Source organism: Klebsiella sp. JN_Kp122, assembly GCF_040062085.1.
In the GTDB taxonomy this organism is placed as follows: domain Bacteria; phylum Pseudomonadota; class Gammaproteobacteria; order Enterobacterales; family Enterobacteriaceae; genus Klebsiella; species Klebsiella aerogenes.
The window spans coordinates 57,041-114,337 of the sequence record NZ_JBEAHW010000014.1 but is presented as its reverse complement, the minus strand read 5'-3'; the positions used below and the strand labels follow the sequence as shown (position 1 = coordinate 114,337).

General features: G+C 54.8%; 56 protein-coding genes, 2 pseudogenes and 1 other annotated feature (2 of these 59 only partly in view). Of the genes and pseudogenes, 32 read left to right on the top strand and 26 right to left on the bottom strand.

Annotated features, from left to right (window positions below; all coding sequences use genetic code 11):
* A protein-coding gene (locus ABLU78_RS03930; protein WP_048229820.1) for a glucosamine-6-phosphate deaminase crosses the window boundary here: on the top strand, positions 1-467 show its 3' portion. 253 nt of this gene lie to the left of the window's left edge; the window shows 467 of its 720 coding nt (coding positions 254-720); its start codon lies off the left edge, out of view; its stop codon occupies positions 465-467.
* A 69-nt stretch (positions 468-536) separates the two neighbouring features.
* On the opposite strand, the gene yieH is transcribed toward ABLU78_RS03930, so the two are convergent.
* Positions 537-1,202, bottom strand: a complete 666-nt coding sequence (gene yieH / locus ABLU78_RS03925; protein ID WP_032713001.1) for a 6-phosphogluconate phosphatase — start codon at positions 1,200-1,202, stop codon at positions 537-539.
* Between the two features lie 170 nt (positions 1,203-1,372).
* On the opposite strand from yieH, the gene ABLU78_RS03920 reads away from it, so the two are divergent.
* A complete protein-coding gene (locus ABLU78_RS03920; RefSeq protein WP_015369021.1) occupies positions 1,373-2,710 on the top strand; it encodes an NCS2 family permease in 1,338 nt (445 codons plus the stop codon).
* Between the two features lie 45 nt (positions 2,711-2,755).
* Here the strand turns inward: ABLU78_RS03920 and ABLU78_RS03915 are convergent, their stop codons facing one another.
* The 14 genes and pseudogenes from ABLU78_RS03915 to rpmH form a co-directional block, all read right to left on the bottom strand.
* Positions 2,756-3,322 (bottom strand): NADPH-dependent FMN reductase, encoded by a 567-nt coding sequence (locus ABLU78_RS03915; protein ID WP_015369022.1) that lies wholly within the window; start codon positions 3,320-3,322, stop codon positions 2,756-2,758.
* A gap of 37 nt (positions 3,323-3,359) precedes the next feature.
* Positions 3,360-3,944, bottom strand: a complete 585-nt coding sequence (locus tag ABLU78_RS03910; protein WP_162866936.1) for a hypothetical protein — start codon at positions 3,942-3,944, stop codon at positions 3,360-3,362.
* Between the two features lie 309 nt (positions 3,945-4,253).
* The gene (yidZ, locus tag ABLU78_RS03905; RefSeq protein WP_045389026.1) at positions 4,254-5,213 is read right to left on the bottom strand and encodes an HTH-type transcriptional regulator YidZ; all 960 of its coding nucleotides are present in this window, start codon (positions 5,211-5,213) and stop codon (positions 4,254-4,256) included.
* The gene (locus ABLU78_RS03900) at positions 5,182-6,366 is read right to left on the bottom strand and encodes an MFS transporter (protein ID WP_032709490.1); all 1,185 of its coding nucleotides are present in this window, start codon (positions 6,364-6,366) and stop codon (positions 5,182-5,184) included. Before ABLU78_RS03900 ends, yidZ begins: the two co-directional genes overlap by 32 nt.
* A gap of 422 nt (positions 6,367-6,788) precedes the next feature.
* On the bottom strand, positions 6,789-7,193 hold the full coding sequence (locus ABLU78_RS03895; RefSeq protein ID WP_226925588.1) for a phage integrase N-terminal domain-containing protein: 405 nt from the start codon (positions 7,191-7,193) through the stop codon (positions 6,789-6,791).
* Positions 7,194-7,948: 755 nt separating this feature from the next.
* Complete coding sequence (locus tag ABLU78_RS03890) at positions 7,949-8,977, bottom strand: RES family NAD+ phosphorylase (protein ID WP_072048026.1); 1,029 nt, start codon at positions 8,975-8,977, stop codon at positions 7,949-7,951.
* A 2-nt stretch (positions 8,978-8,979) separates the two neighbouring features.
* The gene (locus ABLU78_RS03885) at positions 8,980-9,912 is read right to left on the bottom strand and encodes a sce7725 family protein (protein ID WP_047050320.1); all 933 of its coding nucleotides are present in this window, start codon (positions 9,910-9,912) and stop codon (positions 8,980-8,982) included.
* Between the two features lie 6 nt (positions 9,913-9,918).
* A complete protein-coding gene (locus tag ABLU78_RS03880; protein ID WP_142966353.1) occupies positions 9,919-10,806 on the bottom strand; it encodes a sce7726 family protein in 888 nt (295 codons plus the stop codon).
* 262 nt (positions 10,807-11,068) lie between these two features.
* A pseudogene (locus ABLU78_RS03875) lies at positions 11,069-12,126 on the bottom strand (site-specific integrase).
* A gap of 210 nt (positions 12,127-12,336) precedes the next feature.
* Positions 12,337-13,701 carry a tRNA uridine-5-carboxymethylaminomethyl(34) synthesis GTPase MnmE gene (mnmE, locus tag ABLU78_RS03870; RefSeq protein ID WP_015703904.1) on the bottom strand — a complete coding sequence of 455 codons (1,365 nt, stop codon included), beginning with the start codon at positions 13,699-13,701 and terminating at the stop codon, positions 12,337-12,339.
* A 140-nt stretch (positions 13,702-13,841) separates the two neighbouring features.
* Entirely contained in the window at positions 13,842-15,488 is a 1,647-nt protein-coding gene (gene yidC / locus ABLU78_RS03865; protein ID WP_015369027.1) for a membrane protein insertase YidC, read from the bottom strand.
* Between the two features lie 2 nt (positions 15,489-15,490).
* Positions 15,491-15,748, bottom strand: coding sequence for a membrane protein insertion efficiency factor YidD (gene yidD, locus ABLU78_RS03860; RefSeq protein WP_015703903.1), 258 nt, complete (start codon positions 15,746-15,748; stop codon positions 15,491-15,493).
* On the bottom strand, positions 15,712-16,071 hold the full coding sequence (gene rnpA / locus ABLU78_RS03855) for a ribonuclease P protein component (RefSeq protein ID WP_015703902.1): 360 nt from the start codon (positions 16,069-16,071) through the stop codon (positions 15,712-15,714). The genes yidD and rnpA overlap by 37 nt, the downstream gene beginning before the upstream one ends.
* 15 nt (positions 16,072-16,086) lie before the next feature.
* A complete protein-coding gene (gene rpmH / locus ABLU78_RS03850; RefSeq protein WP_015369029.1) occupies positions 16,087-16,227 on the bottom strand; it encodes a 50S ribosomal protein L34 in 141 nt (46 codons plus the stop codon).
* Positions 16,228-16,846: 619 nt separating this feature from the next.
* Here rpmH and dnaA point away from each other — a divergent pair.
* From dnaA to ABLU78_RS03785, 13 genes are all read left to right on the top strand, one after another.
* Positions 16,847-18,247, top strand: coding sequence for a chromosomal replication initiator protein DnaA (gene dnaA / locus ABLU78_RS03845; protein ID WP_045362100.1), 1,401 nt, complete (start codon positions 16,847-16,849; stop codon positions 18,245-18,247).
* 4 nt (positions 18,248-18,251) lie between these two features.
* On the top strand, positions 18,252-19,352 hold the full coding sequence (gene dnaN, locus ABLU78_RS03840) for a DNA polymerase III subunit beta (RefSeq protein WP_015369032.1): 1,101 nt from the start codon (positions 18,252-18,254) through the stop codon (positions 19,350-19,352).
* Positions 19,353-19,500: 148 nt separating this feature from the next.
* On the top strand, positions 19,501-20,574 hold the full coding sequence (gene recF / locus ABLU78_RS03835) for a DNA replication/repair protein RecF (protein WP_048229828.1): 1,074 nt from the start codon (positions 19,501-19,503) through the stop codon (positions 20,572-20,574).
* Positions 20,575-20,602: 28 nt separating this feature from the next.
* A complete protein-coding gene (gyrB, locus tag ABLU78_RS03830) occupies positions 20,603-23,017 on the top strand; it encodes a DNA topoisomerase (ATP-hydrolyzing) subunit B (RefSeq protein ID WP_048229830.1) in 2,415 nt (804 codons plus the stop codon).
* Between the two features lie 202 nt (positions 23,018-23,219).
* On the top strand, positions 23,220-24,032 hold the full coding sequence (gene yidA, locus ABLU78_RS03825) for a sugar-phosphatase (protein ID WP_015369035.1): 813 nt from the start codon (positions 23,220-23,222) through the stop codon (positions 24,030-24,032).
* A 313-nt stretch (positions 24,033-24,345) separates the two neighbouring features.
* Entirely contained in the window at positions 24,346-25,359 is a 1,014-nt protein-coding gene (locus tag ABLU78_RS03820) for a hypothetical protein (RefSeq protein ID WP_080940499.1), read from the top strand.
* A complete protein-coding gene (locus ABLU78_RS03815; RefSeq protein WP_015703897.1) occupies positions 25,356-26,495 on the top strand; it encodes a BamA/TamA family outer membrane protein in 1,140 nt (379 codons plus the stop codon). The genes ABLU78_RS03820 and ABLU78_RS03815 overlap by 4 nt, the downstream gene beginning before the upstream one ends.
* Before the next feature lie 233 nt (positions 26,496-26,728).
* Complete coding sequence (dgoR, locus tag ABLU78_RS03810; RefSeq protein WP_015369039.1) at positions 26,729-27,418, top strand: D-galactonate utilization transcriptional regulator DgoR; 690 nt, start codon at positions 26,729-26,731, stop codon at positions 27,416-27,418.
* The gene (locus ABLU78_RS03805) at positions 27,415-28,293 is read left to right on the top strand and encodes a 2-dehydro-3-deoxygalactonokinase (protein ID WP_048229834.1); all 879 of its coding nucleotides are present in this window, start codon (positions 27,415-27,417) and stop codon (positions 28,291-28,293) included. The genes dgoR and ABLU78_RS03805 overlap by 4 nt, the downstream gene beginning before the upstream one ends.
* A complete protein-coding gene (locus tag ABLU78_RS03800; RefSeq protein WP_004181595.1) occupies positions 28,277-28,894 on the top strand; it encodes a 2-dehydro-3-deoxy-6-phosphogalactonate aldolase in 618 nt (205 codons plus the stop codon). Before ABLU78_RS03805 ends, ABLU78_RS03800 begins: the two co-directional genes overlap by 17 nt.
* Positions 28,891-30,039: a galactonate dehydratase gene (dgoD, locus tag ABLU78_RS03795; protein ID WP_016946147.1), complete on the top strand. Its 1,149-nt coding sequence runs from the start codon at positions 28,891-28,893 to the stop codon at positions 30,037-30,039. The genes ABLU78_RS03800 and dgoD overlap by 4 nt, the downstream gene beginning before the upstream one ends.
* A 174-nt stretch (positions 30,040-30,213) precedes the next feature.
* The gene (locus ABLU78_RS03790) at positions 30,214-31,551 is read left to right on the top strand and encodes an MFS transporter (protein WP_047037691.1); all 1,338 of its coding nucleotides are present in this window, start codon (positions 30,214-30,216) and stop codon (positions 31,549-31,551) included.
* Positions 31,552-31,602: 51 nt separating this feature from the next.
* Positions 31,603-32,829, top strand: a complete 1,227-nt coding sequence (locus ABLU78_RS03785) for a DUF3748 domain-containing protein (RefSeq protein WP_048229835.1) — start codon at positions 31,603-31,605, stop codon at positions 32,827-32,829.
* Between the two features lies 1 nt (position 32,830).
* Here ABLU78_RS03785 and ABLU78_RS03780 read toward each other — a convergent pair whose 3' ends face one another.
* The gene (locus tag ABLU78_RS03780) at positions 32,831-33,160 is read right to left on the bottom strand and encodes a YceK/YidQ family lipoprotein (RefSeq protein WP_020077625.1); all 330 of its coding nucleotides are present in this window, start codon (positions 33,158-33,160) and stop codon (positions 32,831-32,833) included.
* Between the two features lie 233 nt (positions 33,161-33,393).
* Positions 33,394-33,468 (top strand) — a sequence feature (ROSE (Repression Of Heat Shock gene Expression) occurs in the 5'-region of heat shock genes and acts as an RNA thermometer to modulate expression.).
* Between ABLU78_RS03780 and ibpA the strand changes: the two genes are divergently transcribed.
* From ibpA to ABLU78_RS03765, 3 genes are all read left to right on the top strand, one after another.
* Positions 33,462-33,875: a small heat shock chaperone IbpA gene (ibpA, locus tag ABLU78_RS03775; protein ID WP_015703892.1), complete on the top strand. Its 414-nt coding sequence runs from the start codon at positions 33,462-33,464 to the stop codon at positions 33,873-33,875. (Overlaps the previous feature by 7 nt.)
* A gap of 116 nt (positions 33,876-33,991) precedes the next feature.
* On the top strand, positions 33,992-34,420 hold the full coding sequence (gene ibpB / locus ABLU78_RS03770; protein WP_015369047.1) for a small heat shock chaperone IbpB: 429 nt from the start codon (positions 33,992-33,994) through the stop codon (positions 34,418-34,420).
* A 123-nt stretch (positions 34,421-34,543) separates the two neighbouring features.
* Positions 34,544-36,205: a putative transporter gene (locus tag ABLU78_RS03765; protein ID WP_048229837.1), complete on the top strand. Its 1,662-nt coding sequence runs from the start codon at positions 34,544-34,546 to the stop codon at positions 36,203-36,205.
* Here the strand turns inward: ABLU78_RS03765 and ABLU78_RS03760 are convergent.
* Positions 36,173-36,919 (bottom strand): GntR family transcriptional regulator, encoded by a 747-nt coding sequence (locus tag ABLU78_RS03760; RefSeq protein ID WP_048230037.1) that lies wholly within the window; start codon positions 36,917-36,919, stop codon positions 36,173-36,175. The genes ABLU78_RS03765 and ABLU78_RS03760 overlap by 33 nt on opposite strands.
* A gap of 297 nt (positions 36,920-37,216) precedes the next feature.
* Here ABLU78_RS03760 and ABLU78_RS03755 point away from each other — a divergent pair, with 297 nt between their 5' ends.
* From ABLU78_RS03755 to ABLU78_RS03735, 5 genes are all read left to right on the top strand, one after another.
* A complete protein-coding gene (locus tag ABLU78_RS03755; RefSeq protein ID WP_020077627.1) occupies positions 37,217-38,839 on the top strand; it encodes an alpha-glucoside-specific PTS transporter subunit IIBC in 1,623 nt (540 codons plus the stop codon).
* On the top strand, positions 38,836-40,158 hold the full coding sequence (locus ABLU78_RS03750) for a 6-phospho-alpha-glucosidase (protein ID WP_020077628.1): 1,323 nt from the start codon (positions 38,836-38,838) through the stop codon (positions 40,156-40,158). The genes ABLU78_RS03755 and ABLU78_RS03750 overlap by 4 nt, the downstream gene beginning before the upstream one ends.
* Positions 40,159-40,256: 98 nt before the next feature.
* A complete protein-coding gene (locus ABLU78_RS03745) occupies positions 40,257-40,604 on the top strand; it encodes a DUF202 domain-containing protein (RefSeq protein WP_015369053.1) in 348 nt (115 codons plus the stop codon).
* The gene (locus ABLU78_RS03740; protein WP_020077629.1) at positions 40,594-40,956 is read left to right on the top strand and encodes a DUF202 domain-containing protein; all 363 of its coding nucleotides are present in this window, start codon (positions 40,594-40,596) and stop codon (positions 40,954-40,956) included. The genes ABLU78_RS03745 and ABLU78_RS03740 overlap by 11 nt, the downstream gene beginning before the upstream one ends.
* A gap of 56 nt (positions 40,957-41,012) precedes the next feature.
* Complete coding sequence (locus tag ABLU78_RS03735) at positions 41,013-41,441, top strand: hypothetical protein (RefSeq protein WP_032715350.1); 429 nt, start codon at positions 41,013-41,015, stop codon at positions 41,439-41,441.
* Here ABLU78_RS03735 and dsdA read toward each other — a convergent pair.
* On the bottom strand, positions 41,438-42,766 hold the full coding sequence (gene dsdA, locus ABLU78_RS03730) for a D-serine ammonia-lyase (RefSeq protein WP_048229839.1): 1,329 nt from the start codon (positions 42,764-42,766) through the stop codon (positions 41,438-41,440). The genes ABLU78_RS03735 and dsdA overlap by 4 nt on opposite strands.
* A gap of 16 nt (positions 42,767-42,782) precedes the next feature.
* Positions 42,783-44,120 carry a D-serine transporter DsdX gene (dsdX, locus tag ABLU78_RS03725; RefSeq protein ID WP_047044639.1) on the bottom strand — a complete coding sequence of 446 codons (1,338 nt, stop codon included), beginning with the start codon at positions 44,118-44,120 and terminating at the stop codon, positions 42,783-42,785.
* A 223-nt stretch (positions 44,121-44,343) separates the two neighbouring features.
* On the opposite strand from dsdX, the gene dsdC reads away from it, so the two are divergent.
* The gene (dsdC, locus tag ABLU78_RS03720; RefSeq protein WP_048229840.1) at positions 44,344-45,267 is read left to right on the top strand and encodes a DNA-binding transcriptional regulator DsdC; all 924 of its coding nucleotides are present in this window, start codon (positions 44,344-44,346) and stop codon (positions 45,265-45,267) included.
* Positions 45,268-45,337: 70 nt separating this feature from the next.
* On the opposite strand, the gene emrD is transcribed toward dsdC, so the two are convergent.
* From emrD to ABLU78_RS03695, 5 genes and pseudogenes are all read right to left on the bottom strand, one after another.
* Positions 45,338-46,522 (bottom strand): multidrug efflux MFS transporter EmrD, encoded by a 1,185-nt coding sequence (gene emrD / locus ABLU78_RS03715; protein ID WP_015369059.1) that lies wholly within the window; start codon positions 46,520-46,522, stop codon positions 45,338-45,340.
* A 175-nt stretch (positions 46,523-46,697) separates the two neighbouring features.
* A complete protein-coding gene (locus ABLU78_RS03710; protein ID WP_048229841.1) occupies positions 46,698-47,531 on the bottom strand; it encodes a DMT family transporter in 834 nt (277 codons plus the stop codon).
* Between the two features lie 67 nt (positions 47,532-47,598).
* Positions 47,599-48,045 (bottom strand): GNAT family N-acetyltransferase, encoded by a 447-nt coding sequence (locus ABLU78_RS03705; protein WP_048229842.1) that lies wholly within the window; start codon positions 48,043-48,045, stop codon positions 47,599-47,601.
* An 89-nt stretch (positions 48,046-48,134) separates the two neighbouring features.
* Complete coding sequence (gene tisB / locus ABLU78_RS03700) at positions 48,135-48,254, bottom strand: type I toxin-antitoxin system toxin TisB (RefSeq protein ID WP_004145059.1); 120 nt, start codon at positions 48,252-48,254, stop codon at positions 48,135-48,137.
* Between the two features lie 370 nt (positions 48,255-48,624).
* Positions 48,625-48,793 (bottom strand): annotated as a pseudogene (locus ABLU78_RS03695) (hypothetical protein).
* Positions 48,794-48,805: 12 nt separating this feature from the next.
* Between ABLU78_RS03695 and ivbL the strand changes: the two are divergent.
* The 8 genes from ivbL (at position 48,806) to ABLU78_RS03655 (ending at position 56,697) form a co-directional block, all read left to right on the top strand.
* Entirely contained in the window at positions 48,806-48,901 is a 96-nt protein-coding gene (gene ivbL / locus ABLU78_RS03690; protein WP_016162016.1) for an ilvB operon leader peptide IvbL, read from the top strand.
* Positions 48,902-49,005: 104 nt separating this feature from the next.
* Entirely contained in the window at positions 49,006-50,694 is a 1,689-nt protein-coding gene (gene ilvB / locus ABLU78_RS03685) for an acetolactate synthase large subunit (RefSeq protein ID WP_048229843.1), read from the top strand.
* A gap of 3 nt (positions 50,695-50,697) precedes the next feature.
* Positions 50,698-50,985, top strand: coding sequence for an acetolactate synthase small subunit (gene ilvN, locus ABLU78_RS03680; RefSeq protein ID WP_016162014.1), 288 nt, complete (start codon positions 50,698-50,700; stop codon positions 50,983-50,985).
* 150 nt (positions 50,986-51,135) lie between these two features.
* Positions 51,136-51,729, top strand: coding sequence for a transcriptional regulator UhpA (gene uhpA, locus ABLU78_RS03675; RefSeq protein WP_047046116.1), 594 nt, complete (start codon positions 51,136-51,138; stop codon positions 51,727-51,729).
* Between the two features lie 17 nt (positions 51,730-51,746).
* Positions 51,747-53,231 carry a signal transduction histidine-protein kinase/phosphatase UhpB gene (gene uhpB / locus ABLU78_RS03670; protein WP_162866937.1) on the top strand — a complete coding sequence of 495 codons (1,485 nt, stop codon included), beginning with the start codon at positions 51,747-51,749 and terminating at the stop codon, positions 53,229-53,231.
* Positions 53,232-53,242: 11 nt separating this feature from the next.
* A complete protein-coding gene (locus ABLU78_RS03665) occupies positions 53,243-54,571 on the top strand; it encodes an MFS transporter (RefSeq protein ID WP_015369066.1) in 1,329 nt (442 codons plus the stop codon).
* Positions 54,572-54,716: 145 nt separating this feature from the next.
* Entirely contained in the window at positions 54,717-56,108 is a 1,392-nt protein-coding gene (gene uhpT, locus ABLU78_RS03660; RefSeq protein ID WP_045362132.1) for a hexose-6-phosphate:phosphate antiporter, read from the top strand.
* A 136-nt stretch (positions 56,109-56,244) separates the two neighbouring features.
* Complete coding sequence (locus tag ABLU78_RS03655) at positions 56,245-56,697, top strand: DUF1198 family protein (protein ID WP_015369068.1); 453 nt, start codon at positions 56,245-56,247, stop codon at positions 56,695-56,697.
* Positions 56,698-56,787: 90 nt separating this feature from the next.
* On the opposite strand, the gene ABLU78_RS03650 is transcribed toward ABLU78_RS03655, so the two are convergent.
* Complete coding sequence (locus ABLU78_RS03650; protein WP_004173862.1) at positions 56,788-57,111, bottom strand: DNA-binding transcriptional regulator; 324 nt, start codon at positions 57,109-57,111, stop codon at positions 56,788-56,790.
* On the bottom strand, positions 57,095-57,297 hold the 3' portion of the coding sequence (locus ABLU78_RS03645) for a type II toxin-antitoxin system RelE/ParE family toxin (protein ID WP_032454415.1). It continues 157 nt past the right edge of the window; the window shows 203 of its 360 coding nt (coding positions 158-360); its start codon lies off the right edge, out of view; the stop codon is at positions 57,095-57,097. The genes ABLU78_RS03650 and ABLU78_RS03645 overlap by 17 nt, the downstream gene beginning before the upstream one ends.

Here is a 57,297-nt window from a genome sequence, read left to right as displayed (position 1 = left end):
AGCTGTTTTTTACTCCAGCGCAAATCAAAGAAGAGAACATCCATAAATTGACGCTGGAGAACGCGGCTCAACACGATCGCCGCCTCGAAGAGGCCGGCGGTCTTGACCTGGTCGTGCTGGGGCTGGGCGCCGACGGCCATTTTTGCGGCAACCTGCCGAACACTACACGTTTTCATGATGAGACGATCGAAGTACCGATTCAGGGGGAGCTGATTGGCATTGTCGCGAACGGCGAAATGGGGGGCGATTTCAATGTGGTGCCGGATAGCTATGTCACCATGGGGCCGAAAAGCGTGATGGCGGCAAAAAACCTGCTGCTGATTGTCAGCGGTGCGGCAAAGGCGCAAGCGCTAAAGCAGGTGGTGGAAGGCCCGGTCAGCGAACTGGTGCCGGCCTCTGTACTCAAGTTGCACCCTTCGTTGGTGATTATTGCGGATAAAGCGGCTGCGGCGGAATTGCAGCACTAAAAAGCCGCTGGCCAGCGGGGCTACCGTTGTGACCAACCGTAGCCCGACCGAGCGTAGTGACGTCGGGTCTTAACGAGTAATATCCCAGCCACGCGCTCTCCACAATGCCGGCAGCTCAGCTAAATCGGTAAAGGTCGTTACTTTCGGATGATCGATCGGTTGGTTGTGCGGGTCGGCGCAGAAGTAAAAGACTTCCATACCCGCGGCAATTCCTGATTGGGCTCCCGCGCTGGAATCATCGACCAGAATACAGTTTTCGACTTGTACCTGCATGGCCTCTGCCGCATGGAACATCAGCGCCGGGTCGGGTTTCCAGCGCTGAATGTCGTAACCGCTGTACAGCCGGTCTGGGAAGTGGTGCAGCATCTGCGTTCTACCGAGCGAATGCTGCATTTTACTGACCGGGCCATTCGACACCACGCACATGGGGATCTTCACCGCGTCCAGCAGCGCAGCGGCGCCGGGGATGACCTCCAGCTCGCTATCGAACAGACGGGCGACTTCGGCGCGATACACCGGCTCCAGAGTCTCTTTCTGCAGGTTAACGCCATATTCAGCGTTGATGGTGTCGATAATCTCGTACAGCTTAACGCCCTTGAAGCGCTTAAAAATTTCGGCTAAATCCAGCGTAATACCGAATTCCTGAAACATGTGAACATAGGCGCGTGAGCAAATCACCTCGCTATCGACCAGCGTGCCGTCACAATCGAAAAATACTGCTTGTGGTTGGGTCATACTCTTTCCAGTTTAACAAGTTTAACGTTTTCGTAATGCTCAATGCCGCGACGCAATCGTTGCCGTATAAGCAAAATAAATGAAAAAAATTACCATACAACCGCGCCTGGTGCCGTAATTTGGTATAGGATAGCCTCGAATTTTCCCTCCTTTACGTTCGGAAACCGATAATGAGTCAACAACCAACCAGCCAGTCTTCTGGCCAGGGTCTGCTGGAGCGCGTATTTAAACTGCGCGAGCACGGCACCACGGTGCGCACTGAAGCGATCGCCGGTTTCACCACGTTCCTGACGATGGTCTACATCGTCTTCGTGAACCCACAAATTCTTGGCGTGGCGGGTATGGATACCAGCGCTGTCTTTGTGACCACCTGTCTGATCGCGGCCTTCGGCAGCATTCTGATGGGTCTGTTCGCGAATCTGCCGGTGGCGCTGGCGCCAGCGATGGGTCTGAATGCCTTCTTTGCCTTCGTGGTAGTTCAGGCGATGGGCCTGCCGTGGCAGGTGGGTATGGGCGCGATTTTCTGGGGCGCCGTTGGCCTGCTGCTGCTGACCCTCTTCCGCGTACGCTACTGGATGATTGCCAATATCCCGGTGAGCCTGCGCGTGGGTATCACCAGCGGTATCGGGCTGTTTATCGGCATGATGGGCCTGAAGAACGCCGGCGTTATCGTGGCGAACCAGGACACGTTGGTCAGCATCGGCAACCTGACTTCCCACAGCGTGCTGCTGGGCGTGCTCGGATTCTTTATTATCGCTATCCTGGCATCGCGTAATATTCATGCCGCCGTGCTGGTCTCCATCGTCGTCACCACCCTGTTGGGCTGGATGCTCGGCGATGTGCACTATACCGGCATCGTCTCCGCGCCGCCGAGCGTAACCTCGGTTGTGGGTCAGGTCGATCTGGCTGGTTCGCTGAACCTTGGCCTGGCGGGCGTGATCTTCTCGTTCATGCTGGTTAACCTGTTCGACTCCTCCGGCACCCTGATTGGCGTCACCGATAAAGCCGGGCTGGCAGATGCGCAGGGTAAATTCCCACGCATGAAGCAGGCGTTGTTCGTCGATAGCGTGTCGTCTGTTGCCGGCTCCTTTATTGGCACCTCTTCGGTTACGGCCTATATCGAATCCTCCTCCGGCGTTTCGGTTGGCGGGCGTACTGGCCTGACCGCCGTTGTCGTAGGTATCCTGTTCCTGCTGGTCATCTTCCTGTCGCCGCTGGCGGGGATGGTTCCGGCCTATGCCGCCGCTGGGGCGCTGATTTACGTTGGCGTGCTGATGACCTCAAGCCTGGCGCGCGTGAAGTGGGATGACCTGACGGAAGCGGTACCGGCGTTTATCACCGCGGTGATGATGCCGTTCAGCTTCTCGATCACCGAAGGTATCGCCCTGGGCTTTATTTCCTACTGCGTGATGAAGATTGGTACCGGCCGTCTGCGTGAACTCAGCCCGTGCGTGATCATCGTTTCGCTGCTGTTCGTGCTGAAAATTGTCTTTATCGATGCGCATTGATCTGCACGCATGATGAAATGGCCCGGCATCGCTGCCGGGCTTTTTTTATGCTTTAACCCGCTGAATATAATCGCCAAAGGCGGTCAGCTGGCCGCGCAGATGGTCCAGCGTGCTCTGATCGACCACTTCACCCGCCTGCGGATCGACTTTGTTCTGAATCACGCCGCCCATAAATTCCGGCTTGTTCATGACCATCGCATCAAGGAAGACCAGAATCTGGCGTAGATGATACTGGCAGCGAGCCCCGCCGATAGCGCCCATTGAGCTGGTCTGGATCAGCACCGGCTTACCGGCCAGCGGCTGTTCCGGCAGACGCGAGAGCCAGTCGATGGCGTTCTTCAGGCCGCCGGGTACCGAGTAGTTATATTCCGGGGTAACGATCACCACGCCGTCCGCTTCGCGGATTTGTTTCGCGATCGCCTGCACGCTCTGCGGGAACCCCTCTTCCTGTTGGATATCGGCATCGTACAGCGGGATATCGCCGATCGACGGCAGCGCGGAGATTTCCATGCCCGCAGGCGCAATGCCTGGCAGCGTACGCGCAACCATGGCATTAAAAGAACCTTTGCGCAGACTTCCGAGTAACGTAACAACTTTCAACGTATCAGACATGAGTGCTCCTTTGCATCATGATGGCCGGCTAAACCGGTCAGTTGAGGGAGAATACTTTTTCTACCGGTAAGCTGGTAAAGCGCATCAGGCGCGCGTCAGTCTCTTTGGCGCGCGTTTGCGCATCAGGCAGGCAGCGCCAGCCCTCTTTACTATCAAATTCCCAGACCTTCAGCGGCCCGATATTCGGGGTGACGGCGATTGACCACACCAGCAACGTTTCAGCATCACAGATGGCTTCAATCGATTGGGTGCCAGCGGTACGCAGGCGACCAGACCCCGGCAGCAGTTGTACTCGCACGGGGGCTTCACCGGTGAGCTTCAGCACGCTGCGGCGCAGCGCCATCAGTTGGGCGCGGGCTTCATCCGGATCGTGCTGGATGTTAATCCATAAATTCTCATTGCTATTGAAGACATAGCGATCGGCGGCATGTAGCGGATGGACGCCACGCGAGGCATGCTGCAGTTCCATATCGAGACCGCAGTCACCTTCGGTCGTCAGCGCTACGCCGACGATATTCCCGGCATAAGAGATGGAAAAGCGGGGAAGGTGGGGATCGCGAAATACGGGCCGTCCATTGGGTTCGCTGATGATTTCCGGCAGCTCGCCGATACCATAAAGCATGAAAAGCAGTTCTGCGAGCAGCGAACGCGAGGCGCGATAGCGGCTCTGTCGGTATTCGGGTAGGTTACGTGCGGATTGATGACATGCCGCCGACAAACGCGTCGATAGCGGCTCCCTGGTGTTGAGTATCCCTCTTGCAAAATGCGTTGCCATTCGTCGCTCCGTGATTAATGGTCAGAGATAAAAATTGTGAATGATATTATCGCTCACAATGAGCAGGTTTTAATGCGGAAATTCTTCCTTGAGAAGGGATAATGTCTGACTTTTACAATTTCTTGCGCAACAACGTGAGGATGATGGGCAATTTCCCTACAGCGTATTGGAATAGAGCTGTTTAAGGGTTTCTCTGAGCCATACGATCTTTGGATTATAGCTATTACGCTTATGCCACAGCAGGGTGAACGGCACGCGCATTTTTTCCAGTAGCTGCGGCTCCAGCGGCAGCGGGCGCGATACCAGCGGCAGATGATGCTGCTGATTATAGTGCTGACAATAGCGCGGCGCGGTGGCTATCATGGTGTGATTTGGCTGCGCCGCCATAAACAGCGACTGCTCAAAGCCGGGTAGGGTCAGGGCAACGGTCCGTTTGTGGCCCAGGTCATGCAGCACATCATCCAGCGCCCAGGTATCGCTTTGTTCCCAGCAGATATTGATGTGCGGATAGCGCAGGAAAGCCGCCAGGTTCCACTCTTCATTGAGCGCCGGATGATCGGCGCGCAGCCACACCTGCGGCAGGTCGCTAAACAGGACATCAAAATCGATATACCACGGCAGCAGGCTCAGCTGTTCGCGCGAACGCGGATGGGTTTCCTTGCCGCAAAAACCGATATCAACCTCACCGCGAATGATGGCATCCAGCGAGTCGTAATCCCAGTTGCGTAAACGGATCAGCGCTTGTGGATAACGTTGATAAATTTGCTGGGAGAGGGTGTTGAACAGGATCATCAGCAGCGGTGATTCTGCCGCCAGCTCGAACTTCAGGCCGCTTGGCATAGTGTGGTGCGGTTTATCGAGGATCTGATTGCCCATCTGCATCCAGTCGGCGAGATCCTGCTCCATGCTGCTCATTAACGGCGTTGGCGCCAGCCCTAGTGGGGTTTTAACAAATAGCGGATCGTCAAACCAGGCACGTAGCTTGGCCAATGATTTACTCACCGCCGACGGCGAAACGTTCATCCGTTTCGCCGTGCGGGTGACGCTGCGCTCCTGGGTCAGAAGCTGCAGGCACAGCAGGAGATTAAGATCGAGACTCGACAGGGATTTCTTCATTATCTTGCGTCGCGCGCGCCGGCGAGACGACCAGTATCAGAACAATACTGACTATGCTACAGGCAATGAGTATCCCGATCAGCATATTCATGGCGCTCAGCCCGATGATAGCCGCCAGCCAAATCCACAGCGAAGAACCACAGACCTGAGCGATACCGAGAGCGGAACTGGCGACGCCCGCGCGCAGCGTGAAAGGACCTAGCGCCTGGCTCATCGCGACGCCAAAGCCGACCGAGAAACCCGCGCAGATCATACCTAATCCCAGCATGGTGAGGGGCTGGCTGGCGGCGAGGCTCAATACCACGCCAGCGATAAGGAACAACGTCTGCGAGGTCAGCATCAGGGTACGTGGTTTAAACAGCGTCAGAGCGAACGGCGTGGAGAACGACACGGCCATGCTGACCATTGCCATCAGCGCCATCGCCATTGAATAAGTTCCGCGGTCGAAACCCATCTCTTCCATCATCAGCACCGGAGAGACGTTTACGTAAGTCAAAATTGCGGTGACGCTGAGAGTCGTAATGACTATGCGGCTGAGGAAAAAACGGTTTAGCAGCGACTCAGCGGCGCCATTGTGCTGTGCGTCTGCTTGCGGATGCGTTGTCGGGCGCGTCTCACGCAGGATAAACACCGACAATAACCCCACCATCACCCCCATGCCTGTCATGGTGTAGAACAGGCTCTGCCACGGATATTTCAACATGATCAGATGGCCAAGTACCGGCGCGAGGACGGGAATGATGCAGGTAATGCCATTAAGCAGCGACAGTACCTTGGCGCGGCGGCGCTCGTCCAGCGTATCGCGCAGAACGGCAAAAGCGACGACGTAGCAGCTTCCCGCGCCGATCCCCTGGATAAAGCGGCCAATCAGAAAATGCGTGCTGTTATGCGCCTGCGAGCACAACAACGAGGCCAGTATGAAGGTGATGGCGCCGAAAATCGCGACCGGTTTACGCCCGGATTTATCCGCCGCTCGCCCGGCAAAAAGCATCGCGGTAGCCATGCCGGCTAAATAGACCGAAAAGGCGATATGCAGTTGCGCCTCGCTGGCGCCAAGATCCTGGGCGATGCGCGGTAGACCGACCAGATACATATCAATGCCGGATGGATAGAGCAGTACCAATGCGAAACTGCAGATAAGAAAGCGTGCCATAGGACCCTCGCAATAAGAATGGCGTACAGCATAGTGGCTAACGCCAGGGAGTACGAGTTGCCATTTGGACAACACTCTTTTCCTGCAGGGAAAAACAGTTGATTGCTTCACAGAGTTGATGTGATTAAGGCAATCAAATAAAAAACCCACCATAACAGATGGTTATGGCGGGTTAGTAGATGCAATACAGAAGCTGGAAAATCGAGCTAACTCGTTAATCTATCAGCGATACGTTGCCTTGAAAGCATGGCTATGGGCACATTCAAGGACACAAAAGTATATAATGAACAACCTGTACCACTGCCAGGTGTTACTTGCTGAAAGTTCGCTTATTACACAACGTAATACTCTTTTTTAATCCCATTCTGATGTTCTACTGATAGACAGTGTTTTTTCAGCAATCATTTGTTTAGTTTGGATTTTCATGATTCTTGATTCCATAATCCATCTTCATCATGCATCTGCGCTTCATACTCGTAAGATTTTGCAAGAGCTTCGATCATGATGGCAACGTTACCCAGCCCGAGCGCTTTATTGCTGATGCGCTCCGATTGGGCAAATTTTTGACGTCCAGACTGAGCAAGGATGGTGCGCAGGGCAGCCATCTCGTTTTGTAGCGTGCGTGGCGTAATTCCTGCTTCCCGGCGCGCCATCACGTAGCTTTCGATATGTGACGATTTCAGATGCTGGAGATCCTGAATCTGGATATTCAGCTTGTGCAGATGCTGGCTTAAACGCCCGGCGATGCGGAGGCGATCATGGACTGTTTTAAAACTGCCGCCAGCCAGCAGGGCGAGTTTTTCCATGTGTTTTGTAAGTTTCGACATAGCTACTCTCCACTCAATTCTCCGACGCGCGGTTGGGCACAGCGTGCTGTGCTGAACGATACCGGTGCGCCGGAGAATGCGCGGATGAGGTATGACGGGGTACGGTGATGCACGAATGCAGCCGTCTGCTCAGGCAGGTATATCCCCACAGGTAAAATGACCTGTCCTCCGGTATCGGTTCGGTAGTGTTGGTTTCTCCTCTTGGTAAGTGAATTTCTGACATCTGTTTGAGTGTCAGCCTGTTTGTTACAGTGGATTTGCAGGCAGTAGCTGGGTTGAAGCTGATCTGCGCGCTGGCGTCACTTTCACTCGCTTATGCTCTTAAAAGTGACGCCGCGTTTTGCACATTCAGCAGGAAGTACGGACGCAAAGCCTTCGGCAATGCCGTCCGACTTCTCTACAGCGTTCTGTCTGTCGCTACGCTTGCAACAGGGTAGCGATATAGGGTGTGGTCACCTGTATCGAGACAGGAGGTCAGTTTCAGACTACGCTTCTTTCCCTGGTTGACCGGGGGGCTGACCGCCAAAGGCGCTTCTTACAGGTCGCAGTTCGTCTTAGAACAGGAAGCTTTTAGGGGTACTGCTATGAGTTGGGGATAGGGTAGAGCGGGGGGAGGGGGAAAGCTGCGGGAAACTGTTTTTTGGAAATGAAAATTATAAATTACAACAAAGTTAATCGTTACAATGGCAGCAAAATTGTAATGCCAATAATAAAGTTAAATTAATATTACTGGCATCATTTTTTTTGAAAATCCATTATAACTGCTTTGCTTGTACTTCAACACTTACGCGAGAAACGTCATATTGTGATGTTGAAATAGGGGTTGCTAATGTTGGGTCGAATAAGGCTAAGTTTATTCCCTCGCTTACAGAACTTCTGTAAATTACACCATGAAAACCAATTTTTTTTATGAACTCACATAAATATTGACTGGGGATATAATCAATGGCAGCACTTCGAGGTAACACAGGACGAGTTAGTTCTTCTCCTAATTTTTCTAAAAAAGGTATGTCTGCCCGCATTTTTCCTATTTCTTGTGCATCAGATAGAACAAAAGGAGAAACATGTTTTCTCGGCTCTCTTAAATCAACAATAATTAGTTCTTCTGGTATTTCAAACTCAGCTACTGTTGCTATTTCACCTGTATGTGGTCTAATCTCAGAGATCGCTGTATCTGGCATTGATCCTAAATATAAATATGGAATTCCTGTTGGGTTCGCTCGTCCATGACTAGCATACCGACTTGGAGGTGCCCCCATATCTTCAATTTTATATGGAGTATCAGTTTGATTTATCCTTGCTCTAAACCATATTCGCGGGATATTAAATGCTTTTAAATGGTTGAGTAATTCCTGTAATCTTTGAGTGTCAATTTTTTCATCAAGGAAGTATCTGTTTTTGTGAAGAATTTCATCTCGTAATGTATCCCATTGCGCAAGGCCTGTGCTTTTATAATTTTCGGAGGGAGAGAAGTTCTTTCGTACTACATCTCCGTCATCGAGAATTTCTCCCAATAACTCTTTTGCATGAGCATTGTCCATTGTTGGATGGGAAAATAAGCACCAATCTTCTTTTAGCCATTCAACAAGATTTTTCCCTTCAGGATTTATTTCATAAATATTTATCAGCAGTTCAAAATAATCCAACAAGAGTTTAGGATCAATAATATCAACATCTTGACTATTACAAAAAGAACAGTTTCCTTTTTGTGGCATCAATGTAGGGATTATATTATTTCGCAATCCGATATCATTGAAACATTCAGCACAACACATTCTAATCATTTCTAGCCCCTAAAATAATTAGCTAATGTTTCAACATGGTGCCTCATTGAGAGTTTTTTGACGGTTCCCAATCCAGGGAAATGGCCTTTTGCATGCAACGCTCGAAATTCTAAAATAGCTGAGGTCTCCAATACAGGAGAATTATTCTCATTTATTGTTGTAATGAGTTTTTCAAGTGCCTGACCGAATTTCCCCGCAGGGTCTGTTGGTGTATCTCTTGTCGTTGAAACAAAGTGATAAATATACATAACATTTTCTTTTTTAGATTCTAAGAACGTGAGATGTATTGCTACCGCATATGCCGGACCACCACCTTCAGTATAGTCATCCCCAACGATTAAAAAATCGCCAAATCCATCCATTCCTTCTTCCCCGAAGGTTATATGAAGGTCTGAAAACTCTTCAATAGGAGGATAATCAGCATTTTTTCTCTTTTTAAAACCATCGCGAATTAATATTCTTTCGCAGCCGTTAAAATGTTTCCTATAGAGTTTACCGCAGTAAAGTTCTAAGAAGATATGTTTGGATACTCGACCATTTGTTTTTTCTGATAAAGAGCGGGGCTCAGAAAATCCAGAGTGGATGAAACAAGGTTGATGTTCGGCATGTTCATCCAGCAACTCTATTATATCTTCTTCATCCATCCCTTCATTTAATAGTATCCCTGCAAAAATGTTTTCATGTCCATGAAAACTATCTTTCAATAATTGCGAGATATTATGCCCATTTGTTGAATGGTCACCATATGAAGGATTTACTATTACAATAGCTTTACCTTTAGCTTCACAGATAGCTTTTAGTGTTTTTTCTAATCCATTCAGGGTTTCTTTAACTGGTTCAATAATTGGAATGAAACCAGCCTGAGCCATCGTCTCTGCTGTTTCACGAATCGCTATTAACTCAAACTGCTTACCTCTAAAATATGGATAGTACATAAGTTTTTAAACCCATTTAAATGCTTCATTAAGAGGTTTATTCAACGTCTCAACTAAGCGATCTCGATCCTTACTACGTAACTGAACCATTAGGGCTATACTTTGCAATGCACTTGGTAAGTTTGCAATTAAAGTACTTAATGGAGCAAGATTACGCGTCCTTTTTAAAGTTTTTATCATGCAGCTCTGTACATCAATTGGATTTAGTTTGGTAAAAATACCTCTTATTGCATTACGCATCAATGTGTTGGGTAGATCGGGAATGTCAATATTTAACTCATTTAGGATATCAATAGCTTCGCTAAGTCTTAGTGAATCAAAAATAGTTGCAGTGCAAATATAATCAGTATTCTCTTTTGCTTCTCGTACAATACTAATTCTATTCCATCGAACCAAACTCATCACCCCTACGTCTTCTGATGTTTTTTCCAAGATATCTTGGATATGTGCAGTTCCTGCAATGACGTAGATCTTACTGAATGCTTTTCTATAATTCTCAACTTGGCTCTCAAGTCTGGCAAGCGAATCTCTATCTGATTTTATTTCGTATACAGTTCCACAACCGTTAAGAATAACCATGTCTGCTTTGCTAGAGCCAATTCTAAATTCAGTAAGCATGCTGGCGGTACGCAAAGAATGACGGCCTAATAATACATTTCGAATTAACGCAGAACGATAGACATACTCGTTTCTCAAACCTGAGCGTCTGAGCAAAGAAAATGCTGTATCAAAGGCATCACCAATAGTTACATTATCTGCGTCATCAAATTCGAAAACAGATGCCTCAGACAGTAACCTTGAAAAAAGAGGTGACTGACCTTTTTTTGCTATCTCGGAAATTACTGACGAAGAAAACATCCGTGATAGCGCTGAGAGTTGCGTAGGATTTAGCACATCTATCCTCACAATGATTATACTTAATGGTAACTATCTCTCATATTATTAGTTACTTTCAGTGAGTTATATAACAATTATGATGATAACTTATTAGCTAACTTTTGTCACATTATTGTTCCTTTTTATTTGTAACTAACTTATTGTAATTGATTGAATTAGATAGTTTATTCCAATTTTTGTGGCTTTATGCAGCTTGTTGAAGTAGCAAATGTAGGGGACTTAACTATTTAAATCAATTTGTAATAATGCCCCATTTTTCTTATTTGACCTCATAAGCCTTCCCAAACTTCCCGATGATCACCTTCCTTCCTACCTCAATCTGCGCATCAACAAAGTCTGCCCAGGACTGAAGCATCTCCCGGCGCTGATTCAGGTACTGCGCACGGTTGTAGACGCCGCGCCCGCCGCCGATCTTAGCGCGAGGCATTTCTCTACCCAGTCGGAGTTGTAGCCTTGCTCATGTAGCAATGTGCTGGCAGTACGCCGGAAGTCATGAATAACAAAATCCCTGACGTTCAGTTCCAGTGTACGCACCGCACAGTTAAGCGTTGTTTTGGAGATCGGGCGTCGGTGGTCGTTTCGGCTGGGGAAGACGTAAGGGGAATCTCCGGCCAGAAATTTTAGCTCTTCGAACATCGTCAGCGCCTGCTTTGACAGCGGAACAATATGCGGGTTATCCATCTTCATTCTTTCGCCGGGTATACGCCATTCCAGCACGTTGAAGTTAACTTTGCTCCATGTCGCTTCAATCATCTCCGATTTACGAACCATGCAGATGATCAGCAGGTGCAAAGCTAGCTTGTGGCGTCGGTTCATGTTAGAGGTGTAGATCCCCCGTCGCAGGATGCCGATCTCTTCTGCTGTTAGCGCCACGTCGGGCTTGTTGCTTGTGCGATATAACGGCCCTCGATAGCGGCTGCCGGGTTGTTGAATATGATTCCCCTGGAAATAGCATAGGCCAGCATGCGTTTAAGCACGTTTCGCGTCAGTAGCGCGACGTGATTCGAACCTCGTTGCTTGATGCGGTCGAGCACGACCTGAATGTGGGAGGTTGTGAGTTCTTCGAGTTCCAGCTTTCCGATGGTGGGAATGACGTCCTTCTCGATAACGCGAGGAACGTTGCGCGGATCGCGGTTACTTTTTTCAACGATATCTATCAGCCAGTGTTTGGCGAACGCTTTTACCGTTGTCGGGTCATTTTGTTTAAATTTTTCTTCCTATCGAAAGTATTTCAATCATCAGACCATCTCTATCAGCTATTTGCCAGGGATGATCTTTTGGAGCTAATGAGCGGAGTTTAGTATTTGAAAGCGCCATTTATCACCTCTTTGCTGTGCCCATGAGGTGTGATTTTTAGATCAAAAAATAAACAATGACACACGAGGAATTTAAAGATGGGCACAATTCAGGACACAAAAATCGCGGATGAACCCGCACCACTATGGACGAGTATGGAAAGTAAAAACCCGCATTAACAGGCAATTAATGCGGGTTAGTGAACGTTCACGGACGAGGATGGACTAAAACTTACTTACCGATACAGAAACTGGAGAAGATGCGGCCCAGCAGATCGTCAGAGGTAAATTCGCCGGTGATTTCACTTAATGCCTGTTGCGACAGACGCAGCTCCTCCGCCAGTAATTCACCGGCCCAGGCGCCCAGCAACTGCGCTTTGCCCTGCTGCAGATGGTCCGCAGCCGTTTCCAGCGCTTGCAGGTGGCGACGACGGGCGAGGAAGCCGCCTTCCATGTTGGTATCGAAGCCCATGCTCTGCTTAAGGTGGTTGCGCAGCACCTCGACCCCTTCACCGGTACGTGCCGACAGGCGGATTAGTGAGTGGCCATTTACTTCGCTGAGCCCCAGCGCTTCGCCGGTGACGTCGGCTTTATTACGCACCACGGTAATCGGCAGTTTAGCGGGCAGGCGCTCGATAAAGTCCGGCCAGATCTCGGCCGGGTCAACGGCGCTGGTGGTGGTGCCGTCGACCATAAACAGCACCCGATCCGCCTGCTCGATCTCCTGCCAGGCGCGTTCAATGCCGATACGCTCCACTTCATCACTGGCGTCACGCAGGCCTGCGGTATCGATGATATGCAGCGGCATACCGTCGATGTGAATATGTTCGCGCAGTACGTCGCGGGTGGTGCCGGCGATATCGGTGACGATCGCCGCTTCTCGTCCGGCCAGCGCGTTGAGCAGGCTGGATTTACCGGCGTTTGGCCGTCCGGCGATCACCACTTTCATCCCTTCACGCAGCAGGCTGCCCTGACGGGCTTCGGCGCGGACGGCATCGAGATCGGCGATCACGTCGTTCAGTTGGGCTTCAATTTTACCATCGGAGAGGAAATCAATTTCTTCATCCGGGAAATCAATCGCCGCTTCCACGTAGATGCGCAGGTGAGTGAGCGCTTCCACAAGATGGTTCACACGCGCGGAGAAGGCCCCTTGCAAGGAGTTCAACGCCGAACGGGCCGCCTGCTCTGAGCTGGCGTCGATAAGGTCGGCGATGGCCTCTGCCTGCGCCAGGTCGAGCTTGTCGTTGAGGAACGCGCGCTCGGAAAACTCGCCCGGATTGGCGATGCGAACGCCGGGCAACGTCAGAATACGTTTGAGCAGCAGATCCAGAATGACCGGGCCGCCGTGGCCCTGTAGTTCGAGGACATCTTCGCCGGTAAAGGAGTTGGGTCCCGGGAACCACAGCGCAATCCCCTGATCCAGCGGCGTACCGTCGGCGTCTTTGAACGGCAGATAGTCGGCATAGCGCGGCTTCGGCAGCTTGCCGAGTACCGCCTGCGCGACGTCGCGCGCCTTAAGGCCGGAGATACGCAGGATGCCCACACCCCCGCGTCCCGGTGGGGTTGCCTGGGCGACGATAGTGTCGTTATGGCTCATGATATGTCTCTTCAAATCGCAATAAAAAAAGGCGGTCATTAGACCGCCTTTTGATTGTAGGCCTGATAAGCGTTAGCGCCATCAGGCAACCCGGCGCGCATTGCCGGATGGCGGCTTCGCCTTATCCGGCCTACACCGAATCAGGATTTTTTCTTCTCGCGGCTATGTAGGCCACGCTTCTCCAGACCACGGTAAATCAGCTGCTGCTGAATAATGGTTACCAGGTTGCTGACGATGTAGTACACCACCAGACCAGACGGGAACCACAGGAAGAACACCGTGAAGATGACCGGCATAAAGGTCATGATCTTCTGCTGCATCGGGTCGGTCACGGTGGTCGGCGACATCTTCTGGATGAAGAACATGGTCGCGCCCATGATGATCGGCAGGATGTAGTACGGGTCTTGCGCGGACAGGTCATGGATCCACAGGATAAACGGCGCATGACGCAGTTCAACCGAGGCGCTCAGCATGTAGTACAGCGCAAGGAAGATTGGCATCTGAATAATCAGCGGGAAGCAGCCACCCAGCGGGTTAACTTTTTCTGCTTTATACAGCGCCATCATTTCCTGGCTTTGACGTTGTTTATCGTCGCCCAGACGCTCGCGCATTGCCTGAATCTTCGGCTGCAGCATACGCATCTTCGCCATGGAGGTGTACTGCGCTTTAGTCAGCGGGTACATGATGCCACGAACGATAAAGGTGATGACGATAATCGAGAAGCCCCAGTTGCCGAGGAAGCCGTGGATGAATTTCAGCAGCTTAAACAGCGGTTGGGAGATGAACCACAGCCAGCCGTAGTCGACGGTCAGATCCAGGTGCGGCGCGACGGCAGCCATTTTATCCTGCAGAGCCGGGCCGACCCACAGCACGCTTTCCAGCTTGTCGGTTTGACCTGGCTGCACCAGTACCGGCTGTGATTTATAGCCGATAGCGACAACGCCATTACCGAGGTTAGCGGTATAGAAGTTGTTGGTGCCGTTGTTATGCGGAACCCACGCGGTGGTGAAGTACTGCTGCAACATCGCTACCCAACCGTCTTTGGTGCTGACGTTCAGGTTTTCGTTGTCGACGATAGTATCGAATTTATATTTTTCGTATTTCGAATCAGCAGTGGAGTACGCCGCGCCACGGAAGGTGTGCATGGTAGACAGACCGCCGGTTTGCGTATCGCGGCTTGATGGCAGCGCTGCTGTTTGCTTCAGCTGACCGAAGGAGGAGATCTCCAGCGGTTTTTCGCCGACGTTTTTCACGTTGTAGCCAACGTTCACCGCATAATCACCGCGTTTCAGGGTGAAGGTTTTGGTGAAGACGTTGCCCGCTTTGTCGGTGTAGGTCAGCGGAATAACGATTTCGTTCTGGCCGTCAGCCAGTACATACGCATCTTTATCAGCGTTATACAGCGGACGCGGGCCGTTAGCCGGGTTATCCGGGCCGTCACGACCAGTTAAGCCGCTCTGTGCCTGATAGATAAACTGTGGCGTGGTTTCCAGTAACTGGAACGGTTCAGTAGATTTCAGCGCTTTCGGGTAAGCCGGAAGCAGCGCTTGCTCAACATCACCACCGCTGGTGTTGATGGTCAGATCAAGCACATCAGTTTTAACCGTAATCAGTTTCCCCTGGCCACTGGCCGGTACGCCCTGGTCTGCGGCGCTACCCGCTGCTGTGGTCGTAGTCTGCGTGGTCTGCTGCTGGGTTTGCGGATTTTTGTCCTGCTCCCAGGCTTGCCAGATCATGAAAGACACGAACAACAAAGCGATGATAAGAAGATTGCGTTGCGAATCCATCGTTAGTGTTCTCTGGTATCAAATGGTCCAGGCGGGACGGGGTCGTCACCACCAGGGTGTAAAGGGTGGCATTTTAATACGCGTTTCACCGTCAACCAACTGCCTTTTATCACTCCAAACCTGCGCAATGCCTCAATTCCGTATTGAGAACAGGTTGGCGTGAAACGACAGTGCGGCCCGAGTAGCGGACTAATCAGGCGCTGATAGACCCTGATAAGGCCTATCAGGACCCGCGAGCCAGGCGACAATGGCGGCGCCATAATTTTTCCAACGCTTCCGAGAGAGCACGGTTATCGAGGTCGGCAACCCCTTTCTTTGCCACCACCACGAAATCCATTGGCGGGAGTTCATGTTGACGTAAACGGAAGCTTTCACGCGTCAGACGTTTAATCCGATTGCGTTCATGCGCGCGCTTAACGTTTTTCTTGGCGACGGTAAGACCGATGCGGGGATGCCCCAGCGAATTCAGGCGGCCGAGGATGGTGATTTGCGGCGTGCCAGCCCGTTGTGGCTGCTGGAAGACGAAAGTGAAATGACTGGGAGTTAACAAACGTAACTCCCTGGGAAATGCTAGCTTAACCACGCAGGGTTAGCTTTATTACTTGGAAACGGTCAGACGAGCGCGGCCTTTAGCACGACGACGTGCCAGAACCTGACGACCATTTTTATTAGCCATACGAGCACGGAAGCCGTGAGAACGGTTGCGCTTCAGTACAGACGGTTGAAAAGTGCGTTTCATGGCGATTTCTACCTAAACTTGAATAAATTCACTGACTTTTGCGTAGACCCGAACGAACTTCGAACGACTTACGCCTCAGCGTGGGTGATTAAAGAGGCCGGATTGTAATAATTGTACACTCCGGAGTCAATTCTCTTTCCTTATTTCTCGCACCTTGCCGCACAAAAAATAAGCTGAGACGAGTTGCGAAAACGGGCGTTACGCGCCGGGTGGGGGATTATACGGCCTGGCGGGTAAAGCGCAAGGATCGTAAAGGATCTTTGTTAGATCAATTCTGTTCAAAACCGGCATAGCTCATTAATTTTTCCAATATGCGGGCGAAATCGTGCCGCACTCTCGCCAGGATCGATTACACTTACCCGGTTTCGATCCTCCTGTGGATAAATCGGGAAGAATCTGTTGAGAAACACAAGATCTCTTTCTCAGTTTAGGCTATGATCCCCGGTCCCGATCGCGATCCACGGATCCGTCCCGGGTAAAACCGCAAATAGCGGTTCGCACGTCACCCCTTTTGCGCAGGGGCTTTTTCGGCTAATGCAGGGTCTTGCGACGTGTGCCAACAATCACGATTGTTTCAGTTTTTCTTTTATATCGATTTTATGTTCGAGTGGAGTCCGCCGTGTCACTTTCGCTTTGGCAGCAGTGTCTTGCCCGATTGCAGGATGAGTTACCAGCCACAGAATTCAGCATGTGGATCCGCCCATTGCAGGCGGAACTGAGCGATAACACGCTGGCACTGTATGCGCCAAACCGTTTTGTGCTCGATTGGGTAAGGGACAAATACCTCAATAATATCAATGGGCTCCTCAATGACTTTTGTGGTGCGGACGCCCCACAGCTGCGCTTTGAAGTGGGCGCGAAGCCTGCGGCGCCGTCCCACCAGGGGACGGCCAACGTCGCCACGGCGATCCCGGCCGCTCAGGTGCAAACCGCGCGCGTCGCGCCGACTGTCGCCCGTCAGGGCTGGGATAACGTTCCGGCGCCGGCAGAGCCCACCTACCGTTCCAACGTCAACGTCAAGCATACGTTTGATAACTTCGTCGAAGGTAAATCTAACCAGCTGGCACGCGCGGCGGCGCGTCAGGTGGCCGATAACCCGGGCGGCGCGTATAACCCGCTGTTCCTTTATGGCGGCACCGGTCTGGGTAAAACCCACCTGTTGCACGCCGTCGGCAACGGCATCGTGGCGCGTAAGCCAAATGCTAAAGTGGTTTATATGCACTCCGAGCGTTTCGTGCAGGACATGGTTAAAGCCCTGCAAAACAACGCCATCGAAGAATTTAAACGCTATTACCGCTCCGTTGACGCCCTGCTGATCGATGATATTCAGTTCTTCGCCAATAAAGAGCGTTCGCAGGAAGAGTTCTTCCATACCTTCAACGCCTTGCTGGAAGGTAATCAGCAGATCATCCTCACTTCGGATCGTTATCCAAAAGAGATCAACGGCGTTGAGGATCGTCTGAAATCGCGCTTTGGCTGGGGCCTGACGGTGGCGATCGAGCCGCCTGAACTGGAAACCCGCGTCGCGATCCTGATGAAGAAAGCCGATGAGAACGATATCCGCCTGCCGGGCGAAGTCGCGTTCTTTATCGCTAAGCGTCTGCGTTCGAACGTGCGTGAGCTGGAAGGGGCGCTGAACCGCGTCATTGCTAACGCCAACTTTACCGGCCGGGCGATCACCATCGATTTCGTGCGCGAAGCGCTGCGCGATTTACTGGCGCTGCAGGAAAAATTAGTCACCATCGACAATATTCAAAAGACGGTGGCGGAGTATTACAAGATTAAGGTAGCGGACCTGCTGTCCAAACGCCGCTCTCGTTCGGTGGCGCGCCCACGCCAGATGGCGATGGCGCTGGCCAAAGAGCTGACCAACCACAGCCTGCCGGAAATCGGCGATGCGTTTGGCGGCCGCGACCATACCACCGTGCTGCACGCCTGCCGTAAGATTGAGCAGTTGCGTGAAGAAAGCCACGATATTAAAGAAGATTTTTCCAATTTAATCAGAACATTATCCTCGTGACGCTATGAAATTTACCGTAGAACGTGAACATTTATTAAAACCGCTGCAACAGGTGAGCGGTCCGTTAGGTGGTCGTCCGACACTGCCAATTCTCGGTAACCTGCTGCTTCAGGTCGCGGACGGCACGCTGTCGCTAACCGGTACCGATCTGGAAATGGAAATGGTCGCGCGCGTGTCGCTGATTCAGCCGCATGAAGCGGGCGCCACCACCGTTCCGGCGCGTAAATTCTTTGATATCTGCCGCGGCCTGCCTGAAGGCGCGGAGATCGCCGTGCAGCTTGAAGGCGACCGTATGCTGGTGCGCTCCGGCCGCAGCCGCTTCTCGCTGTCGACCCTGCCTGCCGCCGATTTCCCGAATCTCGACGACTGGCAGAGCGAAGTGGAATTTACTCTGCCGCAGGCGACGATGAAGCGCCTGATTGAAGCCACCCAGTTTTCGATGGCGCACCAGGACGTTCGTTACTACTTAAACGGCATGCTGTTTGAAACCGAAGGTAGCGAACTGCGCACTGTCGCCACCGACGGCCACCGTCTGGCGGTTTGTTCAATGCCGCTGGAAGAGTCGCTGCCGAACCATTCGGTGATCGTGCCGCGTAAAGGGGTGATTGAGCTGATGCGTATGCTTGACGGCGGCGATACGCCGCTGCGCGTGCAGATCGGCAGCAACAATATCCGCGCTCACGTCGGCGATTTTATCTTCACCTCGAAGCTGGTTGACGGCCGTTTCCCGGACTATCGCCGCGTATTGCCGAAAAACCCGGATAAACACCTTGATGCCGGCTGCGACATTCTCAAGCAGGCCTTTGCCCGCGCGGCAATTCTGTCGAATGAGAAATTCCGCGGCGTGAGGTTATACGTCAGCGAGAACCAGCTGAAAATCACCGCGAATAACCCGGAACAGGAAGAGGCGGAAGAGATTCTCGATGTCACTTATTCGGGCAGCGAGATGGAAATCGGCTTTAACGTTAGCTACGTGCTGGATGTGCTCAATGCGCTGAAGTGCGAGAATGTGCGCATTCTGCTGACGGATTCCGTATCGAGCGTGCAGATTGAGGATGCGGCTTCACAGTCCGCCGCCTATGTTGTCATGCCTATGAGATTGTAGAATCTGCAAAGGGGCTGGTTTACTTGCCATTTCGCCTTCCGGCAGTGCTCGAAATGCTCACGTACTTCGTGTACGCTCCGCTTTCTGCGCGCTGGCGGTAGACGAACTGGCTGCGACACCCACGCCCCTTGAATGATGACGAGCTGATATGTCGCTATCCCGACTCCTAATCAAAGATTTCCGCAATATCGAAAATGCGGATCTCGCTTTATCCCCCAGCTTTAACTTCCTGGTTGGCGCAAACGGCAGCGGCAAAACCAGCGTGCTGGAAGCTATCTATACGCTCGGCCATGGCAGGGCGTTTCGCAGTTTGCAAATTGGCCGGGTAATTCGTCACGAGCAGGATTCGTTTGTCCTGCACGGGCGTTTACAGGGCGAAGAGCGGGAAACCGCCATTGGCCTGACCAAAGACAAACAGGGCGACAGCAAAGTGCGTATCGACGGCACCGATGGCCACAAGGTGGCGGAACTGGCGCACCTGATGCCGATGCAGCTGATCACGCCGGAGGGGTTTACTTTACTCAACGGCGGCCCCAAATACAGAAGAGCGTTCCTTGATTGGGGATGCTTTCATAACGAAGCCGGATTCTTCACCGCCTGGAGCAACCTGAAGCGCCTGCTGAAACAGCGCAACGCCGCGCTGCGCCAGGTGAGCCGCTATGCGCAACTGCGGCCGTGGGACCTGGAATTAATCCCGCTGGCGGATCAAATCAGCCGCTGGCGTGCCGAATACAGCGCCGCTATTGTCGAAGACATGGCGGATACCTGTCAGCAATTTTTACCGGAATTCACCCTCACCTTCTCTTTCCAGCGCGGCTGGGAAAAAGAAACGGACTACGCCGAGGTGCTGGAGCGGAATTTCGAACGCGACAGAATGTTAACCTACACCGCCCACGGTCCGCATAAAGCGGATTTTCGCATTCGCGCCGATGGGGCGCCGGTGGAAGACACCTTGTCGCGCGGGCAGCTTAAGCTGCTGATGTGCGCCCTACGACTGGCGCAGGGCGAGTTCCTGACCCGCGAAAGCGGGCGGCGCTGCCTGTACCTGATAGATGATTTTGCCTCGGAGCTTGACGATGCCCGGCGCGGGTTGCTTGCCAGCCGCTTAAAAGCCACGCAATCGCAGGTTTTCGTCAGCGCAATCAGCGCTGAACACGTAATGGACATGTCGGACAAAAATTCGAAGATGTTCACCGTGGAAAAGGGTAAAATAACGGATTAACCCAAGATTAAATGAGCGAGAAACGTTGATGTCGAATTCTTATGACTCCTCCAGTATCAAAGTCCTGAAAGGGCTGGATGCGGTGCGTAAGCGCCCGGGTATGTATATCGGCGACACGGATGACGGCACCGGTCTGCACCACATGGTATTCGAGGTTGTGGATAACGCTATCGACGAAGCGCTCGCAGGTTACTGTAAAGACATCGTTGTTACTATCCACAGCGATAACTCCGTCTCCGTACAGGATGACGGCCGCGGCATCCCAACCGGCATTCACCCGGAAGAGGGCGTCTCCGCGGCGGAAGTTATCATGACCGTCCTGCACGCCGGCGGTAAATTCGATGATAACTCCTATAAAGTGTCCGGCGGTCTGCACGGCGTAGGCGTCTCGGTGGTTAACGCCCTGTCGCAGAAGCTGGAGCTGGTTATCCAACGCGATAACAAAGTTCACAAACAAATTTATGAGCACGGCGTGCCGCAGGCGCCGCTGGCGGTAACCGGTGAAACCGAAAGCACCGGTACCATGGTGCGTTTCTGGCCAAGCCTGGAAACCTTTACCAACGTCACTGAATTCGAATACGAAATCCTGGCGAAACGTCTGCGCGAGCTGTCGTTCCTCAACTCCGGGGTCTCTATCCGCCTGCGCGATAAGCGCGACGGCAAAGAAGACCATTTCCACTACGAAGGCGGCATCAAGGCGTTTGTTGAGTATCTCAACAAGAACAAAACGCCGATCCACCCGAATATCTTCTATTTCTCCACCGAAAAAGACGGTATTGGCGTTGAAGTGGCGCTGCAGTGGAATGATGGTTTCCAGGAAAACATCTACTGCTTTACCAACAACATTCCGCAGCGCGACGGCGGTACTCACCTGGCGGGCTTCCGCGCGGCGATGACCCGTACCCTGAACGCCTACATGGATAAAGAAGGCTACAGCAAAAAGGCGAAAGTCAGCGCTACCGGCGACGATGCGCGTGAAGGCCTGATTGCCGTGGTTTCCGTGAAGGTGCCGGATCCGAAGTTCTCCTCTCAGACTAAAGACAAGCTGGTCTCCTCCGAGGTGAAATCGGCGGTTGAACAGCAGATGAACGAACTGCTGAGCGAATACCTGCTGGAAAACCCGTCTGATGCGAAAATCGTGGTCGGCAAAATTATCGACGCCGCGCGTGCGCGTGAAGCCGCGCGTCGCGCCCGTGAAATGACCCGTCGTAAAGGCGCGCTTGACCTGGCAGGCCTGCCGGGCAAACTGGCGGATTGCCAGGAACGCGACCCGGCGCTGTCTGAACTGTACCTCGTGGAAGGGGACTCCGCGGGCGGCTCTGCGAAACAGGGCCGTAACCGTAAGAACCAGGCTATCCTGCCGCTGAAGGGTAAAATCCTTAACGTTGAGAAAGCCCGCTTCGATAAAATGCTCTCTTCTCAGGAAGTGGCCACGCTGATTACCGCGCTGGGCTGCGGCATCGGCCGCGATGAGTACAACCCGGATAAACTGCGTTATCACAGCATCATCATCATGACCGATGCGGACGTCGACGGTTCGCACATTCGTACCCTGCTGTTGACCTTCTTCTATCGTCAGATGCCGGAAATCGTTGAACGCGGCCACGTTTACATTGCTCAGCCGCCGCTGTACAAAGTGAAGAAAGGCAAGCAGGAACAGTACATTAAAGACGACGAAGCGATGGATCAGTACCAGATCTCCATCGCGCTCGACGGCGCGACCCTGCACACCAACGCCAGCGCACCGGCCTTAGCCGGCGAGTCACTGGAAAAACTGGTGTCCGAGTACAACGCGACGCAGAAAATGATTGGCCGCATGGAGCGCCGTTTCCCGAAAGCGATGCTCAAAGAGCTTATCTATCAGCCGACGCTGGCCGAAGCCGATCTGAGCAACGAGCAGACCGTCACCCGCTGGGTTAATCAGCTGATTAGCGAGCTGAACGAAAAAGAGCAGCACGGCAGCCAGTGGAAGTTTGATATTCGTGAAAACAGCGAGTTGCAGCAGTTCGAGCCTATCGTGCGCGTGCGTACCCACGGCGTCGATACCGACTACCCGCTGGATAACGAGTTCATCACCGGCGCGGAATACCGCCGCATCTGCACCCTCGGCGAGAAGCTGCGCGGGCTTATCGAAGACGACGCGTTTATCGAACGCGGCGAGCGCCGCCAGCCGGTAGCTAGCTTCGAACAGGCGCTCGACTGGCTGGTGAAAGAGTCGCGTCGCGGCCTCTCTATCCAGCGTTATAAAGGTCTGGGCGAGATGAACCCGGATCAGCTGTGGGAAACCACCATGGATCCGGACAGCCGCCGCATGCTGCGCGTCACCGTGAAGGATGCGATTGCCGCCGACCAGCTGTTCACCACCCTGATGGGCGATGCCGTTGAACCGCGTCGCGCCTTTATCGAAGAGAACGCCCTGAAAGCGGCGAACATCGATATCTAAGCCTGTATTTCCCCGGCGACATAATGTCTACCGGGGCCACGGCTTTGCTAAACCCGGTATGCGTTGCGCTGCCGGGTTTTTCTTTTGCGGCAAAAGAGGAATCCTCCCACGCAATCCATCCTCGTTTTCTCCCGTTGCGAGAGCTGTTTTTTGAGCGGAATCGCGTTAGCATGAGTGAAGACTCATCTTACCCGGGGATCCCATGGCTATTAAACTGATTGCAATTGATATGGACGGCACGCTGTTGCTGCCGGACCATACCATTTCTCCGGCGGTGAAAACCGCCATCGCGGCAGCGCGCGCCCGCGGCGTTAACGTGGTGCTGACGACTGGCCGCCCTTACGCTGGTGTTCATAGCTACCTGAAAGAGTTGCACATGGAACAGCCGGGCGACTACTGCATCACCTATAACGGTGCGCTGGTTCAGAAAGCCAGCGACGGCAGCACCGTGGCACAAACGGCGTTAAGCTACGATGATTATCGCTTCCTTGAGCAACTCTCTCGCGACGTCGGCTCGCATTTCCACGCGCTCGATCGTAATACGCTTTATACCGCGAACCGCGATATCAGCTACTACACGGTGCATGAATCCTACGTGGCGACCATTCCGCTGGTATTCTGCGAAGCAGAAAAGATGGACCGTAATATTCAGCTGCTGAAGGTGATGATGATCGATGAGCCTGCCGTTCTGGATCGGGCCATCGCTCGTATTCCGGCGGAAGTGAAAGAGAAGTATACCGTGCTGAAAAGCGCGCCGTACTTCCTCGAAATCCTCGATAAACGCGTCAATAAAGGCACCGGCGTGAAGTCGCTGGCCGATACGCTGGGTATTAAGCCGGAAGAAATTATGGCGATTGGCGATCAGGAAAATGATATTGCGATGATTGAATTTGCCGGCGTCGGCGTGGCGATGGATAACGCCATCCCGACCGTTAAAGAAGCGGCGAATTTCGTCACCAAATCGAACCTTGAAGATGGCGTCGCCTTCGCCATTGAAAAATACGTCTTAGCCTAAGCGCATTTCGGGCCCGGAATTCTCCGGGCCTCAGACTGCTGACAAAGAAGGAAAAAGCGTGGTTTTTCCTTCTTTGTGGTTATCAGCCGAAAATCAATAAATTGATTTTCCATGTTTTTTGTCTGGTGCAATCTGTAAGTGCAACGGTTGCATGAGGTTTGTCATCAATCTCAGGCCCGGAATTCTCCGGCCTGTCTTCTCTTTTTTCATGAATAGATGTTAATCCGCATTTAAATCCCTTAATCAGCGCAGGGGATTCTATAAGCTACCAGCCCCCTTTTAACAATACGTTAATAACTAACATCATATTCCTATGAATAAAAATCACTTTTTGATGTTGGTTGCGCTGCCTTTTTCCTCTCTTCAGGTCTGCGCGGCCGCAGAACCAACAACTCCACTTGAACCCGTATACGCCTGGCACGGTAGCGAACCGGCGGATCTGCCCGCGCCTGACAATAGCCAGGCCGCGGCGCCGGAATCGACATCGGTATTGCCTTTTTTAGGCGATGAAGCCCGAAAGCGCGGCTACGTTCTGCCACTACCTTTTGGTGTCGGCGTTAACTATATGAATATGCGGCAGAATATTAATGTCGATAGCATTAATTTTACCGGTTTATCGTTAGGTAATTTTTCACTGGATAACGCCTTCCAGATTGGCGTCGGTAATACGCGAGAAAGTAGCAAAACCGAGACCCTTAAGCTGGATGCCTGGCTGCTGCCGTTTATGAACGTCTATGGCCTGGTTGGACACACTAAAGGCCATTCTATCTCGCAAATCGCCGTTGGCCTGAAAGGGCCGAATGGCAAAGTGATGCCTATGCCAGGTATGCAGAATCTTGATTTTCGCCTTGATTTTAAAGGCACTACCTACGGCGTCGGTACCACGCTGGTGGGCGGCGTCGGCAACTGGTTCACGGTATTAGATGCCAACTATACGCAGACGCGTTTTGATATCCTCGACGGCAGCATTGATGCTTTCACCTTTTCGCCGCGTTTGGGCTATCGTTTCAATACGCCGTCGGTAGATGCGCTGCATCTGCCGAACGGGAAGCTGAATGTCTGGGTCGGCAGCATGTATCAGGATGTGCAGCAAGAATTTAAGGGCAGCCTGAACGATCTGTCGATGCCGTCGACGATGCTGCAAAACATGGTCAATCTGGCCAACAAGAACGGCAACGGTCGCTTTGATGTGAAACAGCATCTGCAGTCGCCGTGGAACGTGCTGGTGGGCGCGCAGTATGAGATGACCCGGAACTTTAATATCACTACGGAGTTTGGTTTTGCCGAACGTAATAGTTTCTTTATCGCCGGCGAGTATCGCTTTTGAGCCGACCGTTTAACCCTATCCTGCTGTTGCTAACCTGCCTTGTTATTGGGCAGGCGCAGGCACAGGCGCTTAGCCGCGAAAAAATCGACGGCTGGTTGCAAAACCTTGGCGCCAGCGACAAGTTTGACGCCAGCAAAGGCATCGACTGGGGCGTCATGCCCGGGCCATTTTATACGCCGGAGCTGGGGCTTGGATTGGGTACGGCTGTTGTGGGCATGTATCGCCCGGACCCACATGACACCATCAGCCAGAACTCCACGCTGACGCTTAGCGGCTACGTCAGCTCCACCGGCGCGTTTGGCCTTAGCGTTAAAAACTATGCCTTTTTCGACAATGATTTGTGGCGGGTATTTGTTGAAGGCTCGATGGCCAACACACCGACTTACTACTGGGGACAAGGTTTTCACGCCGGCGACAAAGACAATGAGAAAGAAAAATATACCGCCCAGGTGCTGACATTGCGCCCGATGCTCTACCGGCAGCTCATCGATAATGTTTATCTGGGGGCGGGGTGGTCGCTGGCGGCGCAAAATGCCGATGAGATGGACCATGACGATCTGCCGAAAATAGAAAACACCCCGCAGGGGCCATCGGTATTCAGCTCCGGCGCCAGTATTGATATCAACTGGGACGATCGCGATTTTGTCCCCAACCCACGCAAGGGCCAATACGCCGATTTTCGCTATACCCACTATGCGCCGGGGCTCGGCAGCGACACGCGTTTTGATGAGTTTCGCCTGCACTACAGCCGCTATCAGGCCCTGAGCGATAAAAGCGTGCTGGCCTGGGAAGCGGATGGCACATTTACTCAGGGCGATGTGCCGTGGAGCATGATGCCGCTGCTCGGTAGCGATGAGCGTATGCGCGGCTACTACCAGGGGCGCTACCGCGATAAAAACGTGGTCAGCTCCCAGCTGGAATACCGTCGTCAGTTGACGTGGCGACACGGCGTTGTTGCCTGGGTCGGTGCAGGCACCATGGGGCCATCCATTGATTCACTGAATGATGGACGCTGGCTACCTTCGGCGGGCGTCGGCTACCGCTTTGAATTCAAACCTCGCGTTAATATTCGCCTCGACTACGGTGTCGGCAAGGGCAGCAGCGGCTTTTACTTCCAGGTCGGCGAAGCGTTCTAACTCTTATTTACCCTCCTTCCCTGCTTTGACGGCGCCATCTGGCGTGGCCACAGACATTTTTATTTTTATGTATTGTTCTTTTTGTGATCTAAATTGTAGTACAATACAATGATGTTGTACTACATTGAGCTCGTGGCGACGATGCCTGACATCACGCTAGTAGTACAAAAGTGAGGCGAAATTCGACAGCGACGGTAAAGTAGAGCAGTACACATAGAGCATAAGGACTCTCCATGACTCTCAATAAGACCGATCGCATCGTGATCACGCTGGGCAAACAGATTGTCAGCGGTAAGTACGTACCGGGTTCAGCGCTACCGGCCGAAGCGGAACTGTGTGAAGAGTTTGAAACTTCGCGCAACATCATCCGCGAAGTATTTCGCTCGCTAATGGCGAAGCGGCTGATCGAAATGAAGCGTTACCGAGGCGCATTTGTCGCTCCGAGAAACCAGTGGAACTACCTCGATACCGAGGTACTGCAGTGGGTACTGGAAAATGATTATGACCCGCGTCTTATCAGCGCGATGAGTGAAGTGCGCAACCTGGTCGAGCCCGCCATTGCCCGCTGGGCGGCAGAGCGCGCCACCTCGAGCGATCTGGCGGAAATCGAGTCGGCGCTCAATGACATGATCGCCAACAATCAAAACCGGGATGCCTTTAACGAGGCCGATATTCGTTACCACGAAGCGGTGCTGCAGTCAGTACATAACCCGGTTTTACAGCAGCTTAGCGTGGCGATCAGTTCGCTGCAGCGGGCGGTATTTGAACGGACCTGGATGGGCGATGAAGGCAACATGCCGAAAACCCTGCAGGAACATAAAGCGCTATTTGACGCCATTCGGCATCAGGATAGCGACGCGGCGGAGCAGGCGGCGTTGACGATGATCGCCAGCTCGACACGAAGGCTCAAGGAAATCACATGACGGCTCGCTACATCGCAATAGATTGGGGATCGACGAATTTACGCGCCTGGCTTTATCAGGGCGAAGAATGCCTGGAAAGCAGGCAATCTGAAGCAGGCGTAACGCGCCTGAACGGTCGCTCTCCCGCTGCGGTGTTAGCGGAAATTACCCAACACTGGCGCGATGGCGCCACACCGGTGGTGATGGCAGGGATGGTCGGCAGCAACGTGGGTTGGAAAATCGCCCCCTATTTGCCGCTTCCTGCCGCTTTCTCGGACATTGGCCAGCAGTTAACTGCCGTTGGCGACAATATCTGGATAATTCCCGGTCTTTGCGTTTCCCGTGACGATAACCATAACGTCATGCGCGGAGAAGAAACGCAACTGCTGGGCGCACGCGCCTTAGCCCCTTCATCTGTCTACGTGATGCCGGGAACCCACAGCAAATGGGTACTGGCCGATCGCCTGCAAATTCACGATTTTCGTACCGTTTTGACCGGTGAGTTGCATCATCTGTTGCTTCAGCACTCGCTGGTGGGCGCCGGCTTACCGCCGCAGGAGATGTCCGCCGAGGCATTCGCGGCCGGTCTGCAGCGCGGTATCAACAACCCCGCCGTCCTGCCGCAGCTGTTTGAAGTTCGCGCTTCGCACGTGCTGGGCGCGCTGCCTCGCGAGCAGGTTAGCGAATTTCTTTCCGGCCTGCTGATTGGCGCTGAAGTTGCCACCCTCAGCGACACGTTCGCCGGACAGCAGGCGATCGGCCTCGTCGCCGGATCATCGTTAACGTCCCGCTATCAGCAGGCATTCGCCGCCATTGGCCGCGAAGTCACCGCGGTTGCGGGCGATACGGCATTTCAGACAGGAATAAGGAGCATCGCTTATGCAGTGGCAAACTAACCTTCCGCTTATCGCTATCCTGCGCGGCATTACGCCAGACGAGGCGCTGGCTCACGTTGGCGCCGTTATCGATGCCGGTTTCGACGCGGTCGAAATCCCGCTGAACTCGCCGCAGTGGGAGAAAAGTATTCCGCAGGTCGTCGATGCTTACGGCGAGCAGGCGCTTATCGGCGCGGGCACCGTGCTGCAACCGGAGCAGGTCGACAGGCTGGCGGCCATGGGCTGTCGGCTGATTGTGACGCCAAACATTCAACCGGAAGTGATCCGGCGAGCGGTGGGTTACGGCATGACCGTGTGCCCAGGCTGCGCCACCGCCAGCGAAGCCTTTAGCGCGCTCGATGCCGGCGCGCAGGCGCTGAAAATCTTCCCGTCATCGGCTTTTGGACCGGATTACATCAAAGCGTTGAAAGCCGTGTTGCCGCCGGAGGTTCCGGTCTTTGCCGTTGGCGGCGTGACGCCGGAAAACCTGGCGCAGTGGATTAATGCCGGTTGTGTGGGGGCTGGGCTGGGTAGCGATCTCTATCGCGCCGGCCAGCCGGTTGAACGTACCGCGCAACAGGCAGCCGCATTCGTAAAAGCGTATCGAGAGGCAGTGAAATGAAAATAACCAATATCACCACGTACCGTTTACCTCCGCGTTGGATGTTCCTGAAGATTGAAACCGATGAAGGCATTGTCGGCTGGGGCGAACCGGTGATTGAAGGGCGCGCCCGCACGGTGGAGGCGGCCGTTCATGAATTTGGCGACTACCTGATTGGCCAGGATCCGGCGCGGATTAACGACCTGTGGCAGGTGATGTACCGCGGCGGCTTTTATCGCGGCGGCCCGATTATGATGAGCGCCATCGCCGGTATTGACCAGGCGCTATGGGATATTAAAGGTAAGGTTCTGAATGCCCCGGTCTGGCAACTGATGGGCGGGCTGGTGCGTGACAAAATTAAAGCCTACAGCTGGGTGGGCGGCGACCGCCCCGCCGAAGTAATTGACGGGATTAAGAAGCTGCGCGGCATTGGTTTCGACACCTTTAAATTAAACGGCTGCGAAGAGATGGGGCTCATCGATAATTCCCGCGCGGTTGACGCGGCGGTGAATACCGTGGCGCAAATCCGCGAAGCGTTTGGCAATGAAATTGAGTTTGGTCTCGATTTTCATGGCCGCGTTAGCGCGCCGATGGCTAAGGTATTAATTAAAGAGCTGGAGCCATATCGCCCATTATTTATTGAGGAACCGGTATTAGCCGAGCAGGCGGAATATTATCCGCGGCTGGCGGCGCAAACGCATATTCCAATTGCCGCCGGCGAACGTATGTTCTCGCGCTTTGAATTTAAACGGGTACTGGAAGCGGGCGGGGTGGCTATTTTACAGCCCGATTTGTCGCACGCAGGCGGTATTACCGAATGCTATAAAATTGCCGGAATGGCGGAAGCCTATGACGTTGGGCTGGCGCCGCACTGCCCGCTGGGGCCGATCGCGCTGGCGGCTTGTCTGCACGTCGATTTCGTTTCACATAATGCGGTCTTCCAGGAACAGAGCATGGGGATCCACTACAATAAAGGCGCCGAACTGCTTGATTTTGTGAAAAATAAAGAAGATTTCAATATGGAAGGCGGCTTCTTTAAACCTCTGATGAAGCCGGGACTGGGCGTAGAAATCGATGAGGCCCGCGTGATTGAGTTAAGTAAAAATGCGCCGGACTGGCGAAATCCGTTGTGGCGGTATGAGGATGGCTCTGTCGCCGAATGGTAAATGCTCTTCATATTTCACGCCACAGGTGCGTTGGCTGCGATTGCGCACCCCAGTCACTTACTAATGTAAGCTCCTGGGGATTTGCAATCTTGCCGCCTTCCTGCGACGTGAACTATTTAGAGCATTCGTAAGTAAAAAATAAAAAACAAAAACACCCTCTGTAAATTACCGGGCATGGTGAGCGGCTTCGCTATGCCCAAAATCTGGAGACAGATTGCGATGGATATTTCAGTTACCGCTGTAAAACCCGGGCGTCGCCGTTATCTGACGCTCATCATGATCTTTATTACCGTGGTTATTTGTTATGTTGACCGCGCCAACCTCGCCGTCGCCTCGGCGCATATTCAGGAGGAGTTTGGTATTAGCAAAGCGGAAATGGGCTACGTATTTTCCGCCTTTGCCTGGCTGTATACCCTCTGTCAGATCCCTGGCGGTTGGTTCCTTGACCGCGTGGGATCCCGGCTTACCTACTTTATCGCTATATTTGGCTGGTCCGTGGCGACGTTGTTACAAGGCTTCGCCACCGGCTTAATGTCGCTGATTGGTTTACGCGCCATTACCGGCATCTTCGAAGCGCCAGCCTTCCCGACCAATAACCGCATGGTGACCAGCTGGTTCCCGGAGCACGAACGCGCCTCTGCCGTCGGGTTTTATACCTCGGGGCAATTTGTGGGCCTGGCCTTCCTCACGCCGCTACTGATCTGGATCCAGGAGCTATTAAGCTGGCATTGGGTATTTATCGTTACCGGCGGGATCGGCATTATCTGGTCGTTAATCTGGTTTAAGGTTTATCAACCGCCGCGCCTGACTAAAAGCATCAGCAAAGCCGAACTCGACTATATCCGCGACGGCGGCGGCCTGGTGGATGGCGATGCGCCGCTGAAGAAAGAGGCGCGTCAACCATTATCCAGAGCGGACTGGAAGCTCGTCTTTCACCGTAAGCTGGTTGGCGTTTACCTTGGGCAGTTCGCGGTTACCTCTACGCTGTGGTTCTTCCTGACCTGGTTCCCGAACTACTTAACCCAGGAAAAAGGCATCACCGCGCTGAAGGCCGGCTTTATGACCACGGTGCCCTTCCTCGCCGCGTTTTTTGGCGTCCTGCTCTCCGGCTGGCTGGCGGATAAGCTGGTGAAAAAAGGTTACTCGCTGGGCGTAGCGCGCAAAACGCCGATTATCTGCGGGCTGCTGATCTCCACCTGCATCATGGGGGCAAACTATACCAACGACCCCGTGTGGATCATGGCGCTGATGGCGCTGGCATTCTTCGGCAACGGTTTTGCGTCTATCACCTGGTCGCTGGTCTCCTCCCTGGCGCCGATGCGCCTGATCGGCCTGACCGGCGGGGTGTTTAACTTTGTTGGCGGACTGGGCGGTATCACCGTACCGCTGGTGATTGGCTATCTGGCGCAGGATTACGGCTTTGGCCCGGCGCTGGTTTATATCTCCGTGGTGGCGCTGATAGGCGCGCTGTCTTATATCCTGCTGGTCGGCGATGTGAAACGTGTAGGCTAAATTTTGGCGATACGCTACCCTGATGCGTAAGTCTCGCATCAGGGTATCGTCATGAAACAAGTCACTTTTGCTCCCCGTCACCATCAGCTTACCAATATCAATACCTGGACCCCGGACAGCCAGTGGCTGGTTTTCGACGTCCGACCGTCGGGGGCCTCTTTCACCGGCGAGACCATTGAGCGGGTGAATATCCATAGCGGCGCCGTTGAGACGCTCTATCGCGCCGCTGACGGCGCCTGCGTTGGCGTGGTCACCGTACACCCGACGCAAGATAAATACGTTTTTATTCACGGCCCTGAACACCCGGATGCCAACTGGCATTACGATTTTCATCACCGCCGCGGGGTGGTGAGCTGGCAGGGTGAAACCCGCAATCTTGATGCGCTGGATATTACCGCGCCTTATACCCCCGGCGCGCTGCGCGGCGGCAGCCATGTTCATGTCTTCAGCCCTGACGGCCAGTTTGTTAGCTTCACCTATAACGACCACGTACTGCACGAGTACGATCCGGCGCTGGATCTGCGCAACGTTGGCGTGGCCGCGCCCTATGGCCCGGTGAGCCCGCAGGGCACGCATCCCCGTGAATATGCCGGCAGCCACTGGTGCGTGCTGGTGAGCCGTACCACGGCGAACCCATTACCGGGCAGCGATGAGATCAATCGCGCCTATGAAGAGGGATGGGTGGGTAATCATGCCCTGGCGTTCATTGGCGATACGTTGGCGGAAAACGGCGACAAAGTGCCTGAACTGTTTATGGTGACGCTGCCGCGGGATGAGGCGGGCTGGAAGCGGCAGGGCGATGCGCCGCTGGCCGGAAGTGCAACGACGATGCCCGCGCCGCCGGCAGGCGTCAGCCAGCGTCGTTTGACCTTTACCCACCAGCGCCGCTATCCGGGGCTGGTGAATGTGCCGCGCCATTGGGTACGCGCCAATCCGCAGGCCACCGAGATCGCCTTTCTGATGCGTGATGATGCAGGCGTTGTACAGCTGTGGCTTATCCCGCCTGCGGGCGGCGAGCCGCGTCAGTTAACACATACTGCTACGGGGATTCAGTCGGCGTTTAACTGGCATCCATCGGGCGCGTGGCTGGGATGCGTGGTGGAAAACAAAATCGCGCTCTGCGATGCCCGCAGCGGCGCGGTAAGTTATTTGACGACCGATCGCGAAAATCCGCCGTCCGCGGATGCCGTCGTATTTTCGCCGGATGGCAAATACCTGGCGTGGATGGAAGACGTCGACGGTTATCGCCAGTTATGGATAACCGAAACGCAGCGCTAGCTTAGCGCGAAGGCATTGGCGCTGGCGGGATAACGGAGTTGGTCGCCAGCGTCTCCTGCTCGCTTTTCTCGACGCGCGATTTTACCGAGCTGTCGGTGCGGAACATATCCCACGGCAGCAGCAGCGTGTCCATGACCGCGGTGAACGGCATATCGAGGGCCACCAGCGATTTCACGCCCCAGTTAGTGTCGTCATCGCCCAGCGTATGGGCGCTGGAGCGCGTGCCTGGGTAGGTTCCTTCCTTGCCGCCGGTATGCGACATCACGCTGGAGCAACCGCCCACACTAATCATCCCGCTGAACAGGACCAGCTTTAACAATCCGCTTTTCATCACTCTTCCGTCATTTTATCGGGGTTACTTCGGTTATAACGAGCCGTCCCGTGAATGCCTAGCGTTATTGCACTGCACTGTGGCGAGTATCGCACTTTGCCTTTTGTGCTTTGCAACCAGTCTAAGCATTCGCCAGCAAACTGCAAAAAAATTTGGCCGAAAAGGCCTTGAAAAGCGTCGGGGCACACCCATTTTAGTAGTGTCACCCAATGAGGATACGCCTGAGGGGTATTCCGGGTCATAACGGCTTGTCCATGATGGAAAGCCATTGAATTCTCGCTGATTTCAGGAGCTATTTACTATGCGTAATTTCGATCTCTCCCCGCTTTATCGTTCTGCTATTGGTTTCGACCGTCTGTTCAACCTGTTAGAAAATAATCAAAGCCAGGGCAACGGCGGCTACCCTCCGTATAACGTTGAATTAGTAGATGAAAACAATTACCGCATCGCGATTGCCGTCGCCGGTTTTGCGGAAAGCGAATTAGAGATAACCGCGCAAGACAATCTTCTGGTGGTGAAAGGCTCCCATGCCGCCGAGCAGAAAGAGCGCACCTACCTGTACCAGGGTATCGCGGAGCGCAACTTCGAGCGTAAATTCCAGCTCGCCGATAACATTCATATTCGCGGCGCGAACCTGGTCAACGGCCTGCTGTATATCGATCTGGAACGTGTGATTCCGGAAGCGAACAAACCGCGCCGTATCGAAATTAACTAATCGTCCTCTTCAGGCCGCACGGCGGCCTGAATATACAACTTGCTCGCCGTCAGGGAGCAAATGCGAATTCGCTGAATTCGCAGGTACCTACTCGCTTCTCAGAAGGAGAAAACACTATGCGTAACTACGATTTATCCCCACTGCTGCGTCAATGGATCGGTTTTGACAAACTGGCTAACGCCCTGCAAACCGCCGGTGAAAGCCAAACCTTCCCGCCCTATAACATCGAAAAAAGCGACGATAACCATTACCGCATTACCCTCGCGGTAGCCGGGTTCCGTCAGGAAGATTTGGATATTCAGCTGGAAGGTACGCGTCTGACCGTTAAAGGCACGCCGCAGGCCGCTGAAAAAGAGACCAAATGGTTGCACCAGGGGCTGGTGAATCAGGCCTTCAGCCTGAGTTTCACCCTCGCGGACAATATGGAAGTCTCCGGCGCCACCTTTACCAATGGCTTATTGCATATCGACTTAACCCGCCACGAGCCGGAAGTCGCCGCCCCGCAGCGTATCGCCATTAGCGAGCGCCCGGCACTGAATAGTTAATTAAGCCACATCGCTTTCAAGCCCCGATAACTCGGGGCTTTTTTGTGCGCGGGACTACATACAGTATTCCCGCCTTCAGTCATAATCCCTGTTAATAATAATGTTATTCACAGGGAAAATAGTATGAGTGATATAGCATTGACCGTCAGCGTGTTGGCGCTGGTTGCGGTGGTGGGATTGTGGATCGGTAATGTCAAAATCCGCGGCGTCGGTTTTGGCATCGGCGGCGTGCTGTTTGGCGGCATTATCGTGGGCCACTTTGTGGATCAGGCAGGGATTACGCTGAGCAGCCCGATGCTGCATTTTATCCAGGAATTCGGCCTTATTCTCTTCGTTTATACCATCGGTATTCAGGTCGGGCCGGGCTTTTTTGCCTCGTTACGCGTCGCCGGACTTAAGCTCAATCTGTTCGCGATCCTTATCGTCGTACTTGGCGGGCTGGTGACTGCGATCCTGCATAAACTGTTCAATATTCCGCTGCCGGTGGTGCTTGGTATCTTCTCCGGTGCGGTCACCAATACCCCGGCGCTTGGCGCCGGACAGCAAATCCTGCGCGATCTTGGCCTGCCGTTTGATGTCGTCGATCAGATGGGGATGAGTTACGCGATGGCCTACCCGTTTGGTATCTGCGGCATTTTGCTGACCATGTGGCTGGTGCGGCTGTTCTTCCGCATCAATGTGGAAAAAGAGGCGCAGCAGTTTGATGAGAGCAGCGGTAACGGGCACGCTCATCTGCACACCATTAACGTGCGGGTGGAGAACCCGAACCTGAATAATATGGCGATTCAGGATGTGCCAATGCTCAACAGCGACAAAATTATCTGCTCGCGGTTGAAGCGCGATGAGCTATTGATGGTGCCGGCGCCGGGTACGCTTATCCAGCATGGCGATCTGCTGCACCTGGTCGGGCGGCCGGAGGATTTACACAATGCGCAGCTGGTGATTGGTAAAGAGGTGGCGACTTCGCTCTCAACGCGCGGAACCGATCTCAAAGTGGAACGCGTGGTGGTCACTAACGAGAAGGTCTTAGGGAAGAAAATCCGCGATCTGCACTTTAAACAACGCTATGACGTCGTGATCTCGCGGCTTAATCGCGCCGGGGTGGAGCTGGTGGCCAGCAGCCATGCCAGCCTGCAGTTTGGCGACATTCTTAACTTAGTTGGGCGTCCACAGGCCATTGACGCGGTGGCCAATGAACTCGGCAACGCACAGCAAAAACTGCAACAGGTACAAATGCTACCGGTGTTTATCGGCATTGGCCTGGGGGTGCTGCTGGGGTCTATTCCGCTGTTTATTCCTGGCTTCCCGGCAGCGTTAAAACTGGGGCTGGCCGGCGGGCCGCTGATTATGGCGCTGATCCTCGGGCGTATCGGCAGCATCGGCAAGTTGTACTGGTTTATGCCGCCGAGCGCCAACCTGGCGCTGCGCGAACTCGGTATTGTGCTGTTTCTGGCGGTGGTGGGGCTGAAGTCCGGCGGCGATTTTGTCGACACCCTGCTCCACGGCGAGGGGCTCAGCTGGATCGCCTACGGTATTTTCATCACCGCTATCCCGCTGCTGACGGTGGGCATACTGGCGCGGATGCTGGCGAAGATGAACTATCTGACCCTCTGCGGGATGCTGGCGGGCTCAATGACCGACCCGCCGGCGCTGGCCTTCGCCAACAACCTGCACGCCACCAGCGGCGCGGCGGCGCTCTCCTACGCCACGGTTTATCCGTTGGTGATGTTCCTGCGGATAATCACCCCTCAGCTACTGGCCGTGCTGTTCTGGGGGCTGAGTTAGCGGGCTCTGTGCCTGGACCCGGCGCAGGTGATAATCCACCTGATACTCGCTGGCGTTGCGGAACATCACGGAATAGTTAAGAAACTCGCCGCTATCGCTGTAGGAAAGTGAGGTAATGCGCAGCAGCGGCGTCTGCTCCGGCACGTTCATTGAGCGGGCCAGCTGTTTATCCGCCAGTACCGGGGTGAGGGTTTCATAGTTGCCGCTGATGGTAATACCGCACTCTTTCTCGATATAGTCGAACTTCGACCCCTCCAGATGACCCAACGACAGATGGCGGAACAGTTTAACCGGCATATAACTGTCCTCCAGCATTAGCGGTTTACCATCGACGTAGCGCACCCGGCGTGAGAAATAGATCCGTTCATCCATTTTAATTCGCAGCTGACTGGCGATAGCCGGCGGCGCGGGCATCACTTCGAATATCAACACCTGACTCACCACTTCTTTACCCTGCTGGCGCAGAACTTCCGCCAGCCCGGTCAGGTTGCTGGTCTCATGGTGTACATCTTTGCGCGCGACATAGGTGCCGGAGCCGCGGCGGCGCACCACTAATCCACTTTCCACCAGCAGGTCAATGGCTTTGCGAATCGTCATGCGCGCCACGCCGAACTCCTGCGCCAGTTTTTTCTCGCCCGGTAACGGGCTGCCAATGTTGAAATCGGAAGAGTTGAGCCGTAAACGCAGTTTGTCAGCAATAGATTTGTAGATCACCAGTAGACCTCTATTCGTCATTGATGAATCAGCGATGGCCAGCTGACGTGAATTATAAAATTATAAAAAACAATAAATTAAAAACTATTGCTGACGTTGATTTCGTCACCTCCATTCATCGTGTCTATGTTTTACGCAAAAAGTAGACAACATTGACCGAATTAAAACCATGAATGCGATCACGAATCGCAGCGGCGCAGCATGTTGCCGACGGGGCGAATTCCTATGCTCGAAGCAGGCCGGTAAAGAACAAAAAAAGGCCACTTACCCTACGAGTTGTTACATGAGGATTTTCAAATGCTCAGTCAAATACAACGCTTTGGCGGCGCCATGTTTACCCCGGTTTTGCTGTTCCCATTCGCCGGGATTGTGGTGGGTATCGCCATTATGCTGCGTAATCCGATGTTTGTCGGCGAAGCGCTCACCGCACCCGATAGCCTGTTCGCGCAAATTGTTCACATCATTGAAGAGGGCGGCTGGACCGTCTTTCGTAATATGCCGCTGATTTTCGCCGTCGGCCTGCCGATTGGCCTGGCGAAGCAGGCCCAGGGCCGGGCCTGCCTGGCGGTACTGGTCAGTTTTCTTACCTGGAACTACTTCATCAACGCCATGGGGATGACCTGGGGCCACTTCTTCGGCGTTGATTTCACCCTGGATCCCACGGCGGGAAGCGGCCTGACGATGATTGCCGGGATTAAAACCCTGGATACCAGCATTATCGGAGCCATCGTTATCTCCGGCATCGTCACCGCGCTGCACAATCGTTACTTCGATAAACCGCTGCCGGTGTTCCTCGGTATTTTTCAGGGATCGTCGTTCGTGGTGATAGTTGCCTTTCTCGCGATGATCCCTTGTGCCTGGCTAACGCTGCTCGGCTGGCCGAAGGTACAGATGGGGATTGAGTCGCTGCAGGCTTTCCTGCGCTCAGCCGGCGCGCTCGGGGTGTGGGTTTACATCTTTCTTGAGCGCATTTTGATCCCGACCGGCCTGCATCACTTTGTCTATGGGCCATTTATCTTTGGTCCGGCGGTAGTGGAAGGCGGCATCCAGGTCTACTGGGCGCAGCATCTGCAGGAATTTAGCCAGAGCGTTGAACCGTTGAAAGCGCTGTTCCCTGAGGGCGGTTTTGCGCTGCATGGCAATTCGAAAGTCTTTGGTTCGGTGGGTATTGCGCTGGCGCTTTACTTCACCGCCGCGCCGCAAAACCGGGTGAAGGTCGCGGGTTTGCTGATCCCCGCCACCCTGACCGCGGTGCTGGTGGGCATTACCGAGCCACTCGAGTTTACCTTCTTGTTTATCTCACCGCTGCTATTTGCCGTGCATGCGCTGCTGGCGGCCACCATGGCGACGGTGATGTATATCTGCGGCGTCGTGGGGAACTTCGGCGGTGGCCTGCTCGATCAGTTCCTGCCGCAAAACTGGATCCCGATGTTCCATCACCACGCGTCGATGATGTTTATCCAGATAGGCATCGGCGTCTGCTTTACCGGCATCTACTTCGTCATCTTCCGCACCCTGATTCTGCGCCTGAACCTGAAAACGCCGGGTCGCGAAGACAGCGAAATCAAGCTTTACAGCAAAGCGGATTATCAGGAGGCGCGCGGTAAAACCAGCGTGGCGGCAGCTGCGGAAAACAAGCTGGGTCAGGCCGCCGGCTTCCTGCAGGCGCTGGGCGGGGCCGGCAATATTGAAAGCATCAATAACTGCGCCACCCGACTGCGTATTGCGCTGGTGGATATGGCGAAAACGCAAAGCGACGAGGTGTTTAAAGCACTCGGCGCTCACGGCGTGGTCCGCCGCGGCAACGGCATTCAGGTCATTGTTGGTCTGCATGTCCCGCAGGTTCGCGACCAGCTGGAAACCTTAATGAAAGATTCTTTATCGACCGAACACACCACCATGACGGAGGCAGTATCATGAAAAAATTCTCAGTTGTTATCGCAGGCGGCGGCAGTACCTTTACCCCTGGCATCGTTTTAATGCTGTTGGCAAACCGCGATCGTTTCCCGCTGCGGGCGCTAAAATTTTATGACAACGACGGCGCGCGTCAGGAGACTATCGCCGAAGCCTGTAAAATTATCCTCAAAGAACAGGCGCCAGAGATTGAGTTCAGCTACACCACCGACCCGCAGGCCGCCTTTAGCGATGTCGACTTCGTGATGGCGCACATCCGCGTCGGCAAATACCCGATGCGCGAGCAAGATGAAAAAATACCGCTGCGCCACGGCGTGTTGGGTCAGGAAACCTGCGGACCGGGCGGGATTGCCTATGGTATGCGCTCTATCGGCGGCGTGCTGGAGTTGGTGGATTATATGGAGAAATATTCGCCAAACGCCTGGATGCTCAACTACTCCAACCCGGCGGCGATAGTGGCTGAAGCCACACGTCGCCTGCGGCCTAATGCTAAAATTCTCAATATTTGCGATATGCCGATCGGCATTGAAGGGCGGATGGCGCAAATCGTCGGGCTGAAAGACCGCAAACAGATGCGCGTGCGTTACTACGGCCTTAATCACTTCGGCTGGTGGACCTCGATTGAAGATCTCGACGGCAACGATTTGATGCCGAAACTGCGCGAGTATGTGGCGAAATACGGCTATGTACCGCCATCGAACGACCCGCACACAGAGGCCAGCTGGAACGATACGTTTGCCAAAGCGAAAGATGTACAGGCGCTGGATCCGCAAACGATGCCAAACACTTACCTGAAATATTATCTGTTCCCGGATTACGTGGTCGCGCACTCCAACCCGGAGCGTACCCGCGCGAATGAGGTAATGGATCATCGGGAGAAAAACGTCTTTAGCGCCTGCCGGGCGATTATTGCCGCCGGTAAATCTTCCGCGGGCGATCTGGAGATCGATGAACACGCGTCGTATATCGTCGATTTAGCGACGGCTATCGCCTTTAACACTCAGGAACGAATGTTGTTGATTGTGCCGAACAATGGCGCAATCCATAACTTTGATGCCGACGCGATGGTAGAGATCCCTTGTCTGGTCGGGCATAACGGACCGGAGCCGTTGACGGTGGGCGATATTCCGCATTTCCAGAAAGGGATGATGAGCCAGCAGGTGGCGGTGGAAAAACTGGTGGTGGATGCGTGGGAGCAGCGTTCATATCACAAGCTGTGGCAGGCGATTACGCTATCGAAAACCGTACCGAGCGCCTCGGTGGCGAAAGCGATCCTCGATGACCTGATTGCCGCCAATAAAGCGTACTGGCCTGAGCTGCATTAACCCTCGTTTTACCGGCATCCATCGGGTGCCGGTTCTTCTCTCCTGTTCGTGATTTAGGCTATGCTGTGGCCTGTTTGCCTGACGAACAAGGACTGCTGATGAAAATTTCCCGCATTGGCGAAGCGCCGGATTACCGCTTTTCGCTGGCCAATGAACGCACCTTTCTGGCGTGGATCCGTACGGCGCTCGGCTTTCTCGCCGCGGGCGTCGGGCTCGATCAGCTGGCGCCGGATTTTGCCACTCCGCTTATTCGCGAAGTGCTGGCGCTGCTGCTGTGCCTGTTTGCCGGCGGGCTGGCGGTGTATGGCTATCTGCGCTGGTTGAGTAACGAAAAGGCGATGCGCCTGAAGCAGGATCTTCCCTATACCCGTACGCTGCTGGTGATTAGCGTCCTGCTGCTGGCGGTCGTGGCGGCGGTGATGCTGCTGGTGCTGTATGGCGGATAAACGCCGGGCGCGGCGGGAGAACGATCCCGGTTTACAGCCGGAGCGCACCTCGCTGGCGTGGTTTCGCACCCTATTGGGCTACGGGGCGCTGATGGCGCTGGCGATTAAGCATAACTGGCATAGCGCCGGGCTGGCGTTCTGGATATCGATTGGCGTACTGGCAGTGGTGGCGATCATTCTCTGGCGCTACACCCGCAGTCGCCATTTAATGGATGTCGGCGAGAGCGATTTTTTGCAGCCGGGAGCAGTTCGTGACAAATTTTTGATCTCCCTCGCAGTGCTTTCGCTGTCATTATTGTTTGCTGTAACGCATCTACGGCAGATCATTTTATTTCTTAAGGATGTGACATGACAGGATGTCGGACAGAATGCCACTCCCTCGCTCATAACGAACCGGCAGTGCAGGAGGTGAAAGTTTATCGCCACCATTGCCAGCAACCGCTGCAGTTCTATCGGGAGCTACGCGCACAGGGCGTGCGCGCCGTTCGTTTTATTCCACAGCTCAGAGCGGAAGATGCCAATGCATGGGGAAATTTCCTTTGCGCCATTTTCCACATCTGGGCGCGGGAAGATATTGGCCGCATAACGATTACGTTATTTGAGGAAACCCTGCGTATCTGGTGCGGCGAACCGCTGCGCGAACAACGGCAGTTGGCCGCCAATAGCGCCTGTTTTGTCTGTGCGTGGCGGCGATTATGCGCAGGCGACGACGATCCGCTCTGTGAAGGCTACCGCCAGTTCTATGTCGCTAGCGCGCCCTGTATGCGGGTCATGCGCGATCTGCGTAAACAGCAGCGGTCACCGGGCGAACTGATGCCGCTGCTGCGAGCGATTTAACGCCCCTTCGCCAGATACTGCGCCATCTCTTCTTCCGGCACCATGCCGCCGCCGGTCGCCCATATCAGGTGAGTGGAGTGGCGTAGCTGTTCGTCGCTCAGTCCTTGTAGCTGATGGTACGCTTTACTGGCGCAGACGCGCTGCGGCCCGGCCATCCCGGCCAGCGCGGACGGCTCAAGGCGAATGTTTTCCGCCGTTGCCAGCCAGCCCAGCATGTCGTACATCGTTTGATCGTCGAGGGTATACAGGCCGTCGAGCAGGCGCTCCATCGCCCGGCCAACGAAGCCGGAAGCGCGGCCGACCGCCAGACCATCGGCGGCGGTCAGGTTATCTATCCCCAAATCCTGCACCGCAATCTGGTCATGGAGCCCGGTGTAAATGCCGAGCAGCATGCATGGGGAATGGGTCGGTTCGGCGAACAGACAGTGAACGTGGTCGCCAAACGCCAGTTTCAGGCCGAATGCGACGCCGCCGGGGCCGCCGCCAACGCCGCATGGCAGATAGACAAATAGTGGGTGATCGGCATCGACCACGCGTCCTGCCTGGGCAAACTGCGCTTTCAGGCGCTCGCCGGCCACGGCATAGCCGAGGAACAGCGTGCGCGAGTTTTCATCGTCGATGAAAAAGCAGTTTGGGTCGGATTCCGCCGCCTTGCGCCCCTGTTCGACCGCCACGCCGTAATCTTCTTCATACTCAACGACCGTTACGCCGTGGCTGCGCAGTTTGGCCTTTTTCCATGCGCGGGCATCCGCCGACATATGCACCGTGACCTTAAAACCGATGCGCGCGCTCATGATGCCGATCGACATACCGAGGTTGCCGGTAGAACCGACGGCGATGCTGTACTGGCTGAAGAACTGTTTGAATTCCGGCGTCAGCAATTTGCGATAATCATCTGCGATGGTGAGCAGCCCGGCTTCCAGCGCCAGCTTTTCCGCATGGGTCAGCACTTCATAAATGCCGCCGCGCGCCTTAATGGAACCCGAAATCGGCAGGTGGCTATCTTTTTTCAGTAACAGATCGCCATTAATCGGCTGATTGAATTGTTGCTCGAGGCGGCGTTTCATTGCCGGAATGGCAACCACTTCTGATTCGATAATCCCGCCGGTGGCGGCCGTTTCCGGAAAGGCTTCCGCCAGATACGGCGCGAAGCGCTGAAGGCGTTCGTGAGCGTCTTTTACATCTTCGGCGGTCAGGCCGACATAGGGCAAACCTTGCGCCAGCGTCGTCGTCGCCGGGTTAAACCAGGTGGTTTCTTTCAGCGCGATCAGCTCCTGTACAAGCGGGAAGGTCGCGGTTAATTGGGTCAGGTCAGCGTTTTTCATATTACGTCTCGTTCGCTTAGATGATGAAAGAAAGCAGGAAGGTGGCGGCGAGTGCAAGTAAAGAAGCGATAAATGTCGCCGTCGTATAATACTTGAATGTTTCGCTGAGGCTTGCGCCACAGTATTGTTTCACCAGCCAGAACAGGGAATCCGTTACGATCGTGCAGCCAATCGCGCCGGAACCGATGGCAATAGCGATGATCTCCGGACTTACGCCGGGATACAGCGGCAGCATCGGCGCGACGATAGCGGTGGCGCCCATCATGGCCACGGTAGCGGAACCGACGGCGGCGTGAAGGATCAGGGCCACCAGCCAGGCCAGCAGAATCGGATGCATATGCAGATTCGAGAGGATCACCGCCAGGCTATCGGCCAGGCCGCTGGATTTCAAAATCGCGTTGAACGCGCCACCCGCGCCAATAATCAGCAGAATATTAGCAATCGATCCGAAGCCGTTTTCAGTATGGGTCAGCAGGACGCCCATCCCCATTTGCCGACGAATACCAAGAATGTAATAAGCGACAAAAACGGCAATAAACATCGCGGTGATCGGGTTGCCGATAAATTCCAGCAACATATACAGCGTGCCGCCTTTAGTCATATTCAATTCAGCGACGGTTTTCACCAGCATCAGCCCAATCGGCAGCAGCACGGTAAATAGCGTAGCGCCGAGCGAGGGCAGCGTCGATTCTTCGCGTACTTCAAGGTTAGAAAACTCGGTCGGCACCGGTTTAAACGGCAGGCGGTTGCCGAGCAGCTTGAGGAACAATGGGCCGCCAACCAGCGAGGCAATCAGGCCCACCAGCAGGCCATAGACGATGACCGTACCGATATCTGCGCCGAGTTTATTCGCCACGAACAGCGCGGCCGGATGCGGCGGCACCACGCAATGCACCGCCATCAGCGCGGTACACAGGGGGATGGCCAGCTTCAGCAGCGAGGTATTGGTTTTTTTGGCAATGGAGAACGCCAGCGGGATTAGCAGCACCACGCCGACTTCAACAAACAGCGTAATACCGCAGATCAGGCCAACCAGCACCATAATTACGTCTGCCGACAACCAGCGACAGCGCTGCAGCGCCAGGCCGATGCGTTCCGCCGCGCCGGAGACTTCCATCATCTTCCCGAGGATGGTACCGAGACCGATCACCGCCGCCAGGAAACCAAGCGTACCGCCAATACCGCTCTCAATGGCGTTGACCATATCCAGCGGCCCCATGCCCATCATCGCGCCGACGAAAAAGCTCGCCAGCAGGAGCGCCAGAAACGGATGAAACTTCAGTTTGACGATCGTTAAAACGATTAACACGATACTGATAAATAGCGTGCCTACCACCCAGATTTGAGATTCCATACCCCACCTCGCCGTAAATAACGTGTGGTTATTGAACAGAAAAGCGACATAGGCTGACAAACGATATAAATCGCCTTTCAGGTGAGCCAGATTGATGCAAAAGCGTGATTTGGTTCTTAAATAGACCGTTAAATGTGTATTGGGTCACTTTTATTCATCTTTCAGGCGCGCTCCGGCTGCGTTTTTTTTACACTTACCGGCAAAGAAAAGGCGAGGAATTGTGATGGATGTGATGAAAGAGATAGGCAATCGGCTGCTGAACGGCTGGCAGTTGTCAAAGCTGTACACCTTTGAAGTCGCGGCTCGCCATGAGTCCTTTGCACTGGCGGCGGAAGAGCTGTCGCTGACGCCGAGCGCCGTTAGCCATCGCATCAACCAGCTGGAAGAAGAGCTGGGTATTCAGCTATTTATACGTTCTCACCGCAAGGTGGAGCTGACCCGCGAGGGGCGGCGGGTATTCTGGGCGTTGAAATCCTCGCTGGATAGCCTTAACCAGGAGATTCTGGATATTAAAAATCAGGAGCTCTCCGGCACGCTGACGGTGTACTCGCGCCCGTCGATCGCGCAGTGCTGGCTGGTACCGGCGCTGGGCGATTTCACTCGCCGCTATCCGTCCATCTCGCTGACTGTGCTCACCGGCAACGATAACGTCAATCTACAGCGGGCGGGTATCGATCTGGCAATCTATTTTGATGACGCGCCGTCAACACAGCTCAGCCATCATTTTCTGATGGATGAAGCGATCGTGCCGGTATGTACGCCGAAATACGCGCAACAGCAGCAGTTAATCCACAATCCAGGCAATCTGCGCTACTGCACGTTACTCCATGACCGCCAGGCATGGAGCAATGATTCCGGTACCGATGAGTGGTTCAGCTGGGCGCAGCAATTTGCGATTGAATTGCCGCAATCGTCGGGTATCGGCTTCGATCGTTCTGATTTAGCGGTGATTGCGGCGATGAATCACGTCGGGGTAGCGATGGGGCGTAAGCGGCTGGTGCAGAAGCGGTTAGATAGCGGGGAGCTTATCGCGCCGTTCGGCGACATGACGCTGAAGTGTCACCAGCACTACTATGTGACGACCCTGCCGGGCCGTCAGTGGCCGAAAATCGACGCCTTTATCGAATGGTTGCACAGCCTGACATAAGGCAAAAGCAGCCGCCGGGGGGGTAGCCCGGATAAGGCGTAAGCCGCTATCCGGGGAGCGCCAGCGGCGCTTAGACCGGCTGCTGGTGGCTGGTAAAGCGCGAGGCCAGCGGCAGCCAGCACAGCAGAATCAACAGCCCCATTAACATCATCAGCAGGCCGAGGCTGCTTTGCCCGGTTTGCGGCATCATTGCCGACAGCCAGGCCAGCACGCCGGAGCCGATATTCTGCAGGCCGCCAACCAGCGCGCCAGCGGTACCGGCGAGGAACGGGAATGGTTCCATCGCGCCGCTGGTAGCCAGCGGGAACAACATACCCGCGCCGAAGAAGAACAGCGCCGCAGGCACCAGCAGTGTCCAGACGGTCATAATGCCGAACAGCCCCGGCAACCACATCATAATTCCCGCCAGCAGGCAGCAGATAACCGACTGCCACATCAGCGTTGAAAAGCGTTTATTCGGACGGCCAGCGAACCACGCGCCGAAGAACGCCGCCGGGATCGGCAGAATAAACAGAATACTGACCGCCATACTGCTCAGGCCAAGGACCGCGCCCATCAGCACGCCGGAACAGGCTTCGAACACCGCAATCCCGGCCAGCCCGCCCACCAGCATCAACAGGTAACAGTTAAAGGCGCCGGTACCGAACAGCGTTTTGTAGCTGGCCAGTAGTTTCGTCCGCGGCGCGCCTTGTGGGCGCGTTTCCGGCATCCATTTCGCCATACTAATCGTCACGCCAGCGCACAGTATGAGCAGGAAAGCGTAGCAGGCGCGCCAGTTCCACAGGGTATCAAGGATGCCGCCGAGCAGCGGCGCAATCAGCGGGCTGACCAATATTCCCATATTCAACAGGCTATTAGCGTGACGCAGCTGCGCGCCTTCATACAGGTCTCGCGGCAGGGTGCGCGCCATCACGCCGCCGACGCCGGTGCCCATCCCCTGCATGGCGCTGGCGGCGATCAATACCGGCAGGCTATGGGTAGTGATGGCAACCAGCGTCGCCAGCATAAAAATAGACATCCCTACGAGGATCACCGGGCGGCGGCCCACGCGGTCGGAGAGCGGGCCGTAGAACAGCTGGGAAATGCCGTACGTCAGGAGATAGGCCGCCATCACGCTTTGTACCGCCCCTTCGCGGACGTTAAGCGATACCGCCATGTCGGCGATAGCCGGAATATAAATGGTCTGCGCCATCTGGCCAACGGCCACCAGCAGTACCAGCATCAACAACAAATTGAAGTTCTTATGCCGTTTCATGTCGATGAATACTTCGTGAGCAATGAGAAATGAAGAATATGTGACTGGCACACCCCTTAAACGATGGAGGAATCTACCACAATAAAATGACAGAACAACTACATAGCACCGATTGTTGGGGAAAATTCAGGCAGGTTTTGTAAACAGGATCGGCAACTAATGTTGCCATTTTAATCTATGAGAGGCGCAGCAGGATTGCTCCGGCGGCAATACCGCAGGCGGCAACGATGCGCAGCGCTACCACCTGTTCTTTCAGGACGATAAACGCGATCAGCGCGCCGAACAGAATGGAGGTTTCACGCAGCGCGGCGACCACCGCCAGCGGCGCCTGAGTCATCGCCCATAGCGCCAGGCCGTAGGATCCCATGGTGCCGACGCCGCCGAGGATGCCTTTTTTCCAGTGCTGGCGTAAATAACGGCTGGCTTCGCGCCGCCGCGCCACCATCGCCCAGCACAGCAGGCAGCAACCGTTCATAAAAAAGGTCCACAGGGTATAGCCGAGCGCCGATCCCGCCAGCCGTACCCCGGTGCCGTCCACCAGCGTATAACCCGCAATAAAACAGGCGTTGATCAGCGCCAGCATGATGCCTTTGCGGGAACTGACGCGGCCGTTAAAGGCCATCGCCAGAATCGCCAGGCAGATGACGCCAATCCCCAACCAGGCTAGCGGCGATAAGCGATCGCCGAGAAATATCACGCTGATAGCCGCGACCAGCAACGGCGCGGTGCCGCGCATTAGCGGATAGGTCTGGCTCATATCCGACACCTGATAGGTCTTCGCCACCAGTACCGTATACACCACCTGTAATGCACATGACACCACCAGATAGGGGGCGCTGGCCAGCGTCGGCTGTGGCGCGAAGGGGAGCATCACCAGGGCGATCAGCGAGGCCGACCCGCTGACGCTTATCGCCGCGTACATTTTATCGCCGCTGGCTTTGACGATAGCGTTCCAGCTGGCGTGGAGCAGTGCGGCGAAAAGCAAAATGCAGAATACGGTGATGGTCATCGCAGGCAGATTCAGCAGTTAAGGTCAGCGGACTGTAACATGACCCCGTTCCGCCAGCCAGCCACGCTTACAGCGAGCAGAACAGGCGATGCGTGACCCGCGGCTCATCGTATACCGGGCGGAAACCAAAGCGTTCATAAAAGGGCCAGGCCTGCGCCGGGGCATGAGTGTTAAGGAAATCGAACCAGGCGCCGGAATGCGTGATGACCGAGACCAGCAGCTGCTGGCCAATTCCCTGGCGGCGATGGCTATCGCGAATATAGAGATGGCGAATGCGCCCGGCCCGCGGCTGCTGGCTGAAGGGGTCGACGTTCAGACCGCAGACCCCAACTAACTGGCCACGGACGAACGCGCCCAGCAGCTTTTCACCAGGGGCGTTAAAGCGGTTTTTGCCGCTTTGCCAGTTTTCCGCCAGACGGCGCAGCATATCGAAGTGCTGTTCAAGGCTTTCGGCGCGCAGCGCAACGAACCCCGGATCCTCCGGCGTTGTTGCGGCAATTAATAGCGGTGGCATGGTTCCTCCATCAAGTCTTCCCGGAACGCCCGCAGGACGCCTGTAGGGGGGCGGTTTCCCGCCCCCCTCAGGTGCGACTTGAACCTGAATCAGCGGAACTGTTTCAGGACTGCATCAAGTAGTTGCAACACAGCAACCATGAGTTTCAGGATTAAAATAATAATATCCATTCCGCCCATACGCGCGTCTCCTGTGGTTAAGGAGCACAATAAGCTGACGTACCTTTCCGCTGCCTGTTGCCAGCTTATCCCTGTTCTCACAGGGGTTGCGCAGTGGTGGCCGTACGGGCCGGACACGACGCATTGTTGACGTAACACAGTGTGCTCTCTCGGGGTTAAGGCACTGACGGCACCACCCGTTTCAGCCAGGACTTCGTTGCGCCGGTCAAACTTGCGGCCCCCGAATGGCACAAAGTGAACACATCCAGTATAGATAAATACTGTATGTATGAACAGTATTTTTTGGACAAATTCGCACCCGCCATCCATACTCTATGACAGAGAAATTTCGACCTTAAATTGCGCGAATTGCAGCGATCGCGTATACTTTTGTCGTTGACGTAATACAGTGTGCTTGCGGCTACCACCCGTAAAAATGCTGATAAAAACCTCGCTCCGGCGGGGTTTTTTGTTTTCTGCCGCTGATGTCGCGAACTGTGATCTTTCGCGCAAATTCTCGTGGATGAAAATAAATCCATTGTGAAAACGCAAAACCTGTGTTTGTATAAATTCAGCTTATTTTTCGACACAACAGGTCCCTAATGAACGCTGCCATGATGACTTCGACCCTACTAAAAACCGCGCCTGCCGCGGTGGTCGTCGTGTCTGTGGTGGTCGTCGTCGGCAATGCGCCGTAGGGTCCGGAACAACACGAATTCCAAACCCCGCCGGCGCAAACCGAGCGGGGTTTTTTGTTGGCGAGCCCCCCGGTAAAGTCGGCCCAGAATAAAAGGACTGGAGCATGGCAAGTTCGGGCACCACATCAAACACAATGCGCTTTACCGGCGCGCAGCTGGTTGTTCATTTACTGGAACGCCAGGGTATCACTATGGTCAGCGGCATTCCGGGCGGCTCCATCCTGCCTATCTATGATGCCTTGAGCCAAAGCACGCAGATCCGCCACATCCTGGCACGCCACGAGCAGGGGGCGGGTTTTATCGCTCAGGGGATGGCGCGTACCGAAGGTAAACCCGCGGTCTGCATGGCCTGTAGCGGCCCTGGCGCCACCAACCTGATTACCGCCATCGCCGATGCTCGCCTCGATTCTATTCCGCTGGTCTGCATCACCGGCCAGGTTCCGGCCTCAATGATCGGCACCGATGCCTTCCAGGAAGTCGATACCTACGGCATTTCTATCCCCATCACCAAGCATAACTACCTGGTGCGCGACATCGCCGAGCTGCCGCAGGTGATGAGTGACGCCTTCCGTATTGCCCAGTCCGGGCGCCCCGGGCCGGTGTGGATAGACATTCCTAAGGACGTACAGGCGGCGACCATTGAGCTGGAAACGCTGCCGGAGCCAGGCGAGCGCGCCCCGGCACCGGCATTCGCGCCTGAAAGCGTGCGTGAAGCGGCGGCAATGATCAACGCGGCGAAACGCCCGGTACTGTATCTGGGCGGCGGCGTGATTAATGCGCCGCAGCCGATTCGGGACCTGGCGGAAAAAGCCAACCTGCCGACCACCATGACCTTAATGGCGCTGGGTATGCTGCCGAAGGCGCACCCGCTGTCGCTGGGCATGCTGGGGATGCACGGCGCGCGCAGCACTAACTTTATTCTGCAAGAAGCTGATTTACTGATTGTTTTAGGCGCGCGTTTTGATGACCGGGCGATTGGCAAGACCGAGCAGTTCTGCCCGAACGCGAAGATTATTCACGTCGATATCGACCGCTCTGAGCTTGGCAAAATTAAGCAACCTCACGTAGCGATTCAGGGCGATGTGGCGGAGGTCTTAGCCCAGCTTATTCCGCAGATTGAGGCGCAGCCGCGTGATGAGTGGCGCCAACTGGTGGCTGATTTACAAAGAGAATTCCCCTGCGCCATCCCGCAGGAAAGCGATCCGCTCTCCCATTACGGCCTGATTAACGCCGTGGCCGCCTGCGTTGATGATGAGGCGATCCTCACCACCGATGTGGGTCAGCATCAGATGTGGACGGCGCAGGCCTATCCGCTCAACCGTCCGCGCCAGTGGCTGACTTCCGGCGGTCTCGGCACCATGGGCTTCGGCCTGCCGGCGGCCATCGGCGCGGCGCTGGCGAATCCGCAACGTAAGGTTATTTGTTTCTCCGGTGACGGCAGCCTGATGATGAATATTCAGGAGATGGCCACCGCCGCCGAAAATCAGTTGGATGTAAAAATTATCCTGATGAACAACGAAGCGCTGGGGCTGGTGCATCAGCAGCAGAGCCTGTTCTATCAGCAGGGCGTCTTCGCCGCGACCTATCCGGGGATGATTAACTTTATGCAGATAGCTGCCGGTTTTGGTCTGCAAACCTGTGATTTAAATAACGAATCCGATCCGCAGGCGGCGCTGCAGGCGATTATCGACCGCCCTGGTCCGGCGTTGATCCACGTGCGTATCGACGCTCAGCAGAAAGTGTATCCGATGGTACCGCCGGGTGCGGCCAATACTGAGATGGTGGGGGAATAAGCCATGCAAAAGCAACACGATAACGTCATTCTGGAACTCACCGTCCGCAACCACCCTGGCGTGATGACCCACGTCTGCGGGCTATTTGCCCGCCGCGCGTTTAACGTTGAAGGTATTCTCTGCTTGCCGATTCAGGGCAGCGAGCACAGCCGCATCTGGCTGCTGGTAAATGATGACCAGCGGCTGGGGCAGATGATTAGCCAGATTGAAAAGCTGGAAGATGTCACCAATGTGGCGCGTAACCAGTCCGATCCCACCATGTTTAACAAAATTGCGGTGTTCTTCGAATAGCGCTCAAGGCTTGAACAGCTACGCGCTTACCGCTAAGGTAAGCGCCTTTGCCGGATGGCGCTGCGCTTATCCGGCCTACAGGGAGTGAATCCGTAGGCCGGATAAGGCGTTTACGCCGCCATCCGGCGCTTTCAGGCACCAGGAAACACCATGATTACCATCGCCCTTATTGACGATCATTTGATTGTCCGCTCCGGTTTTGCTCAGCTACTGGGGCTGGAAGCTGATTTTCAGGTTGTCGCTGAATTCGGCTGTGGACGGGAGGCGCTGGCGGGGCTACCGGGGCGCGGTGTACAGGTTTGTATCTGCGATATCTCAATGCCGGATATTTCCGGGCTGGAGCTGTTAAGCCAGCTGCCTAAGGGGATGGCGACCATCATGCTGTCGGTGCACGATAGCCCGGCGCTGATCGAGCAGGCGCTGAACGCCGGCGCGCGCGGCTTCCTGTCGAAACGCTGCAGTCCGGATGAACTGATCGCCGCGGTCCGCACCGTGGCGGCGGGCGGTTGCTATCTCACGCCGGATATCGCCATGAAGCTGGCCGCCGGGCGCCAGGATCCGCTCACCAAACGCGAACGCCAGGTGGCGGAAAAGCTGGCGCAGGGTATGGCGGTGAAAGAGATCGCCGCCGAGCTCGGTCTGTCGCCGAAAACCGTTCACGTTCATCGCGCCAACCTGCTGGAAAAGCTGGGCGTCAGTAATGACGTTGAGCTGGCGCGCCGCATGTTCGATAGCTGGCAATGAACACCGTCGTTTCACGATTGCTGTCGGTGATCGGCTGCGCCTTTATCTTCTCAACCGCCTGGTTCTGCCTGTGGAGTATCAGTCTGCATCTGGTGGAACGCGCGGATTTAGCGGTGCTGCTGTTTCCCTTTGGCCTGCGTTTAGGGCTGATGCTGCAATGCCCGCGTGGCTACTGGCCGGTGCTGCTGGGAGCCGAGTGGCTGCTTATCTTCTGGCTGGCGCAGGAAGTGGCGCTGGCGCACCCGATAATATTGATGACCGGAAGTCTGCTGACCCTGCTGCCGGTGGCATTGATTTCACGCTATCGCCAGCAGCGAGACTGGCTGACATTGTTGCGCCAGGGCGGGGCACTGATCGCCGCCTCGCTGCTGCAATCGCTGCCGTGGCTGGCGCAAGAAGGCAGTGAGGGACTGACCGCGCTGTTGTTGACGCTGACCGGCGGCCTGACGCTGGCGCCGACCTGCCTGGTTATCTGGCATTATCTGACCAGTACCGTCTGGCGGCCGCTGGGACCGTCGCTGGTGTCGCAGCCGGTTAACTGGCGCGGCCGGCATCTGATCTGGTACCTGCTGCTCTTTACCGTCAGCCTGTGGCTACAGCTCGGGTTGCCCGCCGAACTCTCCCGCTTTACCCCTTTTTGTCTGGCGCTGCCGATTATCGCTCTCGCCTGGCACTACGGCTGGCAGGGGGCGCTGATCGCCACCCTGATGAACGCCATTGCGCTGATTGCCAGCCAGACCTGGCACGATCACCCGGTTGATTTATTGCTTTCACTGCTGGCGCAGAGCCTGACCGGACTGCTGCTGGGGGCGGGGATCCAGCGATTGCGCGAGCTTAACCTGTCGCTACAGAACGAGCTGGCGCGCAATCGGCGGCTGGCGGAACGCCTGCTGGAAACGGAAGAGAGCGTGCGGCGTGACGTGGCGCGCGAGCTCCACGATGATATTGGCCAGACTATCACGGCAATTCGCACCCAGGCGGGGATCGTGCAGCGTCTGGCGCCAAACAACGCCAGCGTACGGCAGAGCGGCCAGTTGATAGAACAGCTGTCGCTGGGGGTTTACGACTCTGTGCGAAGACTGCTTGGTCGTCTGCGTCCGCGCCAGCTTGACGATCTGCCGCTTGAACAGGCGGTACGTTCGTTGATGCGTGAAATGGAACTGGAAGACCGCGGTATCGTCAGTCATCTCGAATGGCGGATTAACGAGGCGGGGCTGAGCGAAAACCAGCGCGTGACGCTGTTTCGCGTTTGCCAGGAGGGACTGAATAATATCGTCAAGCACGCCAACGCCAGCGCCGTCACCCTCCAGGGCTGGCAACAGGATGGGCAATTGATGCTGGTGCTGGAAGATGACGGCTGCGGCCTGCCGCCGGGGTCGAATCTGCAGGGGTTCGGCCTGACCGGCATGCGTGAGCGCGTGACAGCGCTGGGTGGTACGTTAACTATCTCCTGCACACACGGTACCCGCGTGTGCGTCAATTTACCGCTGCGTTACGCCTGAAAGGAGCGCCGATGTTTGCCTTTTTAAAAGCGCCGCCGGACGCCGCGCCAATTAGCGATAAACGCGAGCTGGACGAGCGTTATCGTTACTGGCGTCGCCATATTCTGCTTACCATCTGGCTTGGTTACGCGCTGTTTTATTTCACCCGCAAAAGCTTTAATGCCGCGGTTCCCGAGATCCTCGCCAGTAACGTGCTGACCCGCAGCGATATCGGCCTGCTGGCCACGCTGTTTTACATCACTTACGGGCTGTCGAAATTTTTCTCCGGTATCGTCAGCGACCGCTCCGACGCCCGCTATTTTATGGGGCTGGGGCTGATTGCCACCGGGGTGGTGAATATTCTGTTCGGTTTTTCCACTTCGCTATGGGCCTTCGCGCTGCTGTGGGCGCTGAATGCCTTCTTCCAGGGCTGGGGCTCGCCGGTGTGCGCCCGGCTGCTGACGGCCTGGTATTCGCGAACCGAGCGCGGCGGCTGGTGGGCGCTATGGAATACCGCGCATAACGTCGGCGGCGCGCTGATCCCAATGGTCGTGGGCGCGGCGGCGCTGCATTACGGCTGGCGAATGGGGATGACGATTGCCGGCTGTCTGGCGATCCTTGCTGGACTGTATCTGTGCTGGCGGCTTCGCGATCGCCCGCAGGCGGTGGGGTTACCCGCCGTGGGCGACTGGCGTCACGATGCGCTGGAAATCGCCCAGCAGCAGGAAGGCGCAGGGCTGACGCGCAAAGAGATTCTGACCCGCTACGTGCTGGCCAATCCCTATATCTGGCTGCTGTCGCTGTGCTATGTGCTGGTGTACGTGGTGCGGGCGGCGATTAACGACTGGGGCAATCTGTATATGTCGGAGACGCTTGGCGTCGATCTGGTGACCGCTAACTCGGCGGTGACCATGTTTGAGCTGGGCGGTTTTATCGGCGCGCTGGTGGCGGGATGGGGCTCGGATAAGCTGTTTAACGGCAATCGCGGGCCGATGAATCTGATCTTCGCCGCCGGAATTTTGTTGTCGGTTGGCGGGCTGTGGCTGATGCCGTTTGCCAGCTACGTCATGCAGGCGGCATGCTTCTTCACCACCGGGTTCTTCGTTTTCGGCCCGCAAATGCTGATCGGCATGGCGGCGGCAGAATGTTCGCATAAAGAAGCCGCTGGGGCGGCCACCGGGTTTGTCGGCCTGTTCGCTTATCTTGGCGCCTCGCTTTCCGGCTGGCCGCTGGCGCAGGTGATGGATATCTGGCACTGGACCGGATTCTTCGTGGTGATTGCGATTGCCGCCGGCATTTCCGCGCTGCTGCTGCTGCCGTTTTTAAACGCGCAGGCGCCGCGTACCGCCAGCGAAGCGTGATGTAGCTCACCCTTTCGCCGCGAACGGGGCAAAACTAAGAAATTTTCCCGGTTTTACCTGGAAGCCGTCTCAGGCCAGACGGCGCGCGGGTTTTTACAATGCCTGGTTATTACGCAGGCATAAAAAATCAGCTCAGGAGATACCCATGCTGGCCTTTCTGAATCAGGTGCGCAAGCCGACCCTGGATCTGCCGCTCGATGTGCGGCGCAAAATGTGGTTCAAACCTTTCATGCAGTCCTATCTGGTGGTCTTCATCGGCTACCTGACCATGTACCTGATCCGCAAAAACTTTAACATCGCGCAGAACGACATGATCTCCACTTACGGGTTGAGCATGACGCAGCTGGGGATGATTGGTCTGGGCTTTTCCATTACCTACGGCGTGGGCAAGACGCTCGTCTCTTATTATGCCGACGGTAAAAATACCAAGCAGTTCCTGCCGTTTATGCTGATCCTCTCCGCTATCTGTATGCTGGGCTTTAGCGCCAGCATGGGGGCGGGTTCAACCAGCCTGTTCCTGATGATCGCCTTCTATGCGCTGAGTGGTTTCTTCCAGAGCACCGGCGGTTCGTGCAGCTATTCCACCATCACCAAGTGGACGCCCAGACGCAAACGCGGCACCTTCCTCGGCTTCTGGAATATCTCCCACAACCTCGGCGGCGCGGGCGCGGCGGGCGTGGCGCTGTTTGGCGCCAACTATCTGTTCGACGGCCACGTGATCGGCATGTTTATCTTCCCGTCGATTATTGCGCTGATCGTTGGCTTTATTGGCCTGCGCTACGGTAGCGACTCTCCGGAATCCTACGGCCTTGGCACGGCGGAAGAGCTGTTTGGCGAAGCGATCAGCGAAGAGGACAAAGAGACCGAAGAAAATGCGATGACCAAGTGGCAGATCTTTGTTGAGTACGTGCTGAAAAACAAAGTGATCTGGCTGCTGTGCTTCTCCAACATCTTCCTCTATGTGGTGCGTATCGGTATCGATCAGTGGTCCACCGTGTATGCCTTCCAGGAGCTGAAGCTGTCTAAAGAGGTGGCGATTCAGGGCTTTACCCTGTTTGAAGTTGGCGCGCTGGTTGGCACGCTACTGTGGGGCTGGTTGTCGGATCTGGCCAACGGCCGCCGCGCGCTGGTGGCCTGCGTCGCGCTGGCGCTGATTATCGCCACCCTTGGGGTTTACCAACATGCCAGCAACCAGTACGTCTATCTGGCCTCGTTGTTTGCGCTGGGCTTCCTGGTGTTTGGTCCGCAGCTGTTGATCGGCGTCGCCGCCGTCGGTTTCGTACCGAAAAAAGCGATCGGCGCCGCCGATGGAATCAAGGGCACCTTCGCCTATCTGATCGGCGATAGCTTCGCCAAGCTGGGTCTTGGGATGATCGCCGACGGCACGCCGGTCTTCGGCCTGACCGGCTGGGCCGGCACCTTTGCGGCGCTGGATGCCGCCGCCGTCGGCTGTATCTGCCTGATGGCCATCGTGGCTATCTTTGAAGAGCGTAAAATTCGCCGCGAGAAAAAGAACCGTATTTTGCAGACCGCCTGATTCACCAGGTATTTGGTAACCTTGCCCGGCCATTGCGCCGGGCTTTTTTATTTCTTGCGTAATATGCCAGGTCCGACAGTCGACAGCAGGCAAATTCCCATTATGATAGTGAGGCTGCGATTGGATGAGAGGATGCATGATCTGGATAGGACTGGCCACCCTGGTAGTGGTATTTGTTGTGGGATTTCGGGTGCTTACCTCTGATTCACGCCGCGCGATTCGTCGCCTGAGCGAACGCCTTGGCATTACGCCTGTTCCGTTGGAATCGATGATCGATCAGCTGGGAAAAACCGCCGGTAATGAGTATTTGCGTTACCTGGAGCGGCCGAATGAAGCACATTTGCAGAACGCCGCGCAGGTGCTGCTCATCTGGCAGGTCGCGATTGTCGACGCCAGCGAAAAAAACCTGCATTACTGGTATCGCCTGATGCAAAAAGCGCGTTTAGCGGCGCCGATTACCGACGCGCAGCTCCGCCTGGCGCAAGGTTTTCTGCGCGAGCTGGACCCGGATGTGAGCGATTTACATAACCTACAGCAGCGCTATAACGACCTGTTTCTCCCGGAAGACGGCGTGCACTGGCTGCACTGATCTCATTGTTATCCGGCCTGTGGTTCAAAACCATATCTCCCTTACGTTCTTTGTAGGCCGGATAAGCGTAAGCGCCATCCGGCAGAATGACTACAGTAGGATTTTCAGGCCGTGTTTTTGTACGACGCTAAGCAATTTTAATGACATTCCGCTCGGTCGTTTAGCGCCAGTCTCCCATTTTTGCACGGTAGACACGCTGGTATTCAGATAACGAGCGAACACGGGTTGGCTAACATTGAGTTGTTCACGTAGCGCTTTAATTTCAATGGGTTGAAGTGCGGCTACGCTACCGAGACATGATTCATCAAAATGGCGCATTGTTTCCTGTGGGATTGCGCCAACGCTGAATAGCCCCGACGCAGCGCTATGGATCGCTTCGAAAGCCGGGCTTTTGTATTTATTTTTTGCTGTCATCGCAAATCTCCACCAGTTCTTTACTTTTAACTAAGGCCGTCGTTTTCTCTTCAGAGAGATTGGCATAGTGTTTTGCTAACTCACGAAACCCCATTAATTCGCGATGGTTGATATTGGCCATATCCTGTTTGGCATATAGAAAGGTATAAAACCAATACCCTGCGCTTTTGGTAAGGATGATTGCGC

Coding starts and splice junctions, on each gene's coding strand:
- ABLU78_RS03790 (WP_047037691.1), top strand. CDS start 30,214: ATGGTGAGCGGCTTCGCTATGCCCAAAATCTGGAGACAGATTGCGATG.
- yidD (WP_015703903.1), bottom strand. CDS start 15,748: ATGGCGCCGCCATTGTCGCCTGGCTCGCGGGTCCTGATAGGCCTTATC.
- dgoD (WP_016946147.1), top strand. CDS start 28,891: ATGAAAATAACCAATATCACCACGTACCGTTTACCTCCGCGTTGGATG.
- dnaN (WP_015369032.1), top strand. CDS start 18,252: ATGAAATTTACCGTAGAACGTGAACATTTATTAAAACCGCTGCAACAG.
- dsdX (WP_047044639.1), bottom strand. CDS start 44,120: ATGGAATCTCAAATCTGGGTGGTAGGCACGCTATTTATCAGTATCGTG.
- ABLU78_RS03745 (WP_015369053.1), top strand. CDS start 40,257: ATGAAAATTTCCCGCATTGGCGAAGCGCCGGATTACCGCTTTTCGCTG.
- ABLU78_RS03820 (WP_080940499.1), top strand. CDS start 24,346: ATGAATAAAAATCACTTTTTGATGTTGGTTGCGCTGCCTTTTTCCTCT.
- yieH (WP_032713001.1), bottom strand. CDS start 1,202: ATGACCCAACCACAAGCAGTATTTTTCGATTGTGACGGCACGCTGGTC.
- ABLU78_RS03705 (WP_048229842.1), bottom strand. CDS start 48,045: ATGCCACCGCTATTAATTGCCGCAACAACGCCGGAGGATCCGGGGTTC.
- dsdA (WP_048229839.1), bottom strand. CDS start 42,766: ATGAAAAACGCTGACCTGACCCAATTAACCGCGACCTTCCCGCTTGTA.
- dsdC (WP_048229840.1), top strand. CDS start 44,344: ATGGATGTGATGAAAGAGATAGGCAATCGGCTGCTGAACGGCTGGCAG.
- ABLU78_RS03650 (WP_004173862.1), bottom strand. CDS start 57,111: ATGACAGCAAAAAATAAATACAAAAGCCCGGCTTTCGAAGCGATCCAT.
- ABLU78_RS03920 (WP_015369021.1), top strand. CDS start 1,373: ATGAGTCAACAACCAACCAGCCAGTCTTCTGGCCAGGGTCTGCTGGAG.
- ABLU78_RS03885 (WP_047050320.1), bottom strand. CDS start 9,912: ATGTACTATCCATATTTTAGAGGTAAGCAGTTTGAGTTAATAGCGATT.
- ilvB (WP_048229843.1), top strand. CDS start 49,006: ATGGCAAGTTCGGGCACCACATCAAACACAATGCGCTTTACCGGCGCG.
- ABLU78_RS03900 (WP_032709490.1), bottom strand. CDS start 6,366: ATGGCACGCTTTCTTATCTGCAGTTTCGCATTGGTACTGCTCTATCCA.
- uhpT (WP_045362132.1), top strand. CDS start 54,717: ATGCTGGCCTTTCTGAATCAGGTGCGCAAGCCGACCCTGGATCTGCCG.
- ABLU78_RS03780 (WP_020077625.1), bottom strand. CDS start 33,160: ATGAAAAGCGGATTGTTAAAGCTGGTCCTGTTCAGCGGGATGATTAGT.
- ABLU78_RS03915 (WP_015369022.1), bottom strand. CDS start 3,322: ATGTCTGATACGTTGAAAGTTGTTACGTTACTCGGAAGTCTGCGCAAA.
- ABLU78_RS03800 (WP_004181595.1), top strand. CDS start 28,277: ATGCAGTGGCAAACTAACCTTCCGCTTATCGCTATCCTGCGCGGCATT.
- rpmH (WP_015369029.1), bottom strand. CDS start 16,227: ATGAAACGCACTTTTCAACCGTCTGTACTGAAGCGCAACCGTTCTCAC.
- uhpA (WP_047046116.1), top strand. CDS start 51,136: ATGATTACCATCGCCCTTATTGACGATCATTTGATTGTCCGCTCCGGT.
- emrD (WP_015369059.1), bottom strand. CDS start 46,522: ATGAAACGGCATAAGAACTTCAATTTGTTGTTGATGCTGGTACTGCTG.
- recF (WP_048229828.1), top strand. CDS start 19,501: ATGTCGCTATCCCGACTCCTAATCAAAGATTTCCGCAATATCGAAAAT.
- ABLU78_RS03890 (WP_072048026.1), bottom strand. CDS start 8,977: ATGATTAGAATGTGTTGTGCTGAATGTTTCAATGATATCGGATTGCGA.
- gyrB (WP_048229830.1), top strand. CDS start 20,603: ATGTCGAATTCTTATGACTCCTCCAGTATCAAAGTCCTGAAAGGGCTG.
- ABLU78_RS03785 (WP_048229835.1), top strand. CDS start 31,603: ATGAAACAAGTCACTTTTGCTCCCCGTCACCATCAGCTTACCAATATC.
- ABLU78_RS03895 (WP_226925588.1), bottom strand. CDS start 7,193: ATGTCGAAACTTACAAAACACATGGAAAAACTCGCCCTGCTGGCTGGC.
- ABLU78_RS03655 (WP_015369068.1), top strand. CDS start 56,245: ATGATCTGGATAGGACTGGCCACCCTGGTAGTGGTATTTGTTGTGGGA.
- ABLU78_RS03910 (WP_162866936.1), bottom strand. CDS start 3,944: ATGCTTTATGGTATCGGCGAGCTGCCGGAAATCATCAGCGAACCCAAT.
- ibpB (WP_015369047.1), top strand. CDS start 33,992: ATGCGTAACTACGATTTATCCCCACTGCTGCGTCAATGGATCGGTTTT.
- ABLU78_RS03665 (WP_015369066.1), top strand. CDS start 53,243: ATGTTTGCCTTTTTAAAAGCGCCGCCGGACGCCGCGCCAATTAGCGAT.
- ABLU78_RS03805 (WP_048229834.1), top strand. CDS start 27,415: ATGACGGCTCGCTACATCGCAATAGATTGGGGATCGACGAATTTACGC.
- ABLU78_RS03740 (WP_020077629.1), top strand. CDS start 40,594: ATGGCGGATAAACGCCGGGCGCGGCGGGAGAACGATCCCGGTTTACAG.
- ABLU78_RS03755 (WP_020077627.1), top strand. CDS start 37,217: ATGCTCAGTCAAATACAACGCTTTGGCGGCGCCATGTTTACCCCGGTT.
- ABLU78_RS03710 (WP_048229841.1), bottom strand. CDS start 47,531: ATGACCATCACCGTATTCTGCATTTTGCTTTTCGCCGCACTGCTCCAC.
- ilvN (WP_016162014.1), top strand. CDS start 50,698: ATGCAAAAGCAACACGATAACGTCATTCTGGAACTCACCGTCCGCAAC.
- mnmE (WP_015703904.1), bottom strand. CDS start 13,701: ATGAGCCATAACGACACTATCGTCGCCCAGGCAACCCCACCGGGACGC.
- ibpA (WP_015703892.1), top strand. CDS start 33,462: ATGCGTAATTTCGATCTCTCCCCGCTTTATCGTTCTGCTATTGGTTTC.
- dgoR (WP_015369039.1), top strand. CDS start 26,729: ATGACTCTCAATAAGACCGATCGCATCGTGATCACGCTGGGCAAACAG.
- ivbL (WP_016162016.1), top strand. CDS start 48,806: ATGAACGCTGCCATGATGACTTCGACCCTACTAAAAACCGCGCCTGCC.
- yidC (WP_015369027.1), bottom strand. CDS start 15,488: ATGGATTCGCAACGCAATCTTCTTATCATCGCTTTGTTGTTCGTGTCT.
- ABLU78_RS03765 (WP_048229837.1), top strand. CDS start 34,544: ATGAGTGATATAGCATTGACCGTCAGCGTGTTGGCGCTGGTTGCGGTG.
- yidA (WP_015369035.1), top strand. CDS start 23,220: ATGGCTATTAAACTGATTGCAATTGATATGGACGGCACGCTGTTGCTG.
- ABLU78_RS03750 (WP_020077628.1), top strand. CDS start 38,836: ATGAAAAAATTCTCAGTTGTTATCGCAGGCGGCGGCAGTACCTTTACC.
- yidZ (WP_045389026.1), bottom strand. CDS start 5,213: ATGAAGAAATCCCTGTCGAGTCTCGATCTTAATCTCCTGCTGTGCCTG.